The sequence below is a fragment of the Pseudomonas mandelii genome, assembly GCF_006438925.1.
Lineage (GTDB): Bacteria > Pseudomonadota > Gammaproteobacteria > Pseudomonadales > Pseudomonadaceae > Aquipseudomonas > Aquipseudomonas mandelii_C.
In genome coordinates this window covers 1-57,671 of record NZ_RCZA01000014.1, presented here as the reverse complement: position 1 = coordinate 57,671, position 57,671 = coordinate 1, and the positions used below count along the sequence as shown (strand labels likewise).

Annotated in this window: 40 protein-coding genes and 1 pseudogene (1 of these 41 running past the window's edge); 15 read left to right on the top strand and 26 right to left on the bottom strand. The window is 57.6% G+C overall.

Going from position 1 to position 57,671, the window contains the following annotated elements; genetic code table 11:
• The 4 genes in view from fdhE to fdnG are tightly spaced (at most 4 nt apart) and all read right to left on the bottom strand, a layout consistent with a single transcriptional unit that may run on beyond the window.
• A protein-coding gene (fdhE, locus tag EAH74_RS27820) for a formate dehydrogenase accessory protein FdhE (RefSeq protein ID WP_140682835.1) crosses the window boundary here: on the bottom strand, window positions 1-808 show its 5' portion. The gene continues 119 nt to the left of window position 1, outside the view; only the first 808 of its 927 coding nucleotides appear in the window; it begins with the start codon at window positions 806-808; its stop codon lies beyond the left edge, outside the window.
• Between the two features lie 4 nt (window positions 809-812).
• Complete coding sequence (locus EAH74_RS27815) at window positions 813-1,466, bottom strand: formate dehydrogenase subunit gamma (protein WP_140682830.1); 654 nt, start codon at window positions 1,464-1,466, stop codon at window positions 813-815.
• On the bottom strand, window positions 1,463-2,398 hold the full coding sequence (gene fdxH / locus EAH74_RS27810) for a formate dehydrogenase subunit beta (protein WP_140682827.1): 936 nt from the start codon (window positions 2,396-2,398) through the stop codon (window positions 1,463-1,465). Before fdxH ends, EAH74_RS27815 begins: the two co-directional genes overlap by 4 nt.
• Entirely contained in the window at window positions 2,399-5,464 is a 3,066-nt protein-coding gene (gene fdnG / locus EAH74_RS27805; RefSeq protein ID WP_140682824.1) for a formate dehydrogenase-N subunit alpha, read from the bottom strand.
• 219 nt (window positions 5,465-5,683) lie between these two features.
• On the opposite strand from fdnG, the gene EAH74_RS27800 reads away from it, so the two are divergent.
• The 6 genes from EAH74_RS27800 (at window position 5,684) to EAH74_RS27765 (ending at window position 11,670) form a co-directional block, all read left to right on the top strand.
• Window positions 5,684-6,838 carry a MalY/PatB family protein gene (locus tag EAH74_RS27800; protein ID WP_140682820.1) on the top strand — a complete coding sequence of 385 codons (1,155 nt, stop codon included), beginning with the start codon at window positions 5,684-5,686 and terminating at the stop codon, window positions 6,836-6,838.
• A gap of 176 nt (window positions 6,839-7,014) precedes the next feature.
• Window positions 7,015-7,872 (top strand): SDR family oxidoreductase, encoded by an 858-nt coding sequence (locus EAH74_RS27795; protein ID WP_140682817.1) that lies wholly within the window; start codon window positions 7,015-7,017, stop codon window positions 7,870-7,872.
• 129 nt (window positions 7,873-8,001) lie between these two features.
• Window positions 8,002-9,345 carry a cation:proton antiporter gene (locus EAH74_RS27790; protein WP_140682814.1) on the top strand — a complete coding sequence of 448 codons (1,344 nt, stop codon included), beginning with the start codon at window positions 8,002-8,004 and terminating at the stop codon, window positions 9,343-9,345.
• 108 nt (window positions 9,346-9,453) lie between these two features.
• Window positions 9,454-9,828 (top strand): hypothetical protein, encoded by a 375-nt coding sequence (locus EAH74_RS27785; protein WP_240050573.1) that lies wholly within the window; start codon window positions 9,454-9,456, stop codon window positions 9,826-9,828.
• 252 nt (window positions 9,829-10,080) lie between these two features.
• Window positions 10,081-10,557: a hemerythrin domain-containing protein gene (locus EAH74_RS27780; RefSeq protein WP_140682811.1), complete on the top strand. Its 477-nt coding sequence runs from the start codon at window positions 10,081-10,083 to the stop codon at window positions 10,555-10,557.
• Window positions 10,558-11,424: 867 nt separating this feature from the next.
• Entirely contained in the window at window positions 11,425-11,670 is a 246-nt protein-coding gene (locus EAH74_RS27765) for a hypothetical protein (protein ID WP_140682802.1), read from the top strand.
• A gap of 10 nt (window positions 11,671-11,680) precedes the next feature.
• Here the strand turns inward: EAH74_RS27765 and EAH74_RS27760 are convergent, their stop codons facing one another.
• The 3 genes from EAH74_RS27760 to EAH74_RS27745 all read right to left on the bottom strand — a co-directional run bounded on the left by EAH74_RS27760 (window position 11,681) and on the right by EAH74_RS27745 (window position 17,753).
• Window positions 11,681-13,600, bottom strand: coding sequence for a hybrid sensor histidine kinase/response regulator (locus EAH74_RS27760; protein WP_140682800.1), 1,920 nt, complete (start codon window positions 13,598-13,600; stop codon window positions 11,681-11,683).
• Between the two features lie 209 nt (window positions 13,601-13,809).
• Entirely contained in the window at window positions 13,810-16,089 is a 2,280-nt protein-coding gene (locus tag EAH74_RS27750; RefSeq protein ID WP_140682798.1) for an ATP-dependent DNA helicase, read from the bottom strand.
• On the bottom strand, window positions 16,086-17,753 hold the full coding sequence (locus tag EAH74_RS27745) for a VRR-NUC domain-containing protein (RefSeq protein WP_140682795.1): 1,668 nt from the start codon (window positions 17,751-17,753) through the stop codon (window positions 16,086-16,088). Before EAH74_RS27745 ends, EAH74_RS27750 begins: the two co-directional genes overlap by 4 nt.
• Before the next feature lie 207 nt (window positions 17,754-17,960).
• On the opposite strand from EAH74_RS27745, the gene EAH74_RS27740 reads away from it, so the two are divergent.
• Window positions 17,961-18,185 (top strand): YgdI/YgdR family lipoprotein, encoded by a 225-nt coding sequence (locus EAH74_RS27740; RefSeq protein WP_140682793.1) that lies wholly within the window; start codon window positions 17,961-17,963, stop codon window positions 18,183-18,185.
• 131 nt (window positions 18,186-18,316) lie between these two features.
• On the opposite strand, the gene EAH74_RS27735 is transcribed toward EAH74_RS27740, so the two are convergent.
• The 13 genes from EAH74_RS27735 to EAH74_RS27675 all read right to left on the bottom strand — a co-directional run bounded on the left by EAH74_RS27735 (window position 18,317) and on the right by EAH74_RS27675 (window position 38,209).
• Window positions 18,317-20,170, bottom strand: a complete 1,854-nt coding sequence (locus tag EAH74_RS27735) for a polyurethane esterase (protein ID WP_140682791.1) — start codon at window positions 20,168-20,170, stop codon at window positions 18,317-18,319.
• Between the two features lie 184 nt (window positions 20,171-20,354).
• The gene (locus tag EAH74_RS27730) at window positions 20,355-23,402 is read right to left on the bottom strand and encodes an autotransporter serine protease (RefSeq protein ID WP_140682789.1); all 3,048 of its coding nucleotides are present in this window, start codon (window positions 23,400-23,402) and stop codon (window positions 20,355-20,357) included.
• Between the two features lie 222 nt (window positions 23,403-23,624).
• Window positions 23,625-26,582, bottom strand: a complete 2,958-nt coding sequence (locus EAH74_RS27725; protein WP_140682787.1) for an autotransporter serine protease — start codon at window positions 26,580-26,582, stop codon at window positions 23,625-23,627.
• A 202-nt stretch (window positions 26,583-26,784) separates the two neighbouring features.
• On the bottom strand, window positions 26,785-28,146 hold the full coding sequence (locus EAH74_RS27720) for a TolC family outer membrane protein (RefSeq protein WP_140682785.1): 1,362 nt from the start codon (window positions 28,144-28,146) through the stop codon (window positions 26,785-26,787).
• A 2-nt stretch (window positions 28,147-28,148) separates the two neighbouring features.
• A complete protein-coding gene (locus EAH74_RS27715; RefSeq protein WP_140682783.1) occupies window positions 28,149-29,483 on the bottom strand; it encodes an HlyD family type I secretion periplasmic adaptor subunit in 1,335 nt (444 codons plus the stop codon).
• Window positions 29,480-31,255 carry a type I secretion system permease/ATPase gene (locus EAH74_RS27710; protein ID WP_140682781.1) on the bottom strand — a complete coding sequence of 592 codons (1,776 nt, stop codon included), beginning with the start codon at window positions 31,253-31,255 and terminating at the stop codon, window positions 29,480-29,482. The genes EAH74_RS27715 and EAH74_RS27710 overlap by 4 nt, the downstream gene beginning before the upstream one ends.
• 187 nt (window positions 31,256-31,442) lie before the next feature.
• Window positions 31,443-31,868 carry an AprI/Inh family metalloprotease inhibitor gene (locus tag EAH74_RS27705; protein WP_140682779.1) on the bottom strand — a complete coding sequence of 142 codons (426 nt, stop codon included), beginning with the start codon at window positions 31,866-31,868 and terminating at the stop codon, window positions 31,443-31,445.
• Between the two features lie 67 nt (window positions 31,869-31,935).
• Window positions 31,936-33,393, bottom strand: a complete 1,458-nt coding sequence (locus EAH74_RS27700) for a serralysin family metalloprotease (RefSeq protein ID WP_140682777.1) — start codon at window positions 33,391-33,393, stop codon at window positions 31,936-31,938.
• A gap of 477 nt (window positions 33,394-33,870) precedes the next feature.
• Window positions 33,871-34,329, bottom strand: a complete 459-nt coding sequence (locus EAH74_RS27695) for an REP-associated tyrosine transposase (RefSeq protein ID WP_140682775.1) — start codon at window positions 34,327-34,329, stop codon at window positions 33,871-33,873.
• Between the two features lie 92 nt (window positions 34,330-34,421).
• Window positions 34,422-35,507 (bottom strand): polyamine ABC transporter substrate-binding protein, encoded by a 1,086-nt coding sequence (locus tag EAH74_RS27690; RefSeq protein ID WP_140682773.1) that lies wholly within the window; start codon window positions 35,505-35,507, stop codon window positions 34,422-34,424.
• A gap of 47 nt (window positions 35,508-35,554) precedes the next feature.
• The gene (locus EAH74_RS27685; protein WP_140682772.1) at window positions 35,555-35,896 is read right to left on the bottom strand and encodes a cupin domain-containing protein; all 342 of its coding nucleotides are present in this window, start codon (window positions 35,894-35,896) and stop codon (window positions 35,555-35,557) included.
• A gap of 43 nt (window positions 35,897-35,939) precedes the next feature.
• Complete coding sequence (locus tag EAH74_RS27680; protein WP_140682770.1) at window positions 35,940-37,343, bottom strand: NAD(P)/FAD-dependent oxidoreductase; 1,404 nt, start codon at window positions 37,341-37,343, stop codon at window positions 35,940-35,942.
• 50 nt (window positions 37,344-37,393) lie between these two features.
• The gene (locus EAH74_RS27675; protein WP_140682769.1) at window positions 37,394-38,209 is read right to left on the bottom strand and encodes a helix-turn-helix transcriptional regulator; all 816 of its coding nucleotides are present in this window, start codon (window positions 38,207-38,209) and stop codon (window positions 37,394-37,396) included.
• Between the two features lie 263 nt (window positions 38,210-38,472).
• Between EAH74_RS27675 and EAH74_RS27670 the strand changes: the two genes are divergently transcribed.
• Window positions 38,473-38,745 carry a DUF1652 domain-containing protein gene (locus EAH74_RS27670; protein ID WP_046048374.1) on the top strand — a complete coding sequence of 91 codons (273 nt, stop codon included), beginning with the start codon at window positions 38,473-38,475 and terminating at the stop codon, window positions 38,743-38,745.
• 56 nt (window positions 38,746-38,801) lie between these two features.
• Here EAH74_RS27670 and EAH74_RS27665 read toward each other — a convergent pair whose 3' ends face one another.
• On the bottom strand, window positions 38,802-41,276 hold the full coding sequence (locus EAH74_RS27665; protein WP_140682767.1) for a UvrD-helicase domain-containing protein: 2,475 nt from the start codon (window positions 41,274-41,276) through the stop codon (window positions 38,802-38,804).
• Between the two features lie 280 nt (window positions 41,277-41,556).
• On the opposite strand from EAH74_RS27665, the gene EAH74_RS27660 reads away from it, so the two are divergent.
• Entirely contained in the window at window positions 41,557-42,252 is a 696-nt protein-coding gene (locus tag EAH74_RS27660) for a pirin family protein (RefSeq protein WP_140682765.1), read from the top strand.
• A 62-nt stretch (window positions 42,253-42,314) separates the two neighbouring features.
• On the opposite strand, the gene pgm is transcribed toward EAH74_RS27660, so the two are convergent.
• Window positions 42,315-43,961, bottom strand: a complete 1,647-nt coding sequence (gene pgm / locus EAH74_RS27655; RefSeq protein WP_140682763.1) for a phosphoglucomutase (alpha-D-glucose-1,6-bisphosphate-dependent) — start codon at window positions 43,959-43,961, stop codon at window positions 42,315-42,317.
• 111 nt (window positions 43,962-44,072) lie between these two features.
• Window positions 44,073-45,333: pseudogene (locus tag EAH74_RS27650) on the bottom strand (aminotransferase class I/II-fold pyridoxal phosphate-dependent enzyme); the annotation flags it as partial.
• Window positions 45,334-45,463: 130 nt separating this feature from the next.
• On the opposite strand from EAH74_RS27650, the gene EAH74_RS27645 reads away from it, so the two are divergent.
• The 5 genes from EAH74_RS27645 (at window position 45,464) to EAH74_RS27625 (ending at window position 52,038) form a co-directional block, all read left to right on the top strand.
• Window positions 45,464-46,765 carry a site-specific integrase gene (locus EAH74_RS27645; protein WP_140682760.1) on the top strand — a complete coding sequence of 434 codons (1,302 nt, stop codon included), beginning with the start codon at window positions 45,464-45,466 and terminating at the stop codon, window positions 46,763-46,765.
• 134 nt (window positions 46,766-46,899) lie between these two features.
• Complete coding sequence (locus tag EAH74_RS27640) at window positions 46,900-48,639, top strand: hypothetical protein (protein ID WP_140682757.1); 1,740 nt, start codon at window positions 46,900-46,902, stop codon at window positions 48,637-48,639.
• 7 nt (window positions 48,640-48,646) lie between these two features.
• Window positions 48,647-50,692, top strand: coding sequence for a hypothetical protein (locus tag EAH74_RS27635; protein WP_140682754.1), 2,046 nt, complete (start codon window positions 48,647-48,649; stop codon window positions 50,690-50,692).
• Between the two features lie 15 nt (window positions 50,693-50,707).
• On the top strand, window positions 50,708-51,121 hold the full coding sequence (locus EAH74_RS27630) for a hypothetical protein (RefSeq protein WP_140682751.1): 414 nt from the start codon (window positions 50,708-50,710) through the stop codon (window positions 51,119-51,121).
• A 182-nt stretch (window positions 51,122-51,303) separates the two neighbouring features.
• The gene (locus tag EAH74_RS27625) at window positions 51,304-52,038 is read left to right on the top strand and encodes a hypothetical protein (RefSeq protein ID WP_140682748.1); all 735 of its coding nucleotides are present in this window, start codon (window positions 51,304-51,306) and stop codon (window positions 52,036-52,038) included.
• Between the two features lie 261 nt (window positions 52,039-52,299).
• Here EAH74_RS27625 and gapS6b read toward each other — a convergent pair whose 3' ends face one another.
• Both gapS6b and gapS6a read right to left on the bottom strand, forming a co-directional pair.
• A complete protein-coding gene (gene gapS6b, locus EAH74_RS27620; RefSeq protein ID WP_140682745.1) occupies window positions 52,300-55,641 on the bottom strand; it encodes a GapS6b family protein in 3,342 nt (1,113 codons plus the stop codon).
• A gap of 20 nt (window positions 55,642-55,661) precedes the next feature.
• Window positions 55,662-56,003: a GapS6a family protein gene (gene gapS6a, locus EAH74_RS27615; RefSeq protein ID WP_140682742.1), complete on the bottom strand. Its 342-nt coding sequence runs from the start codon at window positions 56,001-56,003 to the stop codon at window positions 55,662-55,664.
• Between the two features lie 387 nt (window positions 56,004-56,390).
• Here gapS6a and EAH74_RS27610 point away from each other — a divergent pair, with 387 nt between their 5' ends.
• On the top strand, window positions 56,391-56,939 hold the full coding sequence (locus tag EAH74_RS27610; RefSeq protein WP_205012928.1) for a hypothetical protein: 549 nt from the start codon (window positions 56,391-56,393) through the stop codon (window positions 56,937-56,939).
• A 442-nt stretch (window positions 56,940-57,381) separates the two neighbouring features.
• On the opposite strand, the gene EAH74_RS27605 is transcribed toward EAH74_RS27610, so the two are convergent.
• Window positions 57,382-57,671, bottom strand: a 290-nt coding sequence (locus EAH74_RS27605) for an integrase core domain-containing protein (RefSeq protein ID WP_140682739.1), incomplete at its 5' end; no start/stop codon positions are given.

Sequence of the window (57,671 nt, the reverse complement as noted above, 5' to 3'; positions counted from 1 at the left end):
CGTTTTCCAGGTAAAGCAGTTTCAGGTAGCTGCGGCAGCCAGGGCAGACCTCCGCGCGTATGGGGGCCTGATTGGCGGCGTGGCGGTCGTCATCGAGGCTGACGTATTCAAGGCCTTTGCTTTGTTCGCAATACACGCATTTGACCCGCACCACATGCCATTCGCAGGCACACAGCGAGCACACCAGATACCGCAAGCCGTTGTACTTGCCGCGATGGCGAATCACGCCGGCCATGGCCGGCGAACCACAGGCCGGGCACTGGCTGAGACTGTCGCCGGGTTTCAGCGCAAGGTCCGCTGTACTCAGCAACCAATCACTCCAGGCCACCTGTAACGCCGCGCCGAGAAACGGCACCACGGCGGCGGGCAGCAAAGTGAACTGGCCGCTGACCAGCGCAATCGCCCAGGCTTTGAGTTGCCCGACGTTGGCGCTGCGCAAGGTCGCCACGGCTTTTTCCACGGCAGGTTGCGGCGGTGGCTGGTAACGCTGCAACAGGGCTTCGAGGTACGGCAGCCAATGGCCTTCGCGCACCAGACTGTCAGCGGCGAACGGCGGCAAGCCGTGTTGCTGGCACACTCGCAGGTGTTCGGCATCGGGCATGGCGGCCACGGGTGGATCGTCCATCAGACCCTGCTGCACGTGGCAAAGCCCGGTCATCAGCCGCAGGTAATCGGCCAGTGGATGGCCGTCGACCAGACGCTCCAGGCGCAAGGCGCGCAAGGTGAACAGGTTTTTCGGTGGCAGGTGCAGAAACGGCGGAGAACTCGCCGCCGCTTCGATCTCGCCAGGCTCAAGAATCGTCGCCAAGGGGTTATCCTTTTTTGCTGATCGGCCGTTCGGGGTGCTCGTCGCGAGTCACTTCGCGGTACCAGAGTTCATGGTGTTTCCTCGCCCAGGCGCGACTGACCCAGCCATGCGTCATGGCGCTGACCGAACCCTTGATCCAGATGCCGGCGTAGATGTGCACGATGATGCTCAGCACCAGCACAAAACCGGCCAACGCATGCAGCAGCATGGCCCAGCGGATGCTGGTGATGCCGAAGTAATCGCTGAAGTACGCACGCCAGATCACCAACCCGCTGAACAGCAATACCAGCATGCACAGCAGCAATGTCCAGAACAGCAGCTTCTGCCCCGGGTTGTATTTGCCGATGGGCGGCACGCCCTCCTCCTCATTCTTGATCACCCGCCCGACACGCCTCAGCCACAGCCGATCGTTGGTGATAAAGAAGTTCGCCCGGAAGAATTGAATCACCAATCCCAGAAACAGGACGAACATCACCACGCCCATGAACGGATGCAGGATGCGCGTCCACGGGCCGCCGCCAAACAGGTTGCTGAGCCAGAACAGCGCCGGGTGGAACAACGCCAGCCCCGACAGTGCCGTCATGAAGAAAAAGATCGCCACCAGCCAGTGATTGGTGCGCTGGTTCGAGGTGTAGCGCAGGATCTGTCTGCGGATCATGGTCTGTCCTCCCCGCGCGGATCAAAGGTGTGTACCGACGGATCGACTTCATGCACTGCAGGATCGACAGTGGACGGGAGTTCATCCTCCTCGACCAGTTGCGGCCCGACCCGCACATAGTGGAAGAACCCGGCCAGCACGGCCAAGCCCATGGCCAGCAAGCCCAACGGTTTACTCACGCCTTTCCACAACTCCACCAGCGGACTGATGGTCGGAGCGTTCGGCAGGCCGGCATACAACTTCGGCGTGTCGGCGTGGTGCAGCACGTACATCACGTGGGTGCCGCCGACACCTTCGGGGTCATACAGGCCAGCGTTGTCGAAGCCACGACTCTTGAGGTCGACGATGCGCTCCGCTGCATGTTCCTTCATGTCTTCCTTGGTGCCGAACACGATGGCGCCGGTCGGGCAGGTTTTGACGCAGGCCGGCTCCAGCCCCACCGCCACTCGGTCCGAGCACAGTGTGCATTTGTAGGCCTTGTGATCCTTCTGCGAGATTCGCGGGATATTGAACGGGCATCCGGTGATGCAATACCCGCAGCCGATGCAATGGTCCTGGTCGAAATCGACGATGCCATTGGCATGCTTGATGATCGCCCCCGGGCTCGGGCACGCCGCCAGGCAACCGGGCTCGGCGCAGTGCATGCAGCCGTCCTTGCGAATCAGCCACTCCAGATTGCCAGCGTCGGTTTCATGCTCGGTGAAGCGCATCAAGGTCCAGGTTTCTGCGGTCAGGTCCTGTGGGTTGTCGTAGGTGCCGAGGTTGTGACCGACCTCGTCGCGCAGCTCGTTCCATTCCGAGCAGGCGACTTGGCAAGCCTTGCAGCCGATGCACTTGGTGGTGTCGATCAGCTTGGCCACTTCCTCTTGATTGCGTACCGAGGACGGGACGGTCGTGGTGGCCGAACGGGCGATGATGTCTTGGCTGGCCATTTAGACTTTCTCCACGTTGACCAGGAATGACTTGGATTCCGGGGTCTGAGTGTTGCCATCGCCGAGGAACGGCACCAGGGTGTTGGTCAGGTAACCGTGGCGCGTGAGCCCGGTAAAGCCCCAGTGCAGCGGGATACCGATCTGGTGCACCACCTGATTGTTGACCTGCAGCGGACGAATCCGCTTGGTTACCACCGCCACCGCTTCTATATGTCCGCGCTTGGAACTGACACGGACCCGGTCGCCGGCCACGATGCCTTTTTCCTTGGCCAGCACTTCACCGATCTCGACGAACTGCTCGGGTTGGGCAATCGCGTTGAGCTTGCAATGCTTGCTCCAGAAGTGGAAATGCTCGGTCAGCCGGTAGCTGGTCGCGGCATACGGATAGTCCTTGGCCACGCCGAGGGAATCCCACACCGAATCGAAGATCCGCGCCGCCGGGTTGCTGGTGGCTTTCTTGTTTTGCGGGTGCAGCGGGTTGATGCCGATCGGCGTTTCGAACGGTTCATAGTGCTCGGGGAAAGGTCCTTCGTTCATCTTGTCGACGGCAAAGAACCGCGCCACGCCTTCGGGGTTCATGATGAACGGATTCATCCCGGCTTCCGGTGGCGAGTCGGCCTTGAAGTCCGGCACATCGGTGCCAGCCCAGACTTTGCCGTTCCACCACACCAGACGTTTTTTCTCGTCCCACGGCTTGCCTTGTGGGTCGCACGAAGCGCGGTTGTAGAGAATCCGCCGGTTCGCCGGCCAGGCCCAGGCCCAGCCCTGGTGTTGCTTCATGCCATACGGATCGCTGTTGTCGCGCCGGGCCATCTGGTTGCCCGCCTCAGTCCAGCTGCCACAGAAAATCCAGCAACCGGAAGCCGTACTGCCGTCGTCCTTGAGCTGGCCGAAACCGGCCAGTTGCGCGTTGCCCTTGATCGCCGCGCCGGTAGCGTCGGTGAAGTCGGTGGTGGCATAGCCGTTGATTTCCTTGGCCAGTTCTTCCGGCGAAGGCTCCTCCGCAATTTTGTACGGCCAGGACAGTTTGAGGATCGGCTCGGCATAAGCGCCGCCGTTGGCCTGGTAACGCTGACGCAGACGGATAAACAGCTCGCTCATGATCCGCACATCGGTGCGCGCTTCGCCAGGGCCATCGGCGCCTTTCCAATGCCATTGCAGCCAGCGGCTGCTGTTGACCAGCGAGCCGTCTTCTTCGGCGAAACAGGTGGTGGGCAGGCGAATCACTTCGGTCTGGATGCCGGCAGTTTCGACATCGTTGTACGGCCCGACATTGCGCCAGAACTCCGAGGTCTCGGTGGACAGCGGGTCCATCACCACCAGCCACTTGAGCTTGGCCAGCGCCGCCATCACCCGGTTTTTGTCAGGCAACGCGGCGATGGGGTTGAAGCCCTGGCACATGTAGCCGTTGACCTTGCCCTGGCCCATCAGGTCGAACACTTTGAGGATGTCGTAGTTCGGGATGTCCAATTTTGGCAGATAGTCATACGCCCAACGGTTTTCGAGCGTGGCATTCGCGCCGTACCAGGCTTTCATCAGGCTGACGTGGAACTTGCCGTAGTTCTGCCAGTAGGACAGCTGCCCCGGACGCAACGGCATTTGCGTGCGCTTGGTGATGTAGGCGGTGTAATCCTGCTCGGCGTCGCCCGGCAAGGTCAGGTAGCCCGGCAGCGCATTGGACAGCAAACCGAGGTCAGTCAGCCCCTGAATGTTGGAGTGCCCACGCAAGGCATTGACGCCCCCGCCCGGCATGCCGACGTTGCCCAGCAGCAATTGCACCATGGCCGCGCTGCGAATGATCTGTGAACCGATCGAGTGCTGCGTCCAGCCCAGCGCGTAGAGAATCGTCATGGTCTTGCCCGGTTGCGAGCACGTGGCGATTTCTTCCCAGATCTTCTGCATGGCATCCACCGGCATGCCGCAAATCTGGCTCGCCAGTTCGATGTTGTAGCGGCTGTAATGGGTCTTCATCAATTGATAGACGCAATGTGGGTCTTGCAGGGTCGGGTCGACCTTGACGAAGCCGTCTTCACCGAGTTCATAACCCCAGCCGGACTTGTCCGTGTAGCTGCGTTTGGCCGCGTCGTAGCCGCTGAATATTCCATCCTCGAAGCCATAACCGGCTTTGACGATGAACGACACGTCGGTGTAATTGCGCACGTACTCGTGCTGGATTTTGTCCTCAGTCAGCAGGTAGTTGATCAGCCCGCCCATGAAAGCGATGTCGGTGCCGGTGCGAATCGGCGCGTAATAGTCGGCCACCGAGGCGGTCCGGGTAAAACGCGGATCGACCACGATCAAGCGGGCCTTGTTGTGCGCCTTGGCTTCGGTCACCCATTTGAAGCCGCACGGGTGCGCTTCTGCTGCGTTGCCGCCCATTACCAGGATCAGATTCGCGTTACCGATATCGGTCCAGGTATTGGTCATGGCACCACGGCCGTACGTCGGGGCAAGACTTGCCACCGTCGGGCCGTGTCAGACACGCGCCTGGTTATCGAACCCCAGCATGCCGAGACTGCGAACGACCTTATGGGTGATGTAGCCCGCTTCGTTGGACGCCGCCGAGGCCGCGAGGAACCCGGTGGTCACCCAGCGGTTTACCGTTTGGCCCTTTTCATTCTTCTCGATGAAGTTGGCGTCGCGGTCGGCCTTCATCAGGTCGGCGACGCGATCCAGTGCTTCATCCCAGGAGATACGCGTCCACTCGGTGGTGCCGGGTTTGCGCACCTGTGGATATTGCAGGCGACCGGGGCTGTGAATGAAGTCCAGCAGGCCTGCGCCTTTGGGGCACAGGGTGCCGCGGTTGACCGGGTGGTCGGCATCGCCTTCGATGTGGATGATGTTTTGCGCGACGTTCTTGGCGGCATCGCCCTGGCTGTACATGATCACGCCGCAGCCGACCGAGCAGTACGGGCAGGTGTTGCGGGTTTCATGGGTGTGGGCAAGCTTGAAGTGGCGCACCTGCTCGGCGAAGGCAGTCGCGGGGGCCATGCCCAGCGCGCCGAGGCTCGAGCCCGCAAGGCCGATACCAGCGACCTTGAAGAACTGACGACGGTTGAGGTCCATCGTGCACTCCTGTCAGGTGGAGACCCGGTACTTTTGCCGGGTTTTTCTGGACAATCATGGTTGCGGCAGTCTGGCTGCCGACACTTGAAACTGTAGACAATGTTAGAACTGACTGTGTGAAAACCGACCATCGGGCAATACCGGGGCGTCAGCCACACACAACCTGTGGGAGCGTTTATCATTGCCCCACGTTCAACCACGCCTTTTATGAGACTGAGCATGACTTTCGATTTTGATCAGGTGTTCGACCGCCACAACACCGGCAGTACCAAATGGAGCCGTTACCCGGCCGACGTGTTGCCGATGTGGGTGGCCGACATGGACTTCTCCGCACCGCCGGTGATCCTCCAGGCCCTGCAAAAACGTCTGGAACACCCGATGCTCGGCTACAGCGTGGCCCAGGATGACTTGCGCGATGCCATCGTCGCCGACCTCTGGAACAAGTACGCCTGGCGCGTATTGCCTGAGGAACTGATTTTCCTGCCAGGCGTGGAGTCGGGGTTCAACATGGCGCTGAATGCGCTGGTCCAGCCGCAGCAGAACGTTGTGGTTCAGGTTCCGAACTACCCGCCGCTGCGTCATGCGCCAGGTCACTGGGGTTTGAACAAGGTTGAACTCGAATTCGACGCGTTGGCGGACGGCACTTACGCCACGCCACTCGATGCCTTGAATCAGGCGCTGGCCGGTGGCGGTGCGCTGCTGCTGAGCAACCCGCATAACCCGGTGGGCAAAGTCTTCCCGCGAGAAGAACTGCAAGCGGTCGCCGACATCTGCCTGGAGCAGGATGCCTGGATCATCTCTGACGAGATTCATGCCGAGCTGTGTTTCGACGGGCGCGTGCACATTCCGACGGCTTCCCTGAGCCCGGAAATCGCCAAGCGCACCATCACGCTGATGTCGGCGAGCAAGGCCTACAACATTGCCGGGCTGAAAACATCGTTCATGATTATTCAGGACTCGGCTTTGCGTGCGCGGGTCAACCACGCCCGCTGCGGCATGGTCGACAGCGTCAACCCGTTGGGCATGGAAGCGACTCGCGTCGCCTACAGCGAAGGCGGCCCTTGGCTGGCCGGGTTGAAGGCGTATCTGCAAAGCAATCGGGATTATCTGGTGGAAGCAGTCAACACGCGACTACCGGGTGTGACCATGAATATCCCGCAAGGCACGTATCTGGCGTGGCTCGATTGCTCGGCGCTGGGACTGGATAACCCTCAGCAGTTTTTCCTTGAGCAAGCCAAGGTCGGGTTGAGCGCGGGTCTGGAATTCGGCGATGCCAGCAAACAGTTCGTGCGCCTGAATTTCGGCTGCCCACGGTCGTTGCTGGAAGAAGGCATTGCGCGGATGGAGCGCAGTTTGCTCAATCGCAAAGCCTGAATCCAGATCAAAAGATCGCAGCCTTCGGCAGCTCCTACGCGGAATTGCGTACACCCTGTAGGAGCTGCCGAAGGCTGCGATCTTTTGATTTTCGCGACATGAAATCCAACCGAACTCAAGGCAAAACACCAGGGTCAACCCTTTGACTCTTCTGCCTTGCGAACGGAGATTTCCCAATGACTGCCTATCCCAAACCACCCTTCCCGAAACAGGCCCAGCCCGTCCCCGGCTCCCAAAAGAAAATGGACCCGTATCCCGACTGTGGCGAACAAAGCTACAAGGGTTCAGGCCGACTGGACGGCAAGATCGCCCTGATCACCGGCGCCGACAGTGGCATCGGTCGCGCCGTAGCGATCGCCTTCGCCCGTGAAGGCGCGGATGTCGCCGTCGCCTACCTCAATGAAGATGAAGACGCACAGGAAACCGCACGCTGGGTCGAACAGGCCGGCCGGCAGTGCCTGTTGCTGCCCGGTGACCTCGCACAGAAAGCACACTGCCAGGCCCTGGTGGACAAGACCGTCGAACGCTTCGGCCGGATCGATGTGCTGGTTAACAACGCGGCGTTCCAGATGACCCACGAACACTTCGAGGACATCCCGGACGAAGAATGGGTGATGACCTTCGACGTCAACATCACCGCCATTTTCAGGCTCTGTCAGGCCGCGTTGAAGCACATGAAACCCGGCAGTTCGATCATCAACACCAGCTCGGTCAATTCGGACATGCCCAAACCTACCCTCCTGCCTTACGCCACGACCAAAGGCGCGATTGCCAACTTCACCGCTGGCCTGGGGCAGATGCTGGGACCCAAAAACATTCGGGTGAACTGCGTGGCACCGGGGCCGATCTGGACGCCGCTGATTGTCTCGACCATGCCCGATGAAGAAGTGCAGAACTTTGGTGGGCAGACGCCCCTCGGCCGGCCGGGTCAACCGGTGGAAGTGGCGCCGATTTATGTGTTGCTGGCGTCGGATGAGGCCAGTTACATCACAGGGCAGCGCTATGGAATTACTGGCGGCAAGCCGATGCTTTAAGTTGAACCCGCCGCCATTTCCAGAGCATCCTGCTATGGTTCAACGTACTGACACCTGAATACCTGCGCGCCACCGTCGGTTAATTACCAAAGGCTCTACATCGCGGCACGCACCCGACGAGTACCGAGCATGAGTTTCATTTTATGGGTGGCGGTGCTAGGTGCCGTGCTGCTGACGCTGGCACTGACGTCGTCGTACCTGCGCTGGATGCCGGTGACCACGTCGGCGGTTTGCCTGGTGCTGGGTGTAGCGATCGGGCCCGCTGGGTTCGGGCTGTTGAAACTGGACACCGAAGATGCGTCCATCTGGATGGAGCATCTGACGGAAGTCGCGGTGCTGTTTTCGTTGTTTGTCTGTGGTTTGAAGTTGCGCTTGCCACTCAAGGATAAAAACTGGCGGATCGCGTTCGGCCTGGCCGGTCCGGTCATGGTGTTGACCATTGCCGGTGTCAGCCTGTTGCTGCATTACGGCTTCGAATTGTCCTGGGGCGCGTCCGTGTTGATCGGCTCGATTCTGGCGCCCACCGACCCGGTGCTCGCCGCCCTGGTGCAAGTCAACGACGCCCGGGATGACGACAGCGTGCGCTTCGGGCTGTCGGGTGAAGCCGGGCTCAATGACGGGGTCGCCTTCCCGTTTGTCATCCTTGGCCTGTTGCTGGTGCAACACGATGGCAACCCCGGCTGGCTGAGCGACTGGGTGGTGCGCAGCTTGTTGTGGGCAGTCCCGGCCGGTTTGCTCACCGGCTACTGGATGGGACGCGGCATTGGTCGCCTGACCTTGTTAATGCGCATCAAAAATGACGACAGCACCCTTTCCCCAAATGATTACCTCGCCCTCGCCTTGATTGCCCTGGCGTACGTCGGGGCCGAGTCGATTCACGGTTACGGCTTTCTGTCGGTGTTCGCTGCCGGCCTGGGTTTGCGCCACGAAGAAGTCAAATCTACGGGCGACGACGAACTTCCCGCCGAGCATCTGGTTCAGCCTGTCGTGGGACATCAGAACGTCGAGCCGGAACATGCGGTTCACGGTGATACCGCAAGCCTTGAAGACACTCAGGTCGCCGCAGGCATCATGATGGGTGACATGCTCGCCTTCGGCAGTCTGGTGGAACGGGCCATGGAAGTCTTTCTGGTGACGCTGCTCGGCGTGGTGCTGATGGCGCACTGGGACTGGCGTGCGTTGCCGATCGCCGGCGTGTTGTTTTGCCTGATACGCCCCCTGAGCGTCGTCGCCATGCCTTGGGGTGGTTTGCTCAACGGGCGCCAGCGAATGTTGATCGGCTGGTTCGGCATACGCGGCATCGGCAGTCTGTATTACCTGTTTTATGGCCTGAACCATGGGTTGGGCGAGTCGATCACAACACTCTGTATGGATTTGACCCTGTCCGTGGTCGCGCTCAGCATCCTTATCCACGGGATCAGTACTCAACCGATCCTGGCGCGATATGAACAGCATAAAAAACAGGATATTTGATTTGAGGTCTGCGCGTTCAAGGTCGGAATTATCGAATTTTCACATTCATAAATTTGAAATTCTTTTGCGATCCGATCAGTCACAACTCTAACCCCGCCTGGCTTTTGCATGGCGGGACATGCCGGGTTCGGTTCCCCTGCGGCGTCGATACCTATCAAAGAACCTCGAGAAAATCAGGTGCTGGTCATGATTCACTATTCCACCTCCGATGAAATCAAAGCCTGCCGGGCATTCGCCCTGGAACGTAATCATCAGATGTTTGAAGAGGCCCAGGCGCTTAGCCGTAGCGCTTGGGCGTTACTCGAGGTTACCGACATGGATGTGGAACTGTTTGATCGCTATCAAGCCATGCGCAGGAAGGCCGATTTGAAGTTCGAGGAAGCGATCGAGCACTTGCGGCTGCTCAACGAAGATTTCCCACCTGTCTCGATATCCACGCAAAAAGCCCATCGTTTGCTCCAGCAGACCGAACCCAGAGCCTGAACCTGAAGCCCGGCACAGTCGCCGGGCTTTTTATTGTCTGGAACATCAATGCTCCACTGCGAACTGCATGAGGCCATTTCCGGACTCATGCAGGCTGCATGACCTCAGTTCGCCATCAGTCACTTCAACTTATTGTTTTATAAGCACGTTATCGCACCGGCAATCCGGCACGACAAATGCTCAAGGACAATGAGCGACTTTCGGCCTTGAGACCGTTCGCGCTCACCCCTGACTCGTTGGAGAGACTCAACCATGAACGCCATAGACCTGTTGAAAGCCGACCATGGACGCGTAAAAGGTATCCTGACCCAGCTAAGCGAATCCACCGAGCGTGGGATTAAAAAACGCGGCGAGTTGCTGGCCAAACTGGAAATGGAGATCGCCATCCACACCCGTCTCGAAGAGGAAGTCTTGTACCCGGCGTACAAGAAAGCCGGGGGCAAGGAGCAGGACGTCATGTATTACGAAGCCAAGGAAGAACATCGCACCGTTGATTCGCTAGTGCTGCCGGACCTGAAAGTCACCGACCCGTCCACCCCGGAATTTGCCGGTCGGGTGAAAGTGGTCAAGGAACTGCTGGAACATCACATTGAAGAAGAGGAAACCGAGATGTTCCCTCAGGCCAAGAAGCTGTTGGGCAAAGCCACGCTGGAAGAGCTGGGGGCGCAAATGGAAAGCTTGAAAGCCCAGTACAAGAAAGAAATGAGTGCAGCCAATCTGGCGGCTTGATGTAAGGTCGGGGGTACATATCCGTTTCTGCGGTGATGGCTGCTGGCGGTTTCGCTTTTACAGCGAGTCACTTGGAAAAGCCCCAAGTAACCAAGGGCTCTTACCCCGCCATTCGGTGCCTCGCCCAGGCTCGGCATGCCCTCACTCCGGCATTGCTCCGGGGGCCCGCCGCCATCGGCCATCCATGGCCGGGGGCGGCTACCGCGGCATCCTTGCCGCGGTGCCCCCTGCGCAATACCTGCGTTCGGCCTCTGGGAAAGGGGCAAGCAGATCAAGATCAAAAGCCAAAGCAACGGCAACGGCAACGGCAACGGCAAGATCAACAGCTTCGCGAGCAGGCTCGCTCCCACATAAAGCAGATCGGCGTACAGCTTTTGCTTCTCACCACTCAACAGGCCGAGCGTTAGCTCGCCTGCAGCTTTTGATCTTGATCCACCGCCCTCTCGAGAGGCCGAGTGGAGGTTCTGCGCAGTGGGCAACCCGGCATGGATGCCGGGTTAGCCGCCCCCGGCCATGGATGGCCGATGGCGGCGGGCCCACGGAGCAGGACCGGAGCGAGGGCATGCCGAGCCTGGGCGAGGCACCGAACGAACGGGGCAAAAGCCCTTGGTTACTTGGGGCTCTTCCAAGTGACTCGCTGTAAGAGCGAAACCGCCAGCAGCCATCACCGCAGAAACGGATATGTACACAAAAAACAAAACACAGGTCGGCCGCCACGCTCTTGATCCACCGCCCCCTTGCTACGCATGTGTGTGCCTGGAAACACGGAGCTAAAGTGAACAGCATTACGGCATATGCCGGGCCTTTTTGGTTGTTCGGTTCACGCCACTCGTAAAGCTGGAATGACAATACAAGGGAGGGGCTGCGATGGACTATCTCGATTGGGTGCAATGGCCAGCGATGCTGGTTACGGTGCTGGCGGCGTGGTTGATCGGTTCGCAAAGCCCCGGGCGCAGGGTCTCGGGCTTTGTCTGTTTTATCGTCAGCAATGCTTTATGGGTGATATGGGGTTACCACACCCAGGCCTATGCACTGATCGTGTTGCAGTTTTGCCTGTGCGCCATGAACGTGCGTGGTTTCAAGAAGAACGCGGGAGCAGCGGCCGAACATTAAGCTCGCGTTGTCATTTCATGGTCGAGGCGATGATTTCCACCAGATTGAGTTGGGTAAAGGGTTTGGACAGGCGCGGAAGTCTGGTTGCAAAACCTTCCAGGCGCTCGGCGTAACCGGTGGCAAGGATGATCGGCAGGCTCGGCTTGATGATCCGGATAGCCTGCGCCAGTTGCGCACCACTCATTTGCGGCATGGCCATGTCGGTGATGACCAGGTCAATCGCTGATTCAGTGTCGAATACTTCCAGCGCTTGCGCCCCGGACGTCGCACTGATCACCCGATGCCCCAGGTCTTCGAGTAACAGGCAGGTACTGGTCAACACCAGGCTGTCGTCATCCACCACCAACACGCATAGACGGTGCACCGGCGGTGCGGCCTCCTCGTTAACGGGCCTGGGAACCAAACCGGTCGTGGCGATGGGTATCCACAGTTCGGCGATGGTGCCTATGTCCTTCTGGCTCTTGAGGACGAATCGTCCGCCCAACTGCTCGATGTAACCATGCACCATCGAAAGTCCCAGCCCCGTGCCTTTGCCAACGCCTTTTGTGGTGAAGAACGGGTCCATTGCCGAACCGAGCGTGGCTTCATCCATACCCTCCCCCGTATCGCTGACACTCAGGCAGACATACCGGCCTGACAGCAGGGACAACTGCGGTTGATCCCAGGTTTCTTCGGTCTTGGCACTGATGACAATTTTCCCGCCATGGGGCATTGCATCACGGGCGTTGGTCACCAGGTTCAACACCGCCAGCTCAAGCTGATTGACATCCGCCATGACTGGCTCGAGCTCTGGTGAAAAGCGGGTTTCGAGTACCACAGAAGGCCCGAGCGAGCTGCGCAACAGCCCGATGATGCCTTGCACCAGCGTCGGGATCTCGACGGGTTCGGCTTTGAGTTCCTGACGTCTGGCAAAAGCCAGCATGCGCTGGGTCAGAGAGACGCCCCGCAAGGCGCCCTGAGTGGCGTTGTCCACCAATCGGGTAATTTTCGGATCGTCCCCCACGCGTTTGCGGACGATTTCCAGATTGCCGAGGATGACAGTCAGCAAATTGTTGAAGTCGTGAGCAATGCCACCGCTGAGTTGGCCGATGGCCTGCATCTTCTGCGCCTGAAACAGCGCTTCGCGGGTTTGCTCCAGCGTTTGCTGGGCTCGTGCGGCTTCGGTGATATCACGGGTGATCTTGGCGAAACCGAGCAAGGTGCCGGTTTCGCCCCAAATCGGATCGACCACGACATTGGCAAGGAACCGCGTACCGTCCTTGCGCACGCGCCAGCCTTTGTTTTCGAATCGCCCTTCACGTACCGCAATGTCCAGGGTCCGTTGCGGTTCGCCGGCCTCGCGGTCTTCCGGGGTGTAAAACATCGAAAAGTGCTTGCCGATGACTTCTTCGGGCAAATAGCCCTTGATGCGCTGAGCCCCGGGATTCCAGTTGGTCACGCGGCCATCCGAGGCGAGCATGTAGATGGCGTAGTCAGTGACGCTTTGAACCAGCAAGCGGAACTGTTGTTCGCTTTGCTTGAGGACTTCTTCGGCCATCTTCCGGTCGGTCAGGTCGCGGGTAATCTTGGCAAACCCGAGCAACTTGCCCGACGGGTCGAGAATAGGATCGATCACTACGTGGGACCAGAAATGCGTACCGTCCTTGCGAACCCGCCAGCCTTCGCCCTCGAAACGCCCTTCCCGAATCGCCGTGTCCAGCGCTCGCTGGGGCAACCCGGCAAGGCGATCTGCTTCGGTATAGAAACGCGAAAAGTGCTGGCCGAGTATTTCCGCTTCTTCATAGCCCTTGAAACGCTTGGCGCCAGCGTTCCAGCTGGTGATGATGCCATCGGGATCAATCATGTAGATTGCGTAATCCACGACAGCATCGATCAACAGCCGAAAACGGCTGTCGTCGATGGCGCTGGCTTTGCCTCGACCCTCGCTCATTGATTCCTCACGGCACTGTAGTTTTTCTGGAGTATGCGGCAAACCACAAAATTGGAAAGCCAGATAAACGACTCTCGTCGTACGTGTTATCGATTCACGTGTTTGACGATGTAGGCGTACAGATCGTTGTAGACGAATTTCGGAACAGGCGAGGCATGAGTCGCAATCTTGAGCAGTGTCAGGTGGCACCTTTGGAGTAGGTAATCTGCCTACTCGATAGCGTGCAAAAATCTCGGAGCAATCGACCACCAACGCGGCAGTAACTGCTTGACCTTGCTGTCGCCAAATCGGTCATCGATCAACATCACCACCCCTTGATCCTGCTGGGTGCGGATCACCCTCCCCGCCGCCTGCACCACTTTCTGCACACCGGGAAACAGGTAGGTATAGTCATAACCGGCGCCGAAAATTGCTGCCATGCGCTGTTTCAACTGCTCGTTGACCGGGTTGAGTTGCGCCAGTCCGAGGGTGGCGATAAACGCTCCGATCAGCCGCGCGCCCGGCAAGTCGATGCCTTCGCCAAAAGCCCCGCCCAACACCGCAAAACCGACGCCCTGACTCTCGGCGGTGAACTGATCGAGAAAGTCCTGTCGCTGCCCTTCCCCCATGCCCCGGGACTGCGACCACAGATTGATGTCGGGATGCCTCTGGGCCAGCAACTGCGCCACTTGCTGCAAATAATCAAAGCTGCTGAAAAACGCCAGGTAGTTGCCGGGACGTTGGCTGAACTGCCGGGCAATCAGCTCGACGATTGGAGCGAGGGATGACTGGCGATGGACGAACCGCGTGGAGATCTGGCTGACGATGTGCACTTGCAGCTGATCGGCGTGAAATGGCGATTCAACGTCTATCCACACCGTGTTCGCCGGCGTGCCCAACAGATCGGCATAGTAGTGGCGAGGGCTCAGGGTCGCGGAAAACAGCACGGTGCTGCGTGCAGCCGTCAAGCGTGGGCGGATGAAGCCGGCGGGCACCACATTGCGCAGGCACAGCTGCGACAGGTTGCGTTGGCGGTCGAGGTCGCGCTTGCTGATGTCGAACAGGAACTGTTCATCAAAGAGCTCGGCCACCCGGCAAAATTGCAGCATGTCGAAATAGAAGTTCTGTAACGCTCCGTCCAGGCCTTGCGGATGATCGTTCAGGTAATCGCCGATGCTCGCGCTGCACGATGACAACGCCTGGAGCAGTTTTTCCGGCGCCTTGTCATAGGCCTGATAGGCGCCGAGTTGCTGGTTATGCAAGGCATTCCACTCACGGTTGACCCGTTGCAAGGATTTTTTCAACGCCTCTGGCGCGGTTTTTCGTACACCGTTGAGGGTCGATTGGTCGAGGCTGGCGCTGTACATCTGCCGGCCACGCTCCACCAGGTTGTGCGCTTCGTCCACCAGCACCGCGACTTTCCAGTTATTGGCCTGGGCCAGCCCGAACAGCAGCGCACTGAAATCGAAATAGTAGTTGTAATCGGCGACCACCACGTCTGCCCAGCGGGCCATTTCCTGGCTCAGGTAGTAGGGACAGACGTCGTGTTGCAGGGCAACTTCGCGCAAAGCGTTCTGGTTCAGCAGGGACAATTTGCTGGCCGCCTGGCGAGCGGCGGGCAAACGATCATAAAACCCCTGGGCCAGCGGGCAGGATTCACCGTGACAGGCTTTGTCCGGATGCTCGCAAGCCTTGTCCCGGGCGATCATTTCGAGCACCCGCAAGGGTGGCGCGTCGGCGCTGTCGAGGATCACTTGCGCGGCGTCCAGCGCCAGTTTGCGCCCCGGCGTTTTCGCCGTGAGGAAGAACACCTTGTCCAGTTGCTGCGGCGCCAGTGCCTTGAGCATCGGGAACAGCGTGCCGACGGTCTTGCCGATCCCCGTGGGTGCTTGGGCCATCAAGCAACGACCGGTGCTGACGGCCTTGAACACCGATTCCGCCAGATGGCGTTGCCCGGGTCGAAAGTCGGCATGGGGAAACGCCAGGTGTTGCGCCGCCCGATTACGCCCTTCGCGATGAGCCATTTCCTGTTCGGCCCAATGCAGGAACAAGGCGCAATGTTCTTCGAAGAACAGCCGCAGTTGCGCGGCGCTGAAAGCCTCGACCAGGCAGGTTTCCTTTTCATTGACGATGTTGAAGTACACCAGGGCCAGATTGATCTGCGCCAACTCCAGTTTCTGGCACATCAACCAGCCGTAAATCTTCGCCTGCGCCCAGTGCAACTGACGGTGGTTGGCCGGTTGCTTGCTCAAGTCGCCGCGATAGGTTTTGACTTCTTCCAGGCAATTTTGCGCGGGGTCATAGCCGTCGGCCCGGCCCTTTACCTTCAACGTTTGATACAGGCCTTCAAGCGCGACTTCACTCTGGTAGCCCTCGCTGCGCCGGGACGCCACCGTACGGTGCCCGACAATCCCTTCCAGCGCCGTCGGCGAAGGTGTAAAGCGCAGGTCGAGGTCACCGACCTTGGCGGTGAATTCACACAGCGCCCGCACCGCGATGCTGTAACTCAAGCGCTTTGCTCCGCCCATTGCACGTAGCAGACGGCAATCGGCATCTGGTGCTCATGGCAGAACTCGAGCCAGCGCAATTGATTGTCTTGCAGGCGATCACCGGGACCTTTGACTTCGATCATCCGGTAGGTTTTGTCCTGCGGCCAAAACTGGATCAGGTCCGGCATGCCGGCGCGATTGGCCTTGATGTCCAACAGCAGTCGATTGAACCAGTGCTTGAGGTGTTCGGCCGGCAGGCAATCGAGTGCCTGATCCAGCAATTCTTCGCTCAGCACACCCCAGAACACGAAGGGCGACTGCACGCCCCACTTGCTGGCATAGCGTTCACGAATCGTCTGGCGGTAACGCCCGTCATCGAGTTCAGACAGGCAACCCTGGAACAGCTCCGCCCGGCGTGCGTGAAAGTCCTCATTGAGCAGATCCACCGGCCCACGCTGGAACGGGTGGAAAAACGCCCCCGGCAACGGCGCGAAAATCGCCGGCCAGCACAGCAGACCGAACAGCGAGTTGATCAGGCTGTTTTCGACGTAATGCACCGGCGACGAATCTTCCGCCAAATGCGCCTGAACGTAACATTCCACCGACAATGCCGGGTCGGTTCTGGGCAGTTGCAGGTCCAGGCGCAGCATCTCCCGTGGGGACGAGCGCTTTATCACCGGACCGCCCAGCTTGCGCCGCAGCCTGGGCAGTACACGCAGCAATTGTTGCTGCTCGGCGGCATTTTCCGGCGATTGCTCCACCGCAACGGCGAGGTCCATGGCCAGCTGATATTCACCGCAGCGCTCCAACACGCGAATCAACCGCAGGCGCGCGCCGGGATAGGCACACTCGCGGTAGATCGTCAGTGCGGTAGAGAAATCCGCCAGGCGCTCGCAGTGCTGACCGATGTGGAACAACAGTTTGCCGCGACGTCTTTGCAGCCAGGGATTGCTCAGCGCCAACCCTTTGATCTGCTCGACGATGCCTTCCACGGCTTCGCCGGCCTCGAAACGTTGCTGACACTCATGAAGGAAAAGGCAGGCGTCCACGTCGTCGCGGCTGCGCAGCCCTCGGGAATCGGCGCAGAACTCGACTTTTTCATAGGTAAAGATGCCCAGGTCAGCCAGTACGAACTCGGACCAATCCTGGTAAAGATTGCCGAAAAACATCAAGCGCAGCCGATCGCACAGGCCCATGATGGTCAGGCTGAACAATCGGTCATCCAGCGACGGGCACCATTGGCCGAAGCTATGAGCCTGAGGAAACTGTTCGCTCAGCGCGGGCAGCCAATCGGTCTTTTTTCCTTTGGGTTGATCGATGGTGGCGTCAAAACACTGGAGAATTTCCGCCTTGAGCAGCACCTCGAACAGCGTTTCGATCGACAGCGGCGATTGCTCATCGATCCAGCCCAGCGCCAGTAACGGGCCGGCGGCAATGGCGATGTCGCCGATCTCGAGGTAATGCAGCTTGCTCGCCCGGAAGTGAATTCCCTTGCGCATCACCATCCTGACCAGCAGCGCCCTGGACTCGCGGGGCAATCGTTTGAACTCGGGGATGAAGTGTTGCTCTTCGACACTCAACACATCGGCATAGCGAAGCTCAAGCCAATCAAGCACTTGCATGAAGTTGTTCAAGTAGTAGAAAGGATCGTCGAGCGGATTTGCAGTCACAGGAAAAAAGGCCATGGCAAGCGAGTACTGGTTATGCGTACAGATAACAGCTACGCCCTGCCCGGGCAAACGGAAAAGGATAAGCGGCGGCGTTATTCGGCAATTTTTCGGGCGTTTATGAACTTTCTGCCGATCCACCGCACCTAACCGCGTTAGAGGTACAGTGACGATTGATTTCGTTCGTGGCAGTCGCGCTGTTTTTTTGAAGGATGAGAGGTGGTTATGAATATCAAGACTCTGGGCTTGCCCCTGGCGGTAGCGGCCTTCCTGGCCCTGGCCGGTTGCTCGACGCCAACGGTTGTGACGCTGCAGAACGGCACCCAGTATTTGACCAAGGACATGCCGAAAACCAAGACCAAGGACGGCTTCTTCGAGTTCGAAGATATTTCCGGGGCGAAGGTGAAGGTCAGGGCCGATGAAGTGACCACGATTCGGCGGGAAGACTGAGTACCGCGTTATCGTTCATCGTCGGAACGCCGCCCGGAGCAGGCTCACTCCCACAGGGGATTTGTGAACGCCACAGATCCAATGTGGGAGCGAGCCTGCTCGCGATGAGGCCCTTACAAACGCTGCATCAACTAGGCAATAACAATCCCTGAGCCCGACAGGCTATCCAGCCCAACCCCGACCAATGTCACCGAATCCCCCCCAAACGTCAGCACCGTGTCGTGCCCTACTGCCGTGGCATGCGCCCGATAGTCGTCGTTCGGCGTCACACCCTGAACCCCGAGAAACACCAGTTTGTCGCTGGCCTGGTAGCCAACCACCCGGTCCTGACCAAACGCGCCGCTAAACAGGAACGTATCGATCCCGCCCCCCGACTCCAACAAGTCATTGCCCGCCCCGCCAACAAACACGTCGTTACCGTTGCTGCCGATCAAATGATCGTTGCCGTCCAGTCCAAACAACCAATCACCACCGGCATGAGCCGTGAGCGTATCGGCCCCGGCCCCGCCCTTCACTGTTGACACGTACTGAGTCAGGTTGTTGCCCGCCTTAAGGCCGTCGGCCGTGACGTTGTGGGTCACGTCATCCTTGAACAGCCCCCACAGAAACCCCGACTCCTTGGTCACAAGGCTGCCGATGTCGCGGGTCATGCTGATGCCGCCATTGGCGTCGCGGATGTACAGGTTGCCGGCGCCGTCATTGGCGAAGTCGAAGTTTTTCACCGACTGCTGCATGTCCAGCACGTTGTTGCCCTTGCCGCCCAACAGGATGTTGTAACCACCACCGTCGCGGAAGGTATCGTTGCCATCGCGGCCTTCCAGATAGTCGTTGCCCCGGCCACCCTGGATCAGATCGTTGCCGTCACTGCCGATGATGAAGGTGCTGCCCTTATGGGTTTCAGCGTTGCGATTCAGATCCTGAACCCATGTGTTGGCACGCGCCGGGTCCGACAGATTGGCGACGATGATCGTCGAGTCTTTGCTGGTGAGGTCGTAGAACGTCGACTCGATCACCCGGTTCATGCCGTCGCCATAGGCGGTGGGCAAGTGCGAGATCCAGGTCGGGATGTTGAGGATGGAAAACGGCAGCACATTCCACGCTGTCGAAGCGTAGTGGTCATTGAAGCTGACGATGTTATCGGTCGCCGAGACCTTGGCGGCATCGTGCACGCCCACCGACGACAGGTTGAACGACGAGCCGTCGAGGGCGCGGAACACCGGGTCGTTCTCGTAACCGACGTTCAGCACTTTGTCGGTGCTGCTTTGGGTCGGAGAGGCGTAGGCGATGTAGTTGGAATCCTGGTAGAACCCGGCCCACTTGTCGTTGCTCAAATCCGCCAGGCTGTTGACCGCCAGCCCGCCGAGGCTATGACCGCTGACCAGCACGTCCTTGCCCGACAGGCCATTGGCCCGGGCAAAGGCCGCAACGTCGTTGAGCAGATTACCGAAAGCTTCGCCGACGTAGTTTTTCGCATAATCCTTGGGCCCCAACGCCGCCAGCAGATCATTGATCACATCGCCGATGGAGTCGCTGATCTGGCTTTCTCGTGGGCCGCTGGTGCCGCGAAAGGCGATACCGATTTCGCTGAGATGACCCTGCGCGTCGTACTTGCCGAGGATTTCCACCTGAGCGCTGGTGTACCCGGCTTTCTCGCCGAAGAACGTTCCGCGTGCATCGACCTTGCCGTCATAGCCCAGTTGCGTGGCGGTGATCGGCGTCCAGCCGGCTTTCTGCACCGCGTCCAGTGCGGCTTTTTCCGAATCGGGGTTCCATGGGATTCCGGGAATGACGCCCTGGGAGTCGGTGCCACCGATCAGTGCGCTCACCAGTGTCGCCGGCAAGCCAAGGCCGAAGCCGTTGTGCTGATAGCCGGTGGCAAAGCCGTTATCCAGGTTGTGGTAGGAATACAGCGTGATCGCCATCGCGTCGGTAAATAACGCTTTGGAATCGGCTGTACCGAAGTTTTTGTAGTCGTACACACCCATTGGTATTGCCTCTCTCTTTGTTGGAATTGTCAGAGATAGCTCACAACCAGGACGCCCGATCACGAGGCGCCCCGGAGCATTTAGTGCATGCAGCCTTTAGGCAAACGTAATGCCTGAAGCCGACAGGTTATCCAGTCCGGCGCCCAACCGGGCGTCGGCAGTGACTTGTTTCCTTTGCGTTAAATCAGAACTGCCAGTCAAGCGTCAGACCCACACCGTGGTCTTTCTCGCGGGAGCCGAGCAGTCCGTTGTAATCCAGGCTCAAACGAACGTCCTGCGCCACCGCCAAACCGGCCCGCGCGCCCACAACGGCGGCGTTACGATCCAGGGAAACGCTCTGTACGCTGAACGCGGTATTGCCGTTGGCGAAGGTAAGATGGTCTTCGGAACGGGTGTTGCTCAGGTTGTGCTGCCAGCCCAGCGTGCCGGACAGTTCCAGCTGCTGTTTGTCCGACAGGGCAATCGCTTTGCTCGCCCGCAGGCCGAGGGTCGAGAGCACGGCGTCGCGGTTGTCTTCGCCACCCTTGAGCGCCGCGGCATCACCTTTCTCGGTAAAGCTGTCGCTGTTGAGGTGCACGTAAGCCAGGTTGGCGAACGGTTCCAGCGCCAGCGGTTGCAGGTCCAGGCGATACGCCGCTTCGGTAAACAGTTGTGCAGTTGTCGCATCGCGTTTGGATTTCTGTTTGCCGCTGACGTCGCCGAATTGCAGGTCACGCTTCACGTCAATGCGATGCCAGCTGTAAGCGCCACCGACGCTCAGACGAAGCGCATCAATTTCATGGCCCACATAGGCGCCCAAGTGGTAGCTATCGACGGAGGCTGACGAATGCGTGCCATCGCCCATGCTCAACGAACTGTCGCTGTAACCGGTCACGAAACCCAGCCGCGTATCTTCAGTGATCAGACCGTCGACACCGGCCAGCAAGCCGCCGATGGAGCTGTTGGAACTGGCATTGTCATGCCCGCCATCGCTCTTGCCCCAGGCGCCAAGGACTTTGACCCAGGCGTTGCTACGGTCATCGGTGGGTGCTGCAGCGTTGAACAGATCACGCTCGCGCAGGCGTTCGCCGACGGCATCGCGCAGGTAACGGCTGTCGTTGATCAGCAGCGTGCCGATCGCCGGGTGAATCTCACCCGACAGTTGCTGGAAGGCTTGTTGCGCGACGGCGGCGGTCGGCGAAAGCAGCAAGGTTTCATAGAGCGGATTGCCGGCGCCCAGTTGCTCGGCGGCCGCGGCGACGGCGCGTTGATTCGGGGTTTGGCCGACGCTGGCGAAGGACGCTGCGTTGCGCTCTACCGCCAGTTGGATGCCATTGGCCGAGTAGCCGAGTGTGCCTCCGATGAACAGGTAATCCGGTAGCACGGCGCCGAAACGCCCTTCGATCCCGCCGGCCGCTTGCAGAATGTTGTACTGATGGCCGAGCAGGGATTTCACCTCGCTGGTGGTCAGCAAAGTCGGACTGTTTTCCAGGGACAGGCTGACGGTAGCGCCATCGATCACGGCTTTACCGCCCGCCACGATCTGATCGCTGCTGGTCGGCGATAACTCCACGGCGTAGGTCGAGCCAGGCTCAAAGATCACGTCGCCCGCCACTTGCAAGGTGCCGATGGAGTTGCCTGGCGCTACGGTGCCACCGCTTTTCGCGGTCAATGCGCCGATGCGGCCATTACCGCCGAGGATCCCGCTGTCGTTGACCGTGACCGCCGAGAGCAGCGAGCCGTTGATTGCCAATCGGCCCTGATTGACCAGCGTCGGGCCGGCGTAGGTGTTGGCGCCGGTCAGCACCAGCGTGCCGATGCCCTGCTTGGTCAGGCCACCATGGCCGGAAATGTCATTGCGCCAAGTATCGAGGTCGCAGTGCACGTCATTGCACACGCGTTCGGTCGGTTTGCCCGCGTCGATAATCGCGCCGATGCCTGGCAAATCCGCGACAAACTGGCTCGAACCATAGGCACCCTGGATGCGGAACTCCTCGGGAATGTCTTGCTCGGTGACCAACATCGCCGGGCCATCGATGCCTTTGCGCAGGTTGATCATGCCCCAGCCGTACAGCGAATCGACACCCGGCGCACCGAGGTCGGTGGCCGTGGTGCGCAACACGCTGGCGACCTGGGCGCCGGTCATGTACGGAAAGCGTTCCATCAACACAGCCATGGAACCGGCGACATGCGGCGCCGCCATCGAGGTGCCGTTGTAGTTGGCGTAACCGGTGGTCAGGTTGTCGGCGTTGGTACCGCTGATGATCGAGCTGTAGATCTTGCTGCCCGGTGCGGACACGCAAAAGCTAGCGGTGTAACCGCAGCGTGATGAGAAGGTGCTGATGTTGTAGAGGTCCGGGCTGTTGAGGTCCGGGTTTTTCTGCAACGCCGCCACGGTCACCCAGTTCGGCGCGATGTCCGGGACGAAATAGCCCAGGCCCGCGATGGCGTCCGGGTTGTTGAGGTTGTAGTCGTTGCCGGCCGCGAAGATCGTCACGATACCGCTGCGGGCCGCCGCGATGGCGCCGTCGTAGGCTCCGCCCGGTTTGGTCCCGAGCAACGGACGGATCTCGTTGAACTGCAATTGCGCGTCTTGCACGGTGAAATGCGGGTAGTCGGGGTTGCGTCCGCCGAGGTCGAAGCGATCGGTGATGCCGATGCCCCAACTGTTGTTGATGATCCGCGCGCCGCTGGCGATCAAGGCATCCCAACCGGCCTTGTAGACCGCGCCGTCGTTGCCGCGAATGATGCCGTCCTCCGGGCCCGGATCGCCGTTGTCCGCACTGATGATCTGCGCGCCAAACGCCACGCCATGCATCGGGCCGCCATCACGAGTGCCGGCAGCGATCCCGCCAACGTGGGTGCCGTGGGCACCCAGCTTGCCGTTGGAACCGATCGAGGGCGAACCGTCGTAGCGAAAGGCATCTCCCGCTTTGACCGGGATGTACGGGTCGGTGTATTCGCGGATGCCGCTGGTAACCAGAGTGATCACTTTGTCGGGTCCGGAAAACTCCGGATGCGCGGCGTAGACCGGTTGGTCGAAGATCCCCAGTTTCACGCCTTTGCCGGTGTAACCGGCGGCGTAGGCCTCTTGTGCGTTGACCGCTCCCAGCCCCCAATCGGCATTGAATTCAGTGCTGCGCCAACTGTTGGGATCGCCCGCTCTACCGTTTTCCACGTAAGGCGCCGCTTGCGCGGTACCGAGGGTGGCCAATGCGCAGAGCAAGGCAAGGTTGTTGTGCTTGTTATTCATCCAGCTACCGTCCTTAGTTGTGTTGCCAAAATCCCTGTGCCTTGAAAAGCACCTATTTCTATTTGTGAAGCACGCCCCCTGTAGCAGCTGGCGCAGCCTGCGTCCGGCTGCGAAGCAGTCGTAAACCCTGCATGCACGGTGTATCTGACGGACCGCAGAGTCTGATTTTGCGACTGCTTCGCAGCCGGACGCAGGCTGCGCCAGCTGCTACAAGGGTTCGGGTTAAAACTGCCAATTGAGGCTGAGCCCTATGCCATGGCTTTTCTCGCGGCTGGCCAGTTGGCCGGTGTAATCGAGGTTCAAGCGGATGTCCCGGCTCAGGGCCAGGCTGGCATGCGCGCCCACCAGCGCCGCATCACGCACCATTGGCGAACTCTCCACGGAAAATGCAGTGCTGCCGCCGGCAAACGCCAGGTGCTCTTCGGAATCGGTAGGGCTCAGGTTGTGCTGCCAACCGAGGCTGCCGCTCAGGTCCAGTTTCTGCTGGCCAGACAGGTTCACGGTTTTCAATGCGCGCACGCCCAACGTGCTGAGCACCGCGTCACGCGTGTCGCCACTGCTTTTCAGTGCGGCGGCGTCACCTTTCTCGGTGAAACCTTCGGTGTCGAGGTGCACGTAGGCCAGGTTCGCGAAGGGTTCGAGCGCCAGAGGTTGCAGGTTCAGGCGATACGCCGCTTCACCGAACACTTGGGTGGTCCCGGCATCGACCTTGGCTTTCTGTTTGGCGCTGACGTCGCCGTATTGCAGGTCACGTTTGACGTCGGCCCGATGCCAGCTGTAGGCACCGCCGGCACTCAGACGCCAGGCACCCAGCTCGCGGCCGGCATATGCACCCAGGTGATAGCTGTCGACCTTGGCCGATGAGTGAGTGCCGGAGCCCATGCTCACCGAGCTGTCGCTATAGCCGGTGACCAGGCCGATCCGGGTTTGCTCATCGAGCGCCCCGTCGACACCGGCGAGCAAGCCGCCAATCGAGGTGGTGTAACCGGCAGTGTCATGGCGCTCATCGGTCTTGCCCCAGGCGCCCAGCGCCTTGACCCAGCCATTGCTTTGAGTGCCTTGGGCGTCAATCAGTCGCTCGCCAACCGCATCACGCAGGTAGCGGCTGTCGTTGATCAGTACCGAACCCAGCGCCGGATAGATTTCCCCCGACAACTGCTGAAACGCCTGTTGGGCGGTCGTCGCGGAGGGTGACAGCAGCAGGCTTTCGTAAACCGGATTGCCCGCCCCCAGCCCTTCAACGACGGAAGCTACGGCGCGCTGGTTCGGCGTTTGGCCGACGCTGGCGAAGGTCGTGTCGTTGCGCTCGACACTCAATTGAATACCGGTGGCGGCGTAATCGAGGCTGCCGCCGATGAACAGGTAGTTGGGCAGCACCGCGCCGAACTGACCTTGAACGCCGCCGGCCGCTTGCAGGATGTTGTACTGATGACCGAGCAGGCTTTGCACTTGTTGAGTGCTGAGCAAGGTCGGGCTGTTTTCCAGTGACAGGCTGACAGTCGCGCCGCTGACCGTGGCCGTGCCGCCCGCGACGATCCGGTCACTCTCGGTCGGCGATAGCTCCACCGCGTAGGTCGAACCCGGCGCAAACGTGACGTCGCCGCTGACCTGCAAGGTGCCAATGGAATTGCCGGGTGCAACCGTAGCGCCGCGGTTGGCGGTCAGTGCGCCGATGCGTCCCGACCCACCCAGCGTGCCGCTGTCATTGACGGTCACAGTTGATGCCAACGACCCGTTGACCGACAGCAGACCGCCATTCACCGTGGTCGCCCCGCGCCAGGTATTGTCGCCGGTCAGCATCAGGCGTCCGGCACCAGACTTGATCAGGCTGCCTTCGTAGACCCGAGTGGAGGCGGCGAGATTGCGTGCCATGCCCACCGCATAGTCGGTCTGATCCTGCTGGCTGGCACCGACCGGCACACCGTTCTCCCAACCTTTGGTCTTCAGTGTCTGTTGCCAGGCACTGTGTTCCGCCGCGTCTTCGCTCTGACGCTGAATCAGCGCCTTGTCGGTGATGTTGTTGCTCCAGACATCGCTCTGCCCTGCCCCCAGATTGGCGTCGAAACGCCCGAGTAATTGCCCCGGCCCGCGCATCGCCCGTTCGAGGTTGGCCACGCCCCAGCCAACGCGGGTATTGGGCGCCTCGGTGATCGAACCGTCGAGTTGGGTGGCGGTGGTCAGCAGGGTTTCCAGCGCCTGCTGGTTGTTCATGTAGGGATAGCGTTCCATCACCAGCGCCAAGGCACCGGTGGCATGCGGCGCGGACATGGAGGTGCCAGACTTGATCGCATAGCCTGCGCCGGGAATGGTGCTGTCGATCTTCGCGCCGGGGGTGGTGATGCACCAATACTTGGCGATCCCGCACTGGTTGTATTTCTGTTGATTGCCTTGATCCAGCCCCGACACCGCCAGCCAGTGGCCTTCCAGGTCCGGCTCAAAATACGGCAAGGCTGAGCGCACGCTGGCGTTGGGGTAACCGCTGTTACCGGCACTGAACACGTTGATCACACCGCGCCGGGAAACGTCTGCTGCCTCATCGAGCCAGGTACCTTTGTTCCAGTGCTGGGCGTAGGCGGCATGCAGATCGTCGAGGGTCCGATAGCTGACATCCGGCGGCTGGCTGCCCCAGCTGTTGTTGATCGCTCGCACACCGGCGTCCGCCAACGCGTTATAGACCGCTTTGAAGTAGCGTGGATCAGGATTGGGGCCGAACAGGAAGCTGTCGTTCTTGTTGGTGTTGCCGACGTAGACCTGCGCGTTGTAGGCCACGCCGTGCATGCCCGAGCCATCGCGGGAAGCGCCGATGGTGCCGGCGACGTGCGTGCCGTGGGAATCGTTGTTGAGGTTGAGCGTGCCGTCGACATTGAACTGGGAGCCGTCAACGTAACTGCCGCTGGCTGTCACCGCGTGGTAACGGTCGGTGGCGAATTCGGGATGGGCAGCATCGAAGCCTGAATCGAGCTCGCCGATTTTCACGCCTTTGCCAGTGATCCCGGCGGCATAGGCTTGATCGGCTTGCATACGGGCCAGTCCCCAGTCGCGCTGGAACTCGGTCGAACGCCAGCTGGCGGCATCACCGGGTGTGCCGGTTTCCAGGTAAGCGGCTTGCACCGAAACGGGCATTGCTGACACCAGGAGTAATAGCGTGCCGACCGACATCGGCTTGATCTGTACGTCCATGTTCACTTCTCGCTTTTTTGGCGTTTTTAGAATTCTGGTTGCCCATACCGGGCAGCAACGCAACTCCCTGTAGCAGCTGGCGAAGCCTGCGTTCGGCTGCGAAGCAGTCGTAAAACCTGACAACACGGTTTGTCAGATAGACCGAATGGCGACTGCTTCGCAGTCGAACGCAGGCTTCGCCAGCTGCTACAGGTTCAACTCATTAACTCCTCGGGCCTTGGCCGAACGCCTCGTCAACCTTGGCCAAATCCTGCTCATTCAACGTCCCGGCGTAGTAATGCAACTTGGTCCAGGCCATCAAGTAGTCGTAGCGTGCCTGTGCCAGATCGCGGCGGGTGGTAAATAGTTGTTGTTCTGCGTTCAATGCGTCGAGGTTGACGCGCTCACCGCCCAAAATGCTTTGCTTGGTCGAAACCACCAGCGCTTCGGCAGACTTCAGGGCTTTCTGATAAGCCCGCAACTTGTTCACGCCCGACAGGCAGGCGCTGAACTGGCGACGCAGTTCAATCAACGTTTCCCGGGTCTTGCCGTCCAGTTCGTACTCCGCCTGCTCCATGGTGCGGCTGGCCTGGCGAGTCGAGGCCGAGACCCCGCCGCCCGCATACAGCGGCACGTTGACTTCGATGCCGATGGTGTTGGTGTCGTAACGCTGGTTGTAGGTGTTGCCGCTTTCCGACTCGTTCTGGCGCACCGAGGCGTAGGCACTGACTTTGGGCAGGTGTCCGGCGCGGTTGCGTTCGACTTCATAACGCGCGACTTCCACGGCATGGCGCTGCGAAGCCAGATTCGGGTTGTTGGCCACGGCCATCTCGTGCCAGGTGTCGTAATTGGCCGGCTGCAGGGTGAACGTCTGGAAACTCTGATCCAGCGGCGCCAAATCCCCGATATTGATCGCCGGCACGCCAATCAGCGCGCCCAGCTCTCGTAACGACGCGTCCTGCTCATCACGGGCTTCGATTTCCTCGGCCGTGGCCAGTTCATAGCGGGACTCGGCCTCAAGGATGTCGGTACGCGTGCCCTCGCCCTGTCGGAACATGTGTTCGTTCTGCTGGAACTGTTGCTCGAAAGCCTTTTTCTTGGCCTGCGCGATGTCGATCTGATCCTGAGCGAACAGCGCCTGGGTGTAATTTTCCAGCACCCGAACCAGCAATTCCTGGCTCTTGCCGCGAAAGGCTTCGTCGGCAAACAGCGATTGCGCCACGCCTTTGCGGTACGACGCGTAAGCCTCGTAGTCGAGCAGCGGTTGTTGCAGGGTCAGGGTCGAGCCGTAACTGCTGTAGTTGCGGTCATCGGTGCGGTTCTGCCCGCGCTCATTGAGGGCGGTGGCCTTGGAGGAGTTGCGCCCCTTGTTGTAGTTGTAACCGATCCTGGGCAACAGCCCGGCGCGGCCAATGGCGCGGTTTTCAAGGCCAGCATCGCGTTCCTTGATGGCGCCGAGAAACACCGGATCATTGCGCAATGCCTGTTCGTAGATGTCGAACGGTCCCATCGCCAGCACACTGTTGCAGGTCAGCAACGCCAGGGTCGCTGCGAGCATGGAAAGCTTATTCATACAGCGGAACATCCTTATTCCTCAGTCAACGCGGAGCCTGCCCGGTCGAGCAGCGGTTTGAACAAATAGTTGAGGAGTGAACGTTCACCGGTGCGCACGAACATTTCCGCCGGCATGCCAGGCTTGATCACCAGACCGTTGAGTTTTTCCATGGCCTGATCGCTGACGCTGCTGCGCAGTACGTAATACGGCGCACCGGTTTTCTCGTCGATCATCTGGTCGGCGGAGATCAGGCTGACTTCGCCGGGCACGCGCGGCGTGCGGCTCTGGTTGAACGCCGTGAACAAAATGTCCACCGGCAAGTGCGTGCCGACTTTGTCGACCAGGTTGACAGGCAGGTGCCCTTCCACCTCCAGACTCGTCCCTTGAGGCACGATCTCCAGCAAGGTTTCGCCCTGACGCACCACCGCGCCCACGGTGTGAACCCCGAGGTTGACCGCAATGCCATCGGCGGTGGCGATGATCTCGCTGTGTTGCAGATCGAACCCGGCGGACGTCAGTTGCTCTTCCAGCGTCACGCTCTTCAATTGCGCATCGGCCAGTTGGGTGCGGACCTCTTTCTGGTATTCCTCGATGTGCTGTTGCAGTTTCAGCCGCGATTCGAGGATGCCCTGCTCCACACGGCCGCTGTCGCCGGTGTTTTCTGCCAATTGCTGCTGAACTTGCGACAGTTGACGCTGGTACTCCATCAACCGATTTCGCGGGATGTAGCCGTTATCCGCCAGGGGCTGAAGGTTGCTCAGCTGTTGTTGCAGAGAGCTGGCCTGAGCAGTCAAGTCCGTGCGGGCGCGGCGCATGCCGGCCAGTTGCGCGCTGGCGCCTTCGATGCTGGCGCGCAAGGCAGCCTGTTCGCGAGAAAACGCTTCACGGCGGCTACTGAACAACTGCCGTTGACCTTCCAGCACCAAGGCCAGACGCGGGTCAGGATTGTTGCTCAGTTCAGTGGGGAAACTCACTTGCTTGAGGTTGTCCCGTTCACTCTGCCACCGCGCCAGACTGGCCCAGGCCATGCGGTATTGCGCTTGCAGCGATTGCACGTCAGCGGCGACTTGTGTCTGGTCGAGCTGGAACAATGGCTGGCCCTGCTTCACCACTTGACCCTCACGCACCAGAATCTGGCTGACCACCCCACTGCTCATCGATTGCACGGCTTTGCGCTTGCCCGACACCACGACCGTGCCTTGCACGGGAATGCCTTGGTCAAGCGGCGCGAGGCTGGCCCAGGTGAAGAAACTGCCGGCGCCGACGATCGCCAGAATCCAGCCCAGGCGGACGAAGAAACGCGCGTCACGCTCAGGGCGCTCTGCGATGTAGTCGTGTTCCATGGTGGCTTCGCTGATGTTGCTCATACACTCGAATTCCTTGTCGAGGGCTGATACTGCCGGCTCATGCTGAGTCCACCCGGCGCTTGCGCGGTTTTTTCCCGCTGCTGTTCCTGATTGGCTGCGAGTGCCTTAAGCACGTCCTGGCTTGCACCGAAGGCTTGCAGACGTCCTTCGTTGAGCACCAGTAGCTTGTCGGCTTGGGCCAGTGCCGAGGAGCGATGGGTCACCAGAATCACGCTGGTGCCTTGGGCTTTCATTTGCGCGATGGCGCTGGCCAATGCTGCTTCGCCCACGGTGTCGAGGTTGGAATTGGGTTCGTCCAGCACCACCAGGCGCGGGTTGCCATACAACGCGCGCGCCAGTGCCACACGCTGCTTCTGGCCCCCGGACAAACCGCTGCCGTCCTCGCCGAGCACGGTGTCGTAGCCTTGCGGCATGCGCAGAATCAGCTCATGAACGCCGGCCTGCTGCGCGGCTTCAACGACTTTTTGCGGGTCCGCCTCGCTGAACCGGGCGATGTTTTCGGCGATGCTGCCGCTGAACAATTCGATGTCCTGCGGCAGGTAACCGATGTAGGGACCGAGATCGTCGCGGTTCCAACGATGAATGTCCGCGCCGTCGAGCCGCACCGTGCCGCCCAGCGTCGGCCAGACGCCAACGAGCACCCGGGCCAATGTCGATTTGCCGGAACCGGATGCCCCGAGCACGCCCAGCACTTCCCCGGCACCGAGGCTGAAATTGACCAGGTGCAGCGTGGCGGCCCGTTGCCCCGGCGGCGCGGCGCTGACCTGTTCGAACGCGATCTGGCCTTTCGGTGCCGGCAGCGCCATGGCCTCGTCACTCGGTGGAAAGGCTTGCAGCAACGAATCAAGACGACGGTAAGCGAGCTTGGCGCCGCTCCACTGTTTCCACACGGCGATCAATTGGTCGATGGGGCTCAGGACCCGCCCCATCAGGATGGAACCGGCGATCATCATCCCGGCCGTCATATCACCCTTGATCACCAGCAGTGCACCCAGCCCCAGCACCAACGATTGCAGGCACAGGCGCAGGGTTTTGCTCAGGGAGCTGATGACGGAACCGGTGTCGCTGGCCTGGTTCTGCAAGCCGAGGAAACGTGAGTGGACCTGGAACCAACGTGTACGCAACGCCCCGAGCATGCCCATGGCCTGAATGGTTTCGGCGTTGTGCAGGTGACTGGTGGCCAGTTGGCTGGATTTCTGGGAAAACCCTGCGGCTTCACCCAGGGGCTTTTTGGTCATTGTCTCGTTGAGGCAAGCAAGGCCGATCAACAGCACCGTGCCCACCGTCGCAAACACGCCGAGCCAGACATTGAACAGGTAGATCACGAACAGATAGACCGGAAACCACGGCGCATCGAAGAAGGCAAACAATGCCGGGCCGGTGACGAACTGGCGAATTTGCGTCAGGTCCCCCAAGGCTTGCCCGGCGTTGCCCTCGCCCCGAAACAGGTTGCGCTCGAATGCGGCCTGATAAACCCGCAGGTTGAAGCGGCGCTCCAGTTGGCTGCCGATGCGGATAACGATGAAGCTACGCACGATCTCAAGCAAACCGATGAAGGCAAAGAACCCGACCACCATCAACGACAGCATCGCCAGGGTGGTTTCATTTTGCGAAGACAGCACGCGGTCGTAGACCTGGAGCATGTAAATCGACGGAACCAGCATCAGCACGTTAATTAACGCGGTAAAACAACCGACGCTGATCAGGATGCTCTTGTAGTCGCCCAGCGCTTTGAATAAGGGTGCGGTGGCCGGGCTCTTTGCCATCTTCATGGGTTATTCCTGAGGTGTTATTCCTCGCCCTGTCGGGCGAAGTTTCCATTAACTGTCCGCGCAGGGGCGGATATAGGCTTTGCGGGAACGTTTACAAACTAATAACAACTTTTCGTGGGCGACAGAGTGCTTCGATTAGTTGTGCTGTGCTTATGCCGGGAATGACCAACGTTGTATTCGAGTCGTGTTATTGCACCTGGCGCACAAGTGTTATGACCAGATCGGATTTCAATGTGGCTTTATACGATCCGTCGCGTTGGCGGCTGAGAAATAGAATCTTCGAACCTTCTTTACCGGTGATCGCCAGGCCATCCGGCTCAGGGAACCAGCCCATCGCAGATTCGCCGTCCAGCCAGGCGCTGAGACAATCGGCGCCCTCACCCAGCGTCTGCTTCGGTTGAAAGTCGATGACGCAGACGTTGGACGGTTTGTCCTGCAACGCCTGGGACTCTGGCGAGTCATCTTTGGCGATCAGGGTCGCCTGCCACTTGCCAGCCAGTTCCGAGGGGTCTGCTAATTTCAGGCTGCTCGCCATGGCTACATCTCCAAAAATCATCATGAACGTCGCCAATAGCCACGCGGTTGCTCTGTCAGTGAAGCCGTTATGGATCATAAGACGCTTTACTCATTTCAAGGGGCAGAGAGCAGCGCGTCTGCGCCGCCCTCCTTTTCACCTCACATCATGCAGCGATGTCGGAGTAAGCCGCCTGGCCCACAGTGCTGACCAGGAAATCAGCCACGCCATGCCCGGAGAAGTCCACCGACAACAGGCTGTTGCCGCCCGAAGAGGTCAACACCGCATCGCCTGCCGCACCGGTGAACGAATTCACGAAATGCAGGCCCGCGCCGTTGGTGATACCGGTCAGGTCGATCTTGTCCAGGCCGCTGACAAAATCGAGGATCTGGTCGACTGCACCGGGTTTGGAATCGCTGCTGGCGGCGAACACGAAGGTATCCGAACCGGCACCCCCCCACAGTTTGTCCGCGCCGCCCGCGCCGAAGAGGATGTCGTTGCCGGCACCGCCCTTCAGTTCGTTGGACACGCTGTTGCCGATCAGCAGGTCGCTGCCCGAGCCGCCGATAGCGTTCTCGACAGTGACGCCCTTGGCGATGGACACGTTACCCACCAGGCCGCCAACGTCGGAGAACGAGGCCTCATTGAGGTTGATTTTCTGGTTTTGGGTAAACCCGGAGAAGTCCAGCGTGTCCTTGCCGCCCGCATCCCAAACCGAAAACACAACCTTGTCCGACGACGAAGTCGCGCTCAGGAAGTCGCGCCCGGCGTTGGAGTTGAAGCCGTAAGTGGTGTCGCCGGTACGGGTGCTGGTGTTGGCGCCGTAGAGCTTTTGGATGGCCGCGATATCGTCCATCAGCGGACCGGACGAATAGGCTTCGACGCCGCCCTTGCTGAAGTTCTGGCTGGTATTGCTTTCACTCCAGTAGCTCATGACGCTGTAACCGCGGGTGTCTTGCCCGTAGGACGCGTCGTTGTAGGTCGGAGCGCCCTCGCCGGCGTTGTAGTCGCCAGGATGGGCCAGGCCCAAGGTGTGACCGATTTCGTGGGTCAGGGTTTGCCGGCCGTAATTGTTCAGGTCCGGCGTCTTGTTTGGCGTGTAGCTGCTGTTGGTCAGGTACCAGGAAGTACCGTCGTAACCCGCGCCCGTGCCAGGCAGATAGGCAAAAGCCGCCGCACCATCCTGACCGCCGCTGTAATTACCGAAGGTCATGTGACCGTCGCCGCCCGTGGCCTTATCGGTGAACGTGACATTGGCCACGTCGGCCCAGGATTGCATGGCCAGCACGGCCTGGGCTTTCTGCTGAGCGCTGAACTGGCTGAACCCGGTGATCCCGTGTTTGTTCATGGTGCTCGACGACGCCGAGGTCAGGAACGTATAGGTGAGTTCGATTTTGCCGCTGCCGTCCTTGTCCTGGTAGGCAGCGCCATCGCGCAGCAACTGGGTAGCTGCCTGGTCTACGGAGAAGGAGGGTTTGCCATTGACCGTGAGGTTACCGCCCCGATCATACTGATGGCTGAAGCTATTGATCTGGTTGAACGCAGAACTGGATGCAGCCAATGCGTGCAGTGGCTGGAACGCCTGTTCGGCGGTATCAATAGCGTTGTCTTTTACTTTCGACATAAACACACTTCCTTGTTTAGCTATGGAACAGTTTTTTGTCAGACAGCAACAATCTCTGGCGAGATCGTCCTATCACTCGCCCAATGAAGGCGAAAGAAAACTGACACAATTCGAAATCAAACGTCTACATTTTTTTTGACGTCAAATTGAGTTGTTCCAGCAAATACCCGGAAACAATGCCTGTGCTGTCGAAATATTGTTTGTTAGATGGCGGTTTGCGCAAATTGTCTGACGATTTGTTATTTAATTATTAAATAGAGGTAAGTTGCTTTTTGTCGATGGGGTCTCACTTTGCGTGAGTTATTAATATGAGTGCCAGCGCATTGATATCAGTTGGAGATTTGTTGAGCTTTAGATTTTTACGACTGCTGTGCAGCCAAACGCAGGCTGCGCCAGCTGCTACAGGTTTCGCGTGCACCGCAATCCTTGTAGCAGCTGCCGAAGGCTGCGTCCGGCTGCGAAGCAGTCGTCAGATACTCACAACCAACACGCATCCCACAGCGGATAATCATGAACCCGCGTCACCAGCCCTGCTCGTATTGGGTTGGCCACGACATAGCGAGCAAGATCCTTCACGTCCTCCTCCCGCCGAACCGCACGATCGTAGTAACCCTTCTGCCACAACCGCCCTCGCCGTCCTAATGCTTGATTAACCGCCAGGCTACTCCGGGATTTTATGCGACACATAAGCTCGGCCAGCGTCTTGTCGTGCAGCTGCACCAGGCAATGCATATGGTCTGGCATGACAACCCACGTCAAAAAATCCGCCAAAACCTCCTCCTGCGCTTGACGCAATTCCTGAACAACCAACCTACCCAATTGCCAATCAGCAAAAAACGGCTGTCGCTGATCAACGACAACCGTTAGCAAATAAATGCGCCCTGACTCAGAAAAGCGACCAACGCGTAGCTGACCTGCATTTGTATTAACAGGCATTCCATTGCCTCCTGATCCATCGAAAGGAGGCCTGGAATCTACAGCGTGTCAGTCAACCCGATGAGCACCCAATGACTACAAGATATGAAGCCTTAGCTCCCGGTACGAATCTTGTTCCACACCCGCGTACGAACCCGGTCAATGTTCAGCGGCATCGCCTCCAGCGCAAACAATTTCCCCATCATGTCCGGGCTCGGGTAGACCTTGGTGTCATTCTTGATCGCCGGGTCGATCAGATTGTCGGCCTGCTCGTTACCGTTGGCGTAGTGCACGTAGTTGCTGATGCTGGCCATGACGTCCGGGCGCAGCAGGTAGTTCATGAAGGCGTAGCCGGCCTTTTCGTCCGGGGCGTCTACCGGCATGGCAACCATGTCGAACCAGATCGCGGCGCCTTCCTTGGGAATCGCATAGCCGATGTCGACGCCGTTCTTGGCTTCTTTCGCGCGGTTTTCGGCTTGCAGAATGTCACCGGAGAAGCCGACAGCCACGCAGATGTCGCCGTTGGCCAGGTCGCTGGTGTACTTGGACGAGTGGAAATAGCTGACATACGGGCGGACTTTCATCAGCAGAGCTTCGGCTTTCTTGTAGTCTTCAGGGTTTTTGCTGTGATGTGGCAATCCCAGATAATTCAGTGCCGCCGGCAACAGTTCGGGGCCGTTGTCTAGAATGGCCACGCCGCACTTCTGCAGCTTTTGCATGTTTTCGGGTTTGAAAATCAGGTCCCAGGAGTCCACGGGCGCGTTATCACCCAACACGGCCTTGACCTTGGCGATGTTGTAACCGATGCCGGTGCTGCCCCAGAGGTACGGGAAACCGTGTTCGTTGCCCGGATCGTTGGTTTGCAAGGCCTTGAGCAGCGCCGGGTTGAGGTTTTTCCAGTTCGGCAGTTGGCTCTTGTCGAGTTTCTTCAGCGCCACGCCTTGAATCTGCCGCGCCATGAAGTGGTTGGACGGAAACACCACGTCGTAGCCGGATTTGCCGGTCATCAATTTGCCGTCGAGGGTTTCATTGCTGTCGAAGACGTCGTAACTGAACGCGATGCCGGTTTCTTTCTGGAAGTTTTTGGTGGTGTCCGGGGCGATGTATTCCGACCAGTTGTAGATCTTGACGGTCTCGGCCGCGTGGCCGAGGGTCGCGAAAAGCGCAAGGGGAGCCAGAGTCAGTGTCTTTCGGATCATGAGTCGATTCCTGATGGGTTTGTTGTTGTTGGCAGGCAATCAGAGGATCAAAAAATCAAAACGTAGGTCTTGCGCACGGTTTCCTGGATATCCCAGATACCGAGGCTGTTGGCTGGCAACATCAGTGCATCGCCGGCTTCTATGTGCAGGGTTTCACCGTCATCCGGGGTAAACGTGCAGCGCCCCTGGATGAAGTGACAGAACTCCTGGGCGACGATCTGCCGCCGCCAGCGGCCGGGCGCGCATTCCCAGACGCCGGTTTCGACCCCATCGTCGCGTTCAACGCTGGTGGTCGAAGCCACTGCCACGGGCATGCCCAGTGGTACGGCGACCGGATTCGACTCTTCCAGCTTCAGGGTTGCGGTGTTCTTGAATTGCGTGATGCTCATGGGAGTACCTGTCGATTGAGCCTATAGATGAAGAGCGCGCCGTTTACTGCATGAAACCTTCCATGAAGCCGGCAATACCGGTGGCCAGTTTGCGACGCCATGGTGCGGTGGCCGGGTTGGCCAGCGTCTGGTCTTCATGGGCGAAGCTGCGGATGATCGCGTTGTAGCCAAGCCAGCGGCAGGGCTCCGGCTCCCAGGCCCGGAGCGCGTCGAGCCCTCCCTGGATGACCCACGGTTGGCGAATCAGCTCGGTGTCGCGCTGCAGAATCAGGTCGGCCAGAGTCCGGCCACCCAGGTTGCTGGCACCGACGCCCTCCCCGCCATAGCCACCCGACAAGGCGATGCCGCTGGCCTGATCGCACAACATGTGCGGCTTGAAACGCCGGGACATCCCCAGATTGCCGCCCCAGGCATGGGTAATCCGCACGTTCTTGAGCTGCGGGAAGAGTTCGCCAAACAGATATCGCCGCAGCTCCACTTCGCTGGTGGTCAAGTCGAAGTCATGGCGCAACTTGGCAGCAAACTGATAACCGCCCCGTGCGCCGAATACCAACCGGTTGTCAGCCGTGCGCTGACCGTAAGTGACCTGGCGACTGTTTTCGCTGAAGGCCTGGCCGCGACTCAGGCCGATTTCGTCCCACGTGGCAGCGGATAGCGGCTCGGTGGCCACTATCAAGCTTTGCACCGGCAGCTGATAACGCCCCAGTGGTGGCAAGGTGACCGAGTAACCTTCGACCGCCGGCACGATCCAACGACTGCGAACCGAGGCTTTCGCCGTGCGCAGGCCACCGGACCGCCATTGGGTGACCGGGCTGTTCTCGTAAATCCTGACGCCCATTTTCTCCACCGTCCGAGCCAGACCTCGCACCAACTTTGCCGGGTGAATGGTCGCGACGTGCGGTGCATAGATACCGCCATAAGGTTTGGCGACTCTGATCTGTTGCGCCAACTGCTCGGGGCTAAGCCAGCAGTAGTCGCTTTCGGTCAATCCCTGGCTATAGAGCGTGTCGAGATAGTGCCGAAGGCTGGCTTCCTGTTCCGGATAGCGGGCAGCGCAATACAGCGCCCCGCCTTTGCGGTAATCGCAGTCGATGTCTTCACGCGCGAGGACCCTACCGACTTCATCCGGAATGCCGTGCAGCAAATCGAAAGAAGCCCGGCGCTGTTCGGGCGGCAAGTCGGCGAGCAAGCGGTCTTCGCCCAGCACATTGCCCATCAACCAGCCGCCGTTACGCCCTGAGGCGCCAAAACCGGCAGTTTGCGCTTCAACGATGGCAATGCTCAGCTCGGGCGCCTGGCGCTTGAGGTAGTACGCAGTCCAGAGCCCGGTATATCCCGCGCCAATGATGGCGACGTCGACGTCCAGATCCTGTTCCAGCGCCGGACGCGCCAATAATGGCTCGTCGAGTTGATCCATCCACAAACTGATAGTGCGCCACGCCGACATGCAAGACTCCGCCACTCAAACTTCGATGGCGTCGATCCTAGTGCGTGGACTTAGAGGCTGTCTTGCGCGCGTGCACGCAAAGAAATTTGTTTTACGTAGGCCTTGGGCGACTGGCCGGTGTGCTGACGGAAGCAGCTGTAAAACGCCGACAGCGAATTGAACCCGGCGGCAAACGCCAGTTCGTCGATACGCAGTGGCGGTGTGGCGTTATCCAGTGCCGCGAGCAAATGCTGCAGGCGCGCCTGGTTGACGTATCGATAGAAGCTCTGGCCAAGCACCTGATTCAGCAAGTAGGAAATTTGATTGCGGCTGTACCCGCACTCCTTCGCCACCCGTTGCAGGTCGAGTTCGGGATCGAGATAAGGTTGTTGGCGCTGAAAATATTGCTGCAAGTCTTCAGCCATGAAACTCAGCTGGCGTGCAGACAGCCCGAGTCGACTGACCGCCGGGCGTTGGCTGCTGGCGGCTTTGCTGACGGGCTGTTCATGCACCAGCGAGGCGTATTCGTTGACCCGCCAGATCAGTCCGTCACGTACGGTAATCGCCTCGCTGGCCCGGAATGACACCAGACCTTCACCGCCGCGAAGGGTTATACGGTACTGAATAAACGCCGTGTTGCCGTCCAGGCGAATGCGGTCCGAGTGCTCCAGGGCCTCATCGGGATCGCGGGGCATGCTGCTGCGCACGTATTCACGTAATTCGGACAGCCCCATCACACGGTTCTGGAAAAAATCGCTGTACTGAATCTCTGGGTGATAGAGCGCCATCACCCCGTCCAGGTCCCGGTGTTTCCAACGCAAGTGATAACGCATCACCGTGTCACCCGTGGCCTGGGTTTGCAGCGGACCATCATCATCGGCGTGCATAAAGGACTCGGCGAGAAAAAGCCGAGCTTGCCGAAATTCCGTCTCAGCTTCAATGACCAACCAGTGGTGGCCAACGGCCGAACACCGACCATTCCCATGACCTGCATCAAAAAAACTGAACCAATCGCTAAACGGCCTGAAAAATCCACATTACTTTCACATCAGGATGCTACTTTTAAAGGCAGTCACCGGTTGAGCCATTGAAGGCTCTTCCCTCCTAACATGAGCTAAAGGAAGCGCTCGATGAATGAGGCGGGCTACATATGAATAAAGGGTTCAGTAAAGTCACCTTTCCAAACGCCTGCCAGCTGATGCGCTGGCATTTTCATCCCATGGGTTTCGAGGCGAGCATGGATGCGCCGGGCAGTATGATTGCCCGTCTATTTGACCGTGCCAGTGGCGAGACCATGATCGCCATCGCCGGCATTCCTTGCGCGACGGTAATGAATGCTGCGGATGTAGAACGAATAATCGAAGCGGTGGAAGACGAGCTTGAGGCTTTCATTCCGTCCGCCGCCCTCAGGAGCTATGCCTGAAGGCCGAACACTCAACAACAAGCCCACGTTAAGTGGGCTTTTTTGTGCGCGACGATTCACGCCGATGTCTTGCCCAGTCGGTGATCGGCAAAGAACACTTTGCCTTTGCCGATCCGATCGGAAGCTTTAGGCATATTGGCTGCCTGGGTGTCTTGCCCATCGACATACCAATAGCAATGACTCACCGCCCGAGTGATGCCGACGTAAGCCAGTCGCAGGATCTCGTCTTTCTGTGCACTGTCATACGCTTCGCTGTCGCCTGTCTTGCCAAGACCCGCCATGCGGTAGACCTGGTTCTTGTACGGAGAGCTGGTCAGGTGCTGACAGTCACCCAGCAGGAACACGGCGTCAGCCTGAAGTCCCTTGGCGCTGTGATAAGTCAGCTGCTTGAGCCTTCGCGCTTCGTACGGCAAGCTAGAATCCACATTAACTACAGACTGAATATGCTCTTCTATCAATAACTTATCGCTACTTTTTCGATAAAGCATCAAGATCGAATCGCCCTTTCTGTAGTGTTCCATCAGGCGTTTGGCCATGCCTTGATCGTCACGATCGAGAACGTTAACCGGCAGCAATGCCTTCGGCTCGCCACTGGACTTGGCCTTCTTGCCAGCGATCGCCGGCGCCGCACGAACGATATGTTCGGCGGCATCGATGATGTGCTGGTGACTGCGGTAGTTGTCGCTCAGCATGACTTTGGTCGTGCTGGGCGAAGGGAACTCCTTGTTGAATTCCATGAAGTACGTCGGCGAACTGCCCCGCCAACCATAAATGGACTGCCAGTCATCGCCGACACAGAGCAACGACGAACGTTGTGCGCCGCGCCCCACGTGCATGGCCGGCCCCCGACTGCGGATTTCCGTGAGGCTTGCGCGAATCCAGGAAACGATCTGCGGCGATACGTCCTGAAATTCGTCGATCATCAGGTGCGACATCGGCCTGAGCAGCTCATCGCTCAGCAGTTTCAGGTTTTCCGGCGAATGTTCGCTGAACAAGGCGAACATCCGGTTGTAGGTCATCACCGGTGGCTTCTGATCGAGCAGGTGATCTTCCAGCGCTCGCCAGTACAGGCTCAAGGCCTCGAAGAAAAACCGGTCGGGGTCGTCCTTGGCAAAACTCATCTGGCCCACGGCATTGGGTACATCCAGGCCAAGATTCTCGATAAATCCGGCGGCAGCGACAAAACAGTCCAGTAACGGCGCAGAGCTGAGCTCGCCCTTGACCTTGTAATCGAAGCCCGGCCCGGCACTGGCATCGCCCCCAAGGGACGCCAGTACACGTCTTGATGACTCGTAACTATCCAGCCATATCAATGGTTTACGGCAGAAAGCTTGAAACAGGGTGCGTTTGACCGCCCATTCCGCGCGCACGCTCAATTTGGCATTAGGGCGGCTGACCTGCGGGTTTTCCCGGGGATCGAATCCCAGCACCACCCAAGCATCCAGGCTCGGAATATAGCCATGACAATGAAATGTTGAGCCGTTGATATCGAACGTGTGGCGCTTCGGCTCGATGCCTTTGATTGGCCAGGCACCCGCGCGAAACCACAAATCTTCAATAGCGTCGCAGAGCTCTTCGTCACGCTTGGCGGCCAGTTCGGTCACGGCCATGCGTTTCTGCACGTCCGGGTGATCGCGCTCCAGCTCCTTGAGTTGCAGCGCGTGACGGGACAACGGCTTGATCAATTCGCGAAAGCGCTCATTGCGAGTGTGCAGGCTGTGATAACAAGCGTTGAGTTGCTGGCGCTGGGCGTCGTTGATGCGCAGGTCGAAAGGATTGCTGTCGACCTCCTCATCGCCGTTTTGCGCACGGTGACTGAGGTTTTCGAAGGCTTGCAGCCGCTCGAAGCCCGGCAGACTGCGAACCATCGGCAGGATTCGCGAATGGAAGGTGCGCACCAGTTCACGCGCCTCTTTGAAACTGAGCGACCGGCCCCAGAGTGCAAACAGCTCGATCAGTTTGTTGATGAAGTCTTTGCGCGACTCACGGGTAAAGGTCACCACCGTCATCGAACTCAGCTCGAATCCCAGATAGTGGGTCAACAGCAAAATTCGCAACACCAACGTGGTCGACTTGCCCGCGCCCGCGCCGGCAATCACCGAGGTCGAGGGCGTGTCGCTGAAGATCATTTTCCACTGCGCGGCACTGGGCTGGGCGTGTGCTGGCAGCAGTCGAGCGACATCCGTCTTCATGCGCTTCTTCAACTCAGCGCTCAACGGCAGACGCCAATCGTCGAACAGATTCTCGTCAACGTTGGGCGGCCGGTGTTCGGTCGAGCGCGAGTCGCGGATCAACAATACCTGCCGGCCTTCCTCCAACCCTTCAAGTTTGCCTTCCTTATAGCCGTAATCCACCCCGGCGCTGTGCCCGCTGCGAAAGCCGTCGGCCTGGCCGTGCAGCCAGGATGCCCGGTGCTGTGCGCGCAGACGCGTCAGGCCGTGACCAAAGAACCGGGCGGCCAGACGCTTGAGCAGCGGCATCTCGGCCAGGGGACGAAGTTCAGGAGGAAGATCGGGGGTGTGTTGCGGCACGCGGGCTGACTCCAGGGTGTGAGGCTGTTGAGGGCTATGGTGTCTGCATTTGCCGTTCAGTTCTAGTGAAATGCTTACAGGTCATTGGCTTATGCGATGAAGTGAAGGTTGGGTGAGAGTCTTTCGAGGTTATTTGATATCAAATTATTCGATTGTATTGAGGCATTTTTTACGCTTTTTATCGATCAGTACCTGATAGATGATGCTCGCCATCAACCACCGGTTCGCGTTTCGTGGCTCAGGCGCTCTGCCCCATGACGAACCTTTTCAGGAGACGATCATGCTTGAACTCAGACCCTTCAAATCCCTGGGCGGCGCCCACCATGGCTGGTTGGATGCTCATCACCACTTTTCGTTCGCCGAATACCATGACCCAAAACGCATGAACTGGGGCAACCTGCGGGTGTGGAACGACGACGTGATTGCTTCTGGCACCGGGTTCCCGAAACACCCGCACCGGGACATGGAAATCATCACTTATGTCCGTGAAGGCGCAATCACTCACGAAGACAATCTGGGCAACAAGGGTCGTACCGAAGCGGGCGACGTTCAGGTCATGAGCGCCGGCACCGGGATCGCCCACAGTGAATACAACCTGGAGGCGACCGAGACCAGGATCTTCCAGATCTGGATCATCCCGAACGAAACCGGTTTGGCACCGTCCTGGGGCGCCAAGCCTTTTCCAAAAGGTCAGCGCGAAGGTTTCGTAACGCTGGCGAGCGGTAAGGCCGGCGACGATCAAAGCCTGCGGATTCGAGCCGATGCGCGATTGGTGGCCGCGAACCTGAAGGCCGGTGAATCCGCCGAGTTTCGCCTGGACAATGGCCGTCGCGCCTATCTGGTACCGGCCACCGGCATCATTGAAGTCAATGGCTTGCGTGCACAAGCTCGAGACGGTATTGCGGTTGCCGATGAGCAGGTGTTGCGGGTGACCGCCATCGAAGACAGTGAAATCGTCCTGGTGGACCTGGCTTGATCTTGTAAACGCGGGACAAAAAAAGGGGCGACCGTCATGGCCGCCCCTTTTTACATTCTGGATTACTTCGCAGAGATCGCGCCGTCCACCAGTGTTTGCGCTTCTGCCACCAATTGCTTGAGGTGTTCGTCACTGACGAAGCTTTCAGCGTAGATCTTGTAGATGTCTTCGGTGCCCGACGGACGCGCCGCGAACCAGCCATTCTCGGTCATGACTTTCAGACCACCGATCGCCTGGTCGTTACCCGGCGCGTGACTGAGGATGCTCTGGATTGCTTCGCCCGCCAGTTGGGTCGAGGTGACCTGGTCCGGCGACAGTTTGCTCAGTAGTGCCTTCTGCTCAGGGTTGGCCTTGGCATCGACGCGCACCGAGAACGGTTCGCCCAGTTCATCGGTCAAGGCGCGGTAGGCCTGACTTGGGTCGCGGCCGGTGCGGGCGGTCATTTCTGCAGCCAGCAGTGCCGGGATCAAGCCGTCCTTGTCGGTGCACCAGACGCTGCCGTCCTTGCGCAGGAACGAAGCACCGGCACTTTCTTCGCCGCCAAAGCCCAGAGAGCCGTCGAACAGGCCGTCAGCAAACCACTTGAAGCCGACCGGCACTTCGTACAGGCGACGACCCAAACGTTTTGCCACGCGATCGATCAAGCCGCTGCTGACCACGGTTTTACCCACGGCCGCATCGGCGCGCCATTGCGGACGGTTCTGGAACAGGTAATCGATCGATACGGCGAGGTAGTTGTTCGGCGCAAGCAAACCACCGGACGGGGTCACGATGCCATGGCGATCGTGGTCCGGATCGCACGCGAATGCTACGTCGAAACGCTCTTTCAGACCGATAAGGCCCTGCATGGCGTGGGTGGACGATGGGTCCATGCGGATCTGGCCATCCCAGTCGACCGTCATGAAGCGGAAGGTCGGATCGACCTGTTTGTTGACCACTTCCAGATCCAGACGGTAATGCTCGGCAATCGCCGACCAGTAGCGCACCCCTGCTCCGCCCAACGGATCGACACCCAGACGCAGCTTGGCATCACGGATGGCGTCGAAGTCGATCACGTTGATCAGGTCGGCGACGTAGGTATTGAGGTAATCGTGACGATGGGTCGTGCTGGCCTTCAGCGCCTGCTCGTAGCTGATGCGCTTGACGCCGGCGAGCTTGTTGCTCAGCAGTTCGTTGGCCTTGGCTTCGATCCACTTGGTGATGTGGGTATCGGCCGGGCCACCGTTGGTAGGGTTGTATTTGTAGCCACCGCTTTGCGGCGGATTGTGCGACGGCGTGATGACGATGCCGTCCGCCAGGCCCGACGTGCGCCCGCGGTTGTAACAAAGAATGGCGTGGGAAATGGCCGGTGTCGGGGTGTATTCGTCACCTTCGGCGATCATTACCGTCACGCCGTTGGCGGCCAGCACTTCAAGGGCACTGGCACCGGCCGGGGTGGACAACGCATGGGTATCGATGCCGACGAACAGCGGGCCGTCAATGCCTTGGGCCTCGCGGTACAGGCAGATGGCCTGGCTGATCGCCAGAACGTGCCATTCGTTGAAACTCAAATCGAACGAGCACCCTCGATGCCCGGACGTACCAAAAGCGACGCGCTGGGTCGAGATGGCGGCATCGGGCTGACCGGTGTAATAGGCCGTTACCAGTCGCGGGATGTCGACCAACAGTTCTACCGGTGCCGGTTTGCCCGCAAAAGGACTGAGTGTCATGCAAAACCTCTGAAGTCGAGTGGTTCAGGAATAGGAACGCAGTTTACTGGCAGTTTGACCGCAGTGCGATGGGATCGATCCATGAGTGTCACACAGGGTGTGTGACCCCGTTCAATCGATCGACTCCAGACGCAAGGCGTCCCCTAACAAGCCCATTGCCGCGGCAAGGTCGTGATCACCGCCGAAGGTGTGACTCAGGCGCAAGTGTTGCGCATGCAAGCCCTGGAGACTGAACAGCTCTCCCGGTGCGATCACCACCTGGTGCTTGAGCAGGCGCTGGAACACCCGACGTACATCGACCTGGCGCAGCGAACGAACCCAGATGGTTGCACCGCCCTGGGGTTCGACAAAGTGCAAGGCATCTCCCAGACGCTCCTGCAACAGCTGCGTCATCTGCACCTTGCGGTCCTTGAGCATCCGCCGTAATACCTGAAGGTGCTGATCGACACGTCCATTGCCATACAAGCGAGCGATGGCTTTCTGGCGAATCGGTGACAAGCGGAACGAACGCAGCAGAAAGTACCGTTGCAGTTCAGCACTGAAATGCCGCGTCAGCAGATAGCCGTATGGCGCTTCCGGTCCGATGACTTTCTCGAAGGTGGAAAACACGATCAGCCGATCGGGGTCCAGCAAGTCGCGAAACCGCTGGCCGTCCGGTTCGAATCCGAGTTCGCCGTAGCAGTCGTTTTCCAACACCCAACTGCCATGTCGCTCCAGCAACTGCGCGACGACTTGTCGGTTGTCGTCGGGTGCCAGGCTGCCTCGCGGCATGTTCAGCCCGGATGAAACCATCACCAGCCGCACCGGCTCGGTCTCCAGCAGCTCCTTGAGCCATTCGACGTCCAGGCCACCGCTGGATTGCACCGCCAACTCGATCACTCGCACCTGCGCAGCCTGGAGCAATCGCAGAATCGCCCAGTCGCACGGCGACTCGACCAACACCGTGGCGTCCTTGAGATTCAACACAGCGATCAGCATTTCCAGCACGCCACGCAGGTCGGCGCCAATATAGACATCGTCGGCATGCCAGCAGCGCAGCGGCGAGGTGGTGTAGCGCGCTGCCAGGGCAATGCGCAACTCCAGCTCGCCGCAAGGTTGCGATGACGGTTGCGGCTGACGCGGATACTGGCGCAGCAGTTCTCGTTCCAGCAGTAACAACGGACTGTCGAGGGGTTGCAACAACGCCGGTTCATCGGCGCTCAAGACCAGCATTCCGGGACGTCTGGCGTTGACATAAACGGTTTCAAGCAGGTCGTTGCCACTGCTGAGCGTTCTGATGGAGGACACCGGTAACGCGTAATATCCGGACTTGGCCACCGAATAAACGCGCCCTTCCTTCTCCAGCAGCGAATAATCCATACTGCATACAGCTGAACGTAATCGACAAGACCATGAAACTCAATTAGATCAAGGTCTAGAAGCGATAAACGCACTCACTCTGTACGCTTTTTGTGTAAAGACAGAAAACCCCTAATACAAACTCCGACCAGAAGTGTAAAGACATGGCATTGAGGATCAAGGACTACAAAGCTAAGGACGGGAGCCGGTTCTCATTGCTCATGGACACGGAGGGGGATGGGTTCCCACTGTACTTCCCAACTGCTTACATCAGCATGCGTTTGGCCAGCCTTACGGCAAGTACGCAGCGGGTGAACCTGTACTGCCTGAAGAAGCTGTACGACTGGGCGAACGAAAAAAAGATCGACCTGGATCACCGGTTTGCGACGAAGAAACTGCTCTCTGTGCCGGAGGTGGAATCGCTTGTGCAGTCGCTGTCAACCAACACGAAAGAGCGGGATGGCACCAGAATCAAGGGCGCGCGCGTTAGCTACTACCTGGATATCCTGATCGACTATCTCGGATGGTTATTCGGACACTGGATTAAGGACTCGAATTCAGAAGAGAACAGGTTCCTTATCGAACGCTTACAAGCAAATTTAGCTGAGCGAAAACCTAAGAGTGGCTCGAAGTCGCAAGCTAAAAGGCGACGCATCGCCAAGAAGTTAACTGATGCGGCAGACACAGCATTGCTGGAGCTGTTCGAATCGTTTGACGATAAAAACCCAGAAGATCCAAGAAAAGAAAATCTGGAATACGGCACCTCAAGGTTAGAGCCAGTATCAAACTTCAAGCGTGGGCTCGCGTTTCGAAACGCATTGGCCCTCAGGATCCTTTACGACCTCGGCATCCGTCTTGGTGAATTGCTGAGTTTAAAATATTCAGACTTCATCCCGGCGTCGGGAGGAGAACACGCTTACATCAGAATTGAGCGCAATCACGACGACGAATTCGACCGACGGATTAACCAACCCGTGGCCAAAACACTCGGCCGCACCCTCCCTATCTCCGAACAGCTTGAGCAGATGATGTTCACCTATTTGGGAGCGTATCGTGCCGAGATACCAAACGTCGGCTTTGATGATGATTCATTCATCTTCGTCAACCACAAGAGCGGACTGAATCAGGGCCGTGAAATTGAGATTGCAACGTTTCGGTCTGCGCTGGCGGTGGTCATCAATCGCGACAAGAGACTCAAAGGGTTACACCCTCACCTCCTTAGGCACCACTGGAACTACCGTTTCTCGCAAGACTGCATTAAACGGGGTTTAAGTGACCAGAAAGCCCGAGAGGAACGAGAGCACTGGATGGGGTGGGTCGCTGGCTCTCAGTCTGCTCTCGACTATGACTTGCGAAGTATTCAACAGTCCGCCAACGAGCACGGGCGCGCGATCGCGTCGGACACTGCAAGAAACAAATCGGATCGCAAGCGACCCACTAACAACAGAAATGGGGCCGGTGATTGAGTAAGGATCTATTGGAATAGACATCACTTTTGCGCGGAACTCGTTACGTGCCGCCATAGCCGTATTCAGGCTGGTGCCGAACGCCCCTCGCCCGACAACAAAATATAAAAAACAAATTACCGGACGCTTGCATAATGAACACAACAACAGAAGTAGCTGACGAACTGACGCAGCCTCTAGATTTCGAAGACCCGAGGCAAGATGATCTCGAACTTCTAGAGGAGTTCGACCGTAACAACGCAAAGCACGCAGGAGCATATTCCGTCGAATTCATTCACAAGAAGGTGATAATTGCGGGAGCCTATCATAAAAACATCACATGCATTTTGAAATTAGACAGCCAGACTCTAATTGGCTTCAAATCCACAGTCAAAGCAATCGCTCAAAGTGGTTCACGTGGGCCACTCACACTGAGAAGCAACATCGGGACGCTCGAAAAAGCCTTGCGAGATGTTCCAACTAAAAAATTTACGCCGACGACTTTTCAAAACCTGATCAAAAACAAAAGCAACTCAGTCGCCAATATACTTCGATTGCTTTTCAACATCTGGTATCGACTGGGCTACCCTGGGATGACTTCAGAAACAATCGATGCCGTAAACTCTTTGAAACGGCCCTCCTCCCGCCCTCGCGCAAGGATAACTTCTGACGATCCTACCGAAGGTTGGTACACATCTCAAGAATACGACGATCTGATTGACGCCTATTGGATGGATTACGAGAGTGGCAGGGTTGGTTTGCGTGACACTACGGCATTGCTGCTCAACGGCCAATATGGTAGGCGCGGTATTCAACTAGCAACTCTTAAGGTTTGTGACTTTCATTGTGAAGATGAAACTGACGGTATCTCGGGCAAGCGGGTCAGCTTTCCTGGCGCTAAGGACAGACAAGCGGAAGAATGGTTTCGCGGATCAAAATTTGAGACACATCCGATGGGAGATGACCTTTGGGATTTGTGCCAACTGCAAATAAAAGACACTATATCCAACCACGAAAGATTTTTTCAGTGCGAACTCACTCCATTCGAACGCAATCAGTTACCCTTTTTTCAGAAAGATCCGAAAAAATTAGTTTCTCTCAAAAACAACCGATCACAGTTATTTTCGGATAATAGCTATTCCACATCACCTTTACATCTCAGACCTGGCGGGATGGCAATCATTCTCAGCAATAATAAAGGTACTCCGGTCATTTCCCAGCGCACGGGACAGCCAGTGCGTCAATTTGCTTACCGGATGAGGTATACGCGCGCGAGACAACTCGCGCGTTTAGGAGTACCACGCGTTACTCTGCAGTATTGGTTGGGACAAGAGTTTGAAAACTCACTAGAGCACTATTACAACGATCCTGCTGAAGATGCCCGATTGCTGAATGACGAAATGCAGATAATTCTGGGGCCACTTGCTCAAGCATTTTCTGGCTCGATTCGCGATAAAGAGTCAGACGCCATACGGGGCAATGACCCATCTAGCCGAGTTGAGCTGGATGGACGGCACAGTGTGGGTAGCTGTGGCGAACACGGCTTTTGTTCAGCATCAGTGCCCATTCCTTGCTACCGCTGCTCAAAATTTGAGCCATGGGTCGATGCTCCACATGACGAAGTTCTCATCAGGCTGATTGAGCGCCAAGAAGAGGAAAACAACATTAATTTGCCGAGCAAGGCAAGACGGATGCTCGTCCCGTTGCAACTGGATAAAGACATCGCAGCGGTGAAGCTTGTAATTAAGCTATGTGACGCCCGTAAACAAGAGCTCAATAAACAAGAATCCAACAAGCAAGGAAACGATGAGTTGAAGGAGGATTTGACGAACAAGCGCCCAGGTAGTCCGGAACAATCATCACGAAAAAAACATCCTGTGGCTGAGAGGGAGTAAAATAAACATGACCAATGCGATCCCATTTCATTCGAAAGCCCAGTTAACCAACCAAAAAAAATTGGCAAACTACATCCACTTGGCTCAGCATATAAGTCCTGTTTGGAAAAGTTTGCCTGGTTTTTCGTGGAGTGCAAACATTTGGAACACCCCGCGCGGCTTACTTCGCTTTATGAAATATGGTGTTAAATTGCACTCAAGAGCGTTGCCTACGCCGGAACAACAGTTTGATCCAGGCTACATGGAGTTTGCCAAGGCATACCTGCTCAATAGCAGACGAGGTGATCCCTCAAAGGCGTTTCGTGTCGACTATCTTGCCGTGCAGATTATTGATGCAGCTCTGATTGAGGTGGATGGCTATGCGGACATAACCCGGTTATCGCCGCTGCATCTTGAGAAAGCGATTGATATCATAAAAAAGAGAAAGAAGGGCCAGCTTAACGCAGCCGTAGCTCTTAAAGCTCTTGTTCGTGTAGTGGCGCAGCAGAATATTACCTCTCATAACCTAAAATACTGGGAGCATCCGTTCTCAGCAAAGGATTTAGCAAAGGATGAAGAGCCTACGAGATCCTCTCTTCCAGATGACGACGCACTGCTGGCATTTGCAGAAATTTTCTCTCGGGGTTACCACGCCGACTTGGATGATGAAGCCGTTTATGTATCAAGCATTACAGCAATTTTGCTGTCGGTGCCTATGCGAATCGCGGAAAAAATGCGCCTGCGGCTGGACTCATTGAAATCAGAAACAGACAAAAAAGGGGGAATACAGTGGTACCTGCACTACTATTCCACCAAAAACAAGAAAATGGTCACGAAAGGCATCCCTGCGGTAATGGCAGACCATTGCCGAGAGGCCTTTAGGCGGTTGGAGAGCATTACCCAAGAAAGTCGTAAGTTGGCGCGTCATCTGGAGAGCGGCTCAACATCATTTTACCCGCACCCTGGAGTACCTGATGTTCCGCCCGATCAGATCTTAACGATGCAGGAAGTCTTGGAGGCTCTTGGCCGGCCGACAATACCGTCTGCTGAATCCCAGATGAAACGCCTCGCGGGCAATTACCAACTTGAAGGCTGGACGCTTAATACACTCTGGGAAGTTGTTCGCGCTTATAACATGCGGAAAAATCCATTCTTTCCCTATCAAGTGAACCCTGATCTGTACCCTGTAAAACCGCCCAAAATGTCGGAATCTTTACTCTGCTTCCGAACTTTCCAAATCAGCGAGCTCAAACCCACCAGCCCTGTGCTACTCGCGCCTACCAACCAGCATCACTACTCTATACGCGTCGCGCCCAGCAAGGTGAGTTCAGTCAATGGCAAGACCTATGAGTCTTTTTTGAGTCGTCACGGGTATCCAGATACCTCGGTAAGATCACACCAACTGCGTCACTTTCTGAATACGGCAGCCAAAGAAGCGGGCCAAAGCATCGAATTTATTACGCACTGGAGCGGTCGAGCGTCGGTCAAACAGACCCGCGACTATATCCACCTAGACCCTAAACGGGAGGCCCGCAAGCTTAGCGAAAGCCTCATCCCTGTTGCAGACGTGACGCCAGAGCCGATTACGGCAGCCGAATACGACGTTCGCAAAAAAGGCGCCATCATCACCACGCGTTACGGCATATGCATGCACCCCTGGACGACAAACGTCTGCCAGAAATCAGCTGATTGCCTTAACTGCTCTGAGCTTTTGCACTGCAAAGGGCACAAAAATTCCCTTCAAGCCGTGAAGGTTGAACGGGATCATGTGGCGGAGAATCTTGAAGCGACGCTGAAAGAGATCGAAGCGGGTAACCGGCCGGCTACACGCTGGGTGGATACTCATACTCGCTACTTGGAAAGGCTGAACCAAATCGTGGCCATGCACGAAAACCCGGATATCCCTGATGGTAGCCCTGTGCAGATGGCGGGCAAAGACTTCACGCATGCGAAAAGAATTTTGGCTAAGAAGCATCCGCAGCTCGACAAGGACAGCGTAGTTACTGACATTCTGGACGACATCTATGACGATGATCTGCGCCTGTGCCTTGACGAAATGATGGGAATGAAATGATGGGAACCAACTGACATGCCTCGCGCGTTTACCCCCAAAGAACTGAAAGCGATCACAAATCTCGTTAGAGACTGGCCGACCGATAAAAAGCTGACCTGGGATGCCATTTGCCAGGCATCAGAATCGGTGCTGGATTTCGTTCCCACACGCCAGGCGTTCGTGGACAAGCCGGCGGTGATCAATGCCTACAAAGTCCGAAAAGCCGCCATCACATCTCATCGAGACAGGCTTGCGAGCGTTCCAAAACCTAAGAGCCTTACCGCAGCAGCAGAGACGATCGCGCGGCAGCAATTGCAGATCTCTCAGCTAAAGGATGAGCTGCAGCGGATGGCGGATATGGCGCGACGCTTTATTCACAATGCCGTGCTGCACGGCCTGAAACGTGAGGATCTGAATGTGCCTTTGCCCAAGCATGATCGCAAAGAGTGACGGCATGTCCAGTCGCCTTACGACGTTGGGCTTCAGTATCAAGTGCTCCCCAGCGGTTCAAGTATGCTATCGCCCTTCCCGACCCCATCCGGGCAGATGTTAGGCCGCTATAAAATTTGCCCGCCCACAACCACAACCACAACCACAACCACAACGAGCTATCGAGCCAGGGAAGACCAAGAATGGACAGTTCAGACCTCACCAGCCCAATTACTTACGACGAAAGACTCGTCGTTTTCTTTGACGTCATGGGCTGGAAAGCCCACGACTCAGATGCAGGCAGCGACCCAGTAAAGGTCGGACTGCTTTCGCTCATACCTAGATTGCTGAAGAGCTCGACCATCTTGCAGGCAGCGGGATCAGGGGATGCACAGATCACCTCTTTCTCCGACTGCTGCGTTATCAGCCTTCCGTATAAGCAGGAGACGCTTTCGCAGGTCATTTATGGGCTCTCCAACGTGTTTGTAGGCGCGGCTGTAGCGGGATTTCTACTTCGAGCCGGCGTCACCGTAGGAAATATTCACCACGACAACGATATTGTATTTGGCCCGGCCCTTAACGTCGCTCACGGCCTGGAGTCCGCCGGGTTTTACCCTCGGATTATCTTGGACAAAAGCATTCCAGCGCTAAAAGACGTCGAGCTCGTTGACGGCATGCTCGGTGATGATGAGCTCGGGGCCTACGTCGATCCGTACGCACTGCAATTCATCAAATCAGACTACCTGAGGAAAGAATCATTTCCCGATGGAAAGTTTATGGGCATACCAGGGAACAAGGCGGTTGAAATTTACACCGTGCTGCTTTTGCGTCTCGAAGCGATATTGAGCAAGGCCGAAGGTGATAAACCGAAAAAACAGGTGAACTGGCTTTACGCCCGGGTGAGGCAGCGGCACAAAGACATACTCAATGGCAGGTGAGTACCAGACCAGCAGCGTTTGCCCACTTTAGCTCCACGCTGAGATCTTCCGCTTAGGACGTCTGCGTGACCAAACCTGGGCAAGTGATGGTCATCGAAAAATCAACGCATCGTTTATTAGATGAGTCCGGTATGTGGCTCCTGTAAAAGCACACAACACAGAACAACGACCGCATCATCACTTCGCAAAGACGTGAAACAAAGAAAGCTCTCAGCCATGTGGATCACAGGGCCGATTATGCCCTCCCAAGATTTTTCGCTGCTATTGATGACCCGCTTCCACGTCACTCGAATCCATCAGCTGGCTCAGCGACTGTAGGTTCTCCTTGATGGCCTCGATGTCCATGAAATGACCTTTCGCAAAGCCCATGTAATGACCAATGACGAAATTCTTGAGTGGTGTGTTGAAGCTGATCGATGATCCCATGTACATCATCGCCGCTGCCATTCGATACTCGGCGGTGCCTTCGTCAATGGCGGCCAGAAAGAGCCTCATTCCGTGGTTGAAAACGTGTGAGGTGTAGGTCATCCAGGGTGTATAACCAGGCCTTACCGCTTTATGACTTTTCCCCGAATAAAACTGGCTAGTGAGGTGAGTCAAGATCATATCCAGCAGGAAGAATGACTGGTCGTTTTTCAGAAAAATCTGATGCCCGTGATTCTGGATAATCTTGAACAAAATAAACCCGGCCAATGCATTCGGGTTCGCGGCCAGATGATGGATCTCGCTGAAGGTAAGCGGTAAGGGAAGCGTGCCTAGTGAATAAAGCAAGAGCCCATGGCGTTTGTGCTCAAAGTCGAACGGTGAACTGGCCATCGTACGCGCAATAAGTGCGTTAGCATTCACAGTTTTGTATCCCGTGGAATGATGGAGTGCGGCAAACGCGCCATCCATGCAAAGCCACGGAATATCGTTGGCAAACGACAACTGCATCGCGTCGTACACCGTTGAGTCGATGCCATCTCTGATGGAATAAACCTCAAGTACGGTGTCATGCAAAACGGGATGGACGACGGATGCATTATCCAGAATCAAACGCAGCGCCTGAAGGATGTGCCCATCACGAGCCTGGAGATCCGAAGCAGTGGTGCGAAACAGCCTGCCACCTTCAGTCACGCCCAACATCATGAAGGATTCGCTAGAGATTTCCTCAAACCACCGGCTGAGCGCCTCGTTGGTGGCAGCCGGCAGGATGAACGAGACGCCGGTGTTCAATAAATGCTGAACCAGATCCGTGACGGCTAGATAACCGATGCTATAGGCATCAAGCACAACCGCTTGGGGATCGGCATCACCTTCAGCGAAGAGCCACGATTTAGGGATGCCAACGTCAGTCCAGCAATTCAGCGCTCCTTTAAAAGCATTGTCCGGATACAGGGCATGACCACGTATGAACAACGGGATATTGTCGATACTACTCAGCTGCTTTTTGTTTTCTACGCCTAACCCCAATTTCTCTTCCAAGAAAGGCACAATCTGTTCCGTGTCCGACGGCATTTTCATCATCGCGAAGCAGTCGCTACCGTCGTTGTTGATATGCCTGAGCTTAAGAGCGATCCGCAAGCAAGCCACATAGGGCGGTAGGCGCTCTTGAACCTTATAGCTAGTCATACCCAAGTTAGCGCTCTCGCCAATGGGCAATCTCTGGAGTAGCTGCGCCAATTGGCTTGAGGCGTTCAACGTGCACTCATTCGAAGGCTGATGATCATCGACGATCAGTCTGATCATCGTGCTTGCGTCCTGCTCAAACTGAACAGCGGCCTTACATTGTTCCAACTCTAGCGACACCTCAAACCCGTTCCAGCCGCCTATGCCCAATCCAAAATGGAAATTCACAAGCTCAACCGCGCGCGCCCTGGGATCTTCGATAAACCATTGCACCCATCGGAGTTCTGCGCGCTTGAAACCTCCTGCTTTGGTGAGGAGGTAGAGTATCGCCACTACATCGCGCGAATAATCCTGCAGAAGTGAATCAGGGATGCGTTGGTGAAACTCTTGGCGCTCGGATTCATTTCGATAGCGGTCACGCAAGTAACAACCTCGATACCAGCAATGCGGCACCTCGGGCGCAAGGACGATCATCTGATCACTGATCTTGATAGCCGATGCAATCTCACCCAGTCGCTCATCTCTCAACGAACAAAAACTCATGAGTGTGAGAGACGTATCTGCCCCTGCAACCCGCGCTAGAACGTCATCGAAGGTTTTGTACTGCTGCGTCTCCAGCAGACATTTCGAGTGCATAAGTACATAGGGAGACGGCCACAAAGCGTGGTCAGGGATCAGTTGAGAAGTAACGCCAATCGACTTGTGAGGCAATTTGGCATCGAACAGCTTTTCAGCGAGTTCGAACATTCGTTCGGGTGCGATATCTGAGATTTTGTCTCCCCAGTCGCTTACGAAGAGCTCCACCTGTTGAGCCAACTCATTTCGCTGCAACAGGTCATCGTCCTCTTCAGCGCTGCGGAATGCGCGGGCGACAAGTTTGAGGAATGCAACTTCCATTTCCGACGCTTCGCCAATCAGTGTTTCCTTGGACAACCACTCGCCGATCTCAACTGGGGTCGCGAGATGGATGAATGGAATCACGTCTTCAACCTTATGAATATTTGCTGCAAGAAACTGCCGACACCACGCGGCTCGCTTCTGCGGGCTCTCTTTGGCATCCCAGAGGTCTTGCTGCCATTCGGGAAGGTGCGTGCAGTCTCCGGCGATAGCTTTGAATCTGGCGGCCGTTTCGGGATGGATAAGCTCGAATACTTGGAGATTCTTTTTGAGTACTTCGAACAGCGCGGGCGGAGCCAAGCCCTGATAGGTCTCAAAAATCGGGCATGCCATGTTATAGAGGCGAACGTCGGTACCGTCCGACCGCTCCAGGAGCTCGATGACCTGCGCGGTGAGGTCGTCCAGGCGCTGCTTCACCTCAGGCGTGTTCAGCCACAGGTGCCGGGAGAATAAATGGCGATTGAGATCAAAGGCACCCGCCAACACTTGAAGGACGTCCGCGTTGTAGGACTTGTGGTCATCACTCAGACGCCTTGCCATACGAATCGCAAAGTCAGCCAGCTCCAGCCGAAGAGCACCTTCTACGATCCCTGTCAGCTCCCCTTCCGACAGGATGAATTGCCGACTTGCCGCCTCAAGCTGGGTTGCATCGGCGTAGGAGCGCAGGAACGCTTCTTTGGCATACGGCCCTGGGGCAGGCTCTGCGAGGTAATGCTCTTTTGCCGCCGTCTCCCGTTCGGTGTGACGGGATAAGCGCAACAGTGCAGCTAAACAAACGTCTTTGACAATATCGTTTTTGGCTGATGCTGCGATTTTCGAAACCGTTCCCCAAGCAGTGTCCTGCTCCTCTGCCTCGACCAGTTCACCATAGATAGAAATGACTTCAACCAACGCTGCTGCTTCAGCGTCTTTCTGGGCCATCGCCTTCAGCATCGCCATCTGAATTTTTGCAGTGGCCAGGTCTTTTTTGCGCAGGCTCTCGAAGACCATTTCCATTGGAATAAGCAGATCAGACGGAGCCAGCGATTTGATCTCTATGTAGATCTTGTCCCTGACGTTATCACCGCTGCCACTGTGGTGCTGCTCAATGCTTTTCAAGCGCGCTACCCCAGATCGAATTACTTGACGATTTTGTTGCCGGCGACGTTGTCACCGCTACCACTGTGGGTCTGCGTCACGTTAGTGATCGTGGAATGCGCGACTACCGCCGTCTTCGCATTGATATCCCGAATCAAACCAGTAATTGCGGGCGACTGTTCAAGACGACGAGAAATCGCCACCTCGCTCATCTCATCATTGATGCCCAGTTTGGCCAGCTCTTCAGCCACAGCCTCGGCTACAACATCCTCTTTGATCCATTCACTCAAGCGCTCCTTGAGCATTCCAGCACTCAGTTTTAGGCCGTGCTTGAGGACGTCGTACACCGAGCTTGCGATGATTCCAGTAGTAATAAAGTCCATTTCGGATGTTCCTTTGATTGAGTGAATTCGTGACAGACATGGCTTAGCCTCATGCGCGGTATAACCTACTATTCGCATGTCCATGCGTCTGGCTGGGCGAAAAGAAAAGACTTTTTTTAGCATTTCACCACCGCGTATTAGACTGGATGTTACACCGACGTTCTAGCGGAATCTCAATGGGTAGAAATATCTATTACGGGCTGTGGTGCATGTAGCAGCCAGCGTCCATGCCCTTTGTACTTGTTCTTTGCGGATCAACCACTCACCCAAACGGCTTGAGATGCTAGCCGACGTAGGCTAACCGCTGCCACACCCGCTTTTTTGTCATTAGCCCTTCACGGCGTATCGTGACCACCACATTTCTAACAATGGATTGGAGCATGCTGAATGGAAATTTCACGGAGCACGATGTACGAGCTTTTTGAAGAAGCATTCACCCGCTTCCTGATCAAAGACGCAGCTAGCATCAGAGATAACACCGCCGAAAGAAATCTCTGCGGTCGGCTCGCAATGCAATTCGAAAATTTGCTTCCCTCCTACAGCCTTGAAGGTTACTGCGCAGATCCTGAGTACAACAGAAAGCAAGGTGGACAGATCAAGACTGTCCTATCGGACAATACGGAAGTGATCAACGTCACCTGCGATCTCATCGTGCACAGTCGTGGAGAGAAAGGACGAGATAATCTGATCGCCATTGAAATGGCCAAGCCCGACAAAACTGCTGAACAGATACACTCGGATAGGCTACGGCTTATGGCTCTCACCAAAAAGAGCTTTGACGATGTCTGGTCATATGACGGTGTCACTCATCCCGAGCACGTCTGCGGATACATGCTGGGGGCGTTCATCATGGTCGATCGCATCAATCAGGTTGCATCGGTTGAGTTCTTCGAAGACGGAGCGCCGAAGGCTAACAGGCGAGCATTTGCTTTGTAGCTTGTCTGACCTGACGGCAACGCTCCTTCGAGCATGGATGGGCTACCGACGTCTAGGGTGAGGGAAATGCAGAGCCGATGACGCAGAGATGGAAATCGGCGCTTTCCGCGCAATGGGTTGGCCGGGCGCATAAAACATCCCGGCCCGGCAACCATAGCGGTAAGCACGTTGCACCCGCTTCTACCGTTGCAGCCGCTCCAAGAGTTGCCCCCAAAAGAATTCAGCAGCCCCCCCTCTTGGCTCAGTTTGTTCGCGCGCCCTGAATAGCGCCCCCCGTCAGCGTCTTGAAATAGATGGCCTGATCGTCAACCTCGACCGACAACGCCTCGTTGTATCCGTTGCTAGAGATCTGGTCGGAATGGGTAATGCTGTTTCGATCGAAACTTTCACCGATAGCGATGGTAGAGCCGTTTGCGCTTCCCTTTAGCTGCGACTGTAGTGGTCAACTAATCCCGGACACGACGTTAAGTTTTTCTTCGGCCCGAGCTGGTGCCAGCCCACCGTTGAATTGATGGGGGCGAATCCAGTTGTACCGATGCATCAAGAAATGGCTGATATCGCGCTGGGCTTCTAGGGCCGTTCTGTAACCCAGAGTCGGTATCCATTCGGTTTTCAAACTGCGGAACACGCGCTCCATCGGCGCATTGTCCCAGCAATTTCCCCGGCGACTCATGCTCTGGCGCATGCGATAACGCCACAGCCTCTGGCGAAATAAACGACTCGCGTACTGCG

Excerpts from the sequence above, each read along its gene's own strand:
- EAH74_RS27680 (WP_140682770.1), bottom strand. The coding sequence starts at position 37,343 with ATGTCGGCGTGGCGCACTATCAGTTTGTGGATGGATCAACTCGACGAG.
- EAH74_RS27710 (WP_140682781.1), bottom strand. The coding sequence starts at position 31,255 with ATGAAGATGGCAAAGAGCCCGGCCACCGCACCCTTATTCAAAGCGCTG.
- EAH74_RS27715 (WP_140682783.1), bottom strand. The coding sequence starts at position 29,483 with ATGAGCAACATCAGCGAAGCCACCATGGAACACGACTACATCGCAGAG.
- EAH74_RS27675 (WP_140682769.1), bottom strand. The coding sequence starts at position 38,209 with ATGCACGCCGATGATGATGGTCCGCTGCAAACCCAGGCCACGGGTGAC.
- EAH74_RS27640 (WP_140682757.1), top strand. The coding sequence starts at position 46,900 with ATGAACACAACAACAGAAGTAGCTGACGAACTGACGCAGCCTCTAGAT.
- EAH74_RS27705 (WP_140682779.1), bottom strand. The coding sequence starts at position 31,868 with ATGATCCATAACGGCTTCACTGACAGAGCAACCGCGTGGCTATTGGCG.
- EAH74_RS27690 (WP_140682773.1), bottom strand. The coding sequence starts at position 35,507 with ATGATCCGAAAGACACTGACTCTGGCTCCCCTTGCGCTTTTCGCGACC.
- EAH74_RS27740 (WP_140682793.1), top strand. The coding sequence starts at position 17,961 with ATGAATATCAAGACTCTGGGCTTGCCCCTGGCGGTAGCGGCCTTCCTG.
- EAH74_RS27785 (WP_240050573.1), top strand. The coding sequence starts at position 9,454 with ATGGCGGGACATGCCGGGTTCGGTTCCCCTGCGGCGTCGATACCTATC.
- EAH74_RS27730 (WP_140682789.1), bottom strand. The coding sequence starts at position 23,402 with ATGAATAACAAGCACAACAACCTTGCCTTGCTCTGCGCATTGGCCACC.
- EAH74_RS27635 (WP_140682754.1), top strand. The coding sequence starts at position 48,647 with ATGACCAATGCGATCCCATTTCATTCGAAAGCCCAGTTAACCAACCAA.
- EAH74_RS27795 (WP_140682817.1), top strand. The coding sequence starts at position 7,015 with ATGACTGCCTATCCCAAACCACCCTTCCCGAAACAGGCCCAGCCCGTC.
- EAH74_RS27765 (WP_140682802.1), top strand. The coding sequence starts at position 11,425 with ATGGACTATCTCGATTGGGTGCAATGGCCAGCGATGCTGGTTACGGTG.
- EAH74_RS27685 (WP_140682772.1), bottom strand. The coding sequence starts at position 35,896 with ATGAGCATCACGCAATTCAAGAACACCGCAACCCTGAAGCTGGAAGAG.
- pgm (WP_140682763.1), bottom strand. The coding sequence starts at position 43,961 with ATGACACTCAGTCCTTTTGCGGGCAAACCGGCACCGGTAGAACTGTTG.
- EAH74_RS27800 (WP_140682820.1), top strand. The coding sequence starts at position 5,684 with ATGACTTTCGATTTTGATCAGGTGTTCGACCGCCACAACACCGGCAGT.
- EAH74_RS27815 (WP_140682830.1), bottom strand. The coding sequence starts at position 1,466 with ATGATCCGCAGACAGATCCTGCGCTACACCTCGAACCAGCGCACCAAT.
- EAH74_RS27760 (WP_140682800.1), bottom strand. The coding sequence starts at position 13,600 with ATGAGCGAGGGTCGAGGCAAAGCCAGCGCCATCGACGACAGCCGTTTT.
- EAH74_RS27630 (WP_140682751.1), top strand. The coding sequence starts at position 50,708 with ATGCCTCGCGCGTTTACCCCCAAAGAACTGAAAGCGATCACAAATCTC.
- EAH74_RS27660 (WP_140682765.1), top strand. The coding sequence starts at position 41,557 with ATGCTTGAACTCAGACCCTTCAAATCCCTGGGCGGCGCCCACCATGGC.
- EAH74_RS27790 (WP_140682814.1), top strand. The coding sequence starts at position 8,002 with ATGAGTTTCATTTTATGGGTGGCGGTGCTAGGTGCCGTGCTGCTGACG.
- EAH74_RS27610 (WP_205012928.1), top strand. The coding sequence starts at position 56,391 with ATGGAAATTTCACGGAGCACGATGTACGAGCTTTTTGAAGAAGCATTC.
- EAH74_RS27720 (WP_140682785.1), bottom strand. The coding sequence starts at position 28,146 with ATGTTCCGCTGTATGAATAAGCTTTCCATGCTCGCAGCGACCCTGGCG.
- EAH74_RS27645 (WP_140682760.1), top strand. The coding sequence starts at position 45,464 with ATGGCATTGAGGATCAAGGACTACAAAGCTAAGGACGGGAGCCGGTTC.
- EAH74_RS27625 (WP_140682748.1), top strand. The coding sequence starts at position 51,304 with ATGGACAGTTCAGACCTCACCAGCCCAATTACTTACGACGAAAGACTC.
- EAH74_RS27735 (WP_140682791.1), bottom strand. The coding sequence starts at position 20,170 with ATGGGTGTGTACGACTACAAAAACTTCGGTACAGCCGATTCCAAAGCG.
- fdxH (WP_140682827.1), bottom strand. The coding sequence starts at position 2,398 with ATGGCCAGCCAAGACATCATCGCCCGTTCGGCCACCACGACCGTCCCG.
- gapS6a (WP_140682742.1), bottom strand. The coding sequence starts at position 56,003 with ATGGACTTTATTACTACTGGAATCATCGCAAGCTCGGTGTACGACGTC.
- EAH74_RS27725 (WP_140682787.1), bottom strand. The coding sequence starts at position 26,582 with ATGGACGTACAGATCAAGCCGATGTCGGTCGGCACGCTATTACTCCTG.
- EAH74_RS27670 (WP_046048374.1), top strand. The coding sequence starts at position 38,473 with ATGAATAAAGGGTTCAGTAAAGTCACCTTTCCAAACGCCTGCCAGCTG.
- EAH74_RS27780 (WP_140682811.1), top strand. The coding sequence starts at position 10,081 with ATGAACGCCATAGACCTGTTGAAAGCCGACCATGGACGCGTAAAAGGT.
- EAH74_RS27695 (WP_140682775.1), bottom strand. The coding sequence starts at position 34,329 with ATGCCTGTTAATACAAATGCAGGTCAGCTACGCGTTGGTCGCTTTTCT.
- EAH74_RS27745 (WP_140682795.1), bottom strand. The coding sequence starts at position 17,753 with ATGGCCTTTTTTCCTGTGACTGCAAATCCGCTCGACGATCCTTTCTAC.
- EAH74_RS27700 (WP_140682777.1), bottom strand. The coding sequence starts at position 33,393 with ATGTCGAAAGTAAAAGACAACGCTATTGATACCGCCGAACAGGCGTTC.